General features: G+C 58.4%; 48 protein-coding genes (2 of these 48 only partly in view). 1 reads left to right on the top strand and 47 read right to left on the bottom strand.

Translation table 11 applies throughout. From position 1 onward, the window contains the following. From map to rpsJ, 25 genes are all read right to left on the bottom strand, one after another. A protein-coding gene (map, locus tag HMPREF2674_RS01125; protein ID WP_080974911.1) for a type I methionyl aminopeptidase crosses the window boundary here: on the bottom strand, positions 1 to 172 show its beginning. It extends 665 nt beyond the left edge of the window; 172 of the gene's 837 nt are visible here — the first part of the coding sequence; the start codon lies at positions 170 to 172; the stop codon falls past the left edge of the window. A 123-nt stretch (positions 173 to 295) separates the two neighbouring features. After that, on the bottom strand, positions 296 to 859 hold the full coding sequence (locus tag HMPREF2674_RS01120) for an adenylate kinase (RefSeq protein WP_049331931.1): 564 nt from the start codon (positions 857 to 859) through the stop codon (positions 296 to 298). Further along, positions 856 to 2,163, bottom strand: a complete 1,308-nt coding sequence (gene secY, locus HMPREF2674_RS01115) for a preprotein translocase subunit SecY (RefSeq protein WP_049331929.1) — start codon at positions 2,161 to 2,163, stop codon at positions 856 to 858. Before secY ends, HMPREF2674_RS01120 begins: the two co-directional genes overlap by 4 nt. Before the next feature lie 285 nt (positions 2,164 to 2,448). Further along, entirely contained in the window at positions 2,449 to 2,895 is a 447-nt protein-coding gene (gene rplO, locus HMPREF2674_RS01110; protein WP_005505008.1) for a 50S ribosomal protein L15, read from the bottom strand. Between the two features lie 2 nt (positions 2,896 to 2,897). Continuing rightward, positions 2,898 to 3,104, bottom strand: coding sequence for a 50S ribosomal protein L30 (rpmD, locus tag HMPREF2674_RS01105; RefSeq protein ID WP_049331928.1), 207 nt, complete (start codon positions 3,102 to 3,104; stop codon positions 2,898 to 2,900). A gap of 2 nt (positions 3,105 to 3,106) precedes the next feature. Beyond that, positions 3,107 to 3,751 (bottom strand): 30S ribosomal protein S5, encoded by a 645-nt coding sequence (rpsE, locus tag HMPREF2674_RS01100; RefSeq protein ID WP_192830492.1) that lies wholly within the window; start codon positions 3,749 to 3,751, stop codon positions 3,107 to 3,109. A gap of 29 nt (positions 3,752 to 3,780) precedes the next feature. Continuing rightward, on the bottom strand, positions 3,781 to 4,140 hold the full coding sequence (rplR, locus tag HMPREF2674_RS01095; RefSeq protein ID WP_005505006.1) for a 50S ribosomal protein L18: 360 nt from the start codon (positions 4,138 to 4,140) through the stop codon (positions 3,781 to 3,783). Between the two features lie 2 nt (positions 4,141 to 4,142). Further along, positions 4,143 to 4,679 (bottom strand): 50S ribosomal protein L6, encoded by a 537-nt coding sequence (gene rplF / locus HMPREF2674_RS01090; RefSeq protein WP_049331926.1) that lies wholly within the window; start codon positions 4,677 to 4,679, stop codon positions 4,143 to 4,145. A gap of 27 nt (positions 4,680 to 4,706) precedes the next feature. Then, positions 4,707 to 5,105, bottom strand: coding sequence for a 30S ribosomal protein S8 (gene rpsH, locus HMPREF2674_RS01085; protein WP_049331925.1), 399 nt, complete (start codon positions 5,103 to 5,105; stop codon positions 4,707 to 4,709). A gap of 73 nt (positions 5,106 to 5,178) precedes the next feature. Then, positions 5,179 to 5,739, bottom strand: coding sequence for a 50S ribosomal protein L5 (rplE, locus tag HMPREF2674_RS01080; RefSeq protein WP_049331923.1), 561 nt, complete (start codon positions 5,737 to 5,739; stop codon positions 5,179 to 5,181). Beyond that, complete coding sequence (rplX, locus tag HMPREF2674_RS01075) at positions 5,739 to 6,074, bottom strand: 50S ribosomal protein L24 (protein ID WP_005504988.1); 336 nt, start codon at positions 6,072 to 6,074, stop codon at positions 5,739 to 5,741. The genes rplE and rplX overlap by 1 nt, the downstream gene beginning before the upstream one ends. Positions 6,075 to 6,077: 3 nt before the next feature. Further along, entirely contained in the window at positions 6,078 to 6,449 is a 372-nt protein-coding gene (gene rplN, locus HMPREF2674_RS01070) for a 50S ribosomal protein L14 (protein WP_005504986.1), read from the bottom strand. 693 nt (positions 6,450 to 7,142) lie between these two features. Next, positions 7,143 to 8,333 carry a YncE family protein gene (locus tag HMPREF2674_RS01065; RefSeq protein ID WP_049331920.1) on the bottom strand — a complete coding sequence of 397 codons (1,191 nt, stop codon included), beginning with the start codon at positions 8,331 to 8,333 and terminating at the stop codon, positions 7,143 to 7,145. Between the two features lie 742 nt (positions 8,334 to 9,075). Continuing rightward, positions 9,076 to 11,769, bottom strand: coding sequence for a YncE family protein (locus tag HMPREF2674_RS09615; protein WP_070824583.1), 2,694 nt, complete (start codon positions 11,767 to 11,769; stop codon positions 9,076 to 9,078). Between the two features lie 426 nt (positions 11,770 to 12,195). Continuing rightward, complete coding sequence (gene rpsQ / locus HMPREF2674_RS01055; protein ID WP_049331917.1) at positions 12,196 to 12,468, bottom strand: 30S ribosomal protein S17; 273 nt, start codon at positions 12,466 to 12,468, stop codon at positions 12,196 to 12,198. Next, positions 12,465 to 12,704: a 50S ribosomal protein L29 gene (rpmC, locus tag HMPREF2674_RS01050; RefSeq protein ID WP_049331915.1), complete on the bottom strand. Its 240-nt coding sequence runs from the start codon at positions 12,702 to 12,704 to the stop codon at positions 12,465 to 12,467. The genes rpsQ and rpmC overlap by 4 nt, the downstream gene beginning before the upstream one ends. 5 nt (positions 12,705 to 12,709) lie before the next feature. Then, positions 12,710 to 13,129 (bottom strand): 50S ribosomal protein L16, encoded by a 420-nt coding sequence (gene rplP, locus HMPREF2674_RS01045; protein WP_049331913.1) that lies wholly within the window; start codon positions 13,127 to 13,129, stop codon positions 12,710 to 12,712. Further along, positions 13,130 to 13,927, bottom strand: a complete 798-nt coding sequence (gene rpsC, locus HMPREF2674_RS01040) for a 30S ribosomal protein S3 (RefSeq protein WP_049331911.1) — start codon at positions 13,925 to 13,927, stop codon at positions 13,130 to 13,132. Then, entirely contained in the window at positions 13,928 to 14,293 is a 366-nt protein-coding gene (gene rplV / locus HMPREF2674_RS01035) for a 50S ribosomal protein L22 (protein ID WP_005504964.1), read from the bottom strand. Positions 14,294 to 14,353: 60 nt separating this feature from the next. Further along, positions 14,354 to 14,635: a 30S ribosomal protein S19 gene (gene rpsS / locus HMPREF2674_RS01030; RefSeq protein WP_004005282.1), complete on the bottom strand. Its 282-nt coding sequence runs from the start codon at positions 14,633 to 14,635 to the stop codon at positions 14,354 to 14,356. A gap of 12 nt (positions 14,636 to 14,647) precedes the next feature. Beyond that, positions 14,648 to 15,484: a 50S ribosomal protein L2 gene (rplB, locus tag HMPREF2674_RS01025; RefSeq protein WP_049331908.1), complete on the bottom strand. Its 837-nt coding sequence runs from the start codon at positions 15,482 to 15,484 to the stop codon at positions 14,648 to 14,650. 40 nt (positions 15,485 to 15,524) lie between these two features. Next, positions 15,525 to 15,827 carry a 50S ribosomal protein L23 gene (rplW, locus tag HMPREF2674_RS01020; protein WP_005504959.1) on the bottom strand — a complete coding sequence of 101 codons (303 nt, stop codon included), beginning with the start codon at positions 15,825 to 15,827 and terminating at the stop codon, positions 15,525 to 15,527. Then, entirely contained in the window at positions 15,827 to 16,444 is a 618-nt protein-coding gene (gene rplD, locus HMPREF2674_RS01015; protein ID WP_049331907.1) for a 50S ribosomal protein L4, read from the bottom strand. Before rplD ends, rplW begins: the two co-directional genes overlap by 1 nt. Positions 16,445 to 16,450: 6 nt before the next feature. Continuing rightward, positions 16,451 to 17,107: a 50S ribosomal protein L3 gene (rplC, locus tag HMPREF2674_RS01010; protein ID WP_005504955.1), complete on the bottom strand. Its 657-nt coding sequence runs from the start codon at positions 17,105 to 17,107 to the stop codon at positions 16,451 to 16,453. A gap of 13 nt (positions 17,108 to 17,120) precedes the next feature. Beyond that, positions 17,121 to 17,429: a 30S ribosomal protein S10 gene (gene rpsJ / locus HMPREF2674_RS01005; protein WP_004005287.1), complete on the bottom strand. Its 309-nt coding sequence runs from the start codon at positions 17,427 to 17,429 to the stop codon at positions 17,121 to 17,123. Positions 17,430 to 17,926: 497 nt separating this feature from the next. Between rpsJ and HMPREF2674_RS01000 the strand changes: the two genes are divergently transcribed. Beyond that, on the top strand, positions 17,927 to 21,424 hold the full coding sequence (locus tag HMPREF2674_RS01000) for a Fe2+/Zn2+ uptake regulation protein (protein ID WP_141761772.1): 3,498 nt from the start codon (positions 17,927 to 17,929) through the stop codon (positions 21,422 to 21,424). A gap of 483 nt (positions 21,425 to 21,907) precedes the next feature. Here the strand turns inward: HMPREF2674_RS01000 and tuf are convergent, their stop codons facing one another. From tuf to modA, 22 genes are all read right to left on the bottom strand, one after another. Next, a complete protein-coding gene (gene tuf, locus HMPREF2674_RS00995; protein WP_049331906.1) occupies positions 21,908 to 23,098 on the bottom strand; it encodes an elongation factor Tu in 1,191 nt (396 codons plus the stop codon). 200 nt (positions 23,099 to 23,298) lie between these two features. After that, positions 23,299 to 25,413 (bottom strand): elongation factor G, encoded by a 2,115-nt coding sequence (gene fusA, locus HMPREF2674_RS00990; RefSeq protein WP_049343392.1) that lies wholly within the window; start codon positions 25,411 to 25,413, stop codon positions 23,299 to 23,301. Between the two features lie 72 nt (positions 25,414 to 25,485). After that, complete coding sequence (gene rpsG / locus HMPREF2674_RS00985; protein ID WP_005504941.1) at positions 25,486 to 25,956, bottom strand: 30S ribosomal protein S7; 471 nt, start codon at positions 25,954 to 25,956, stop codon at positions 25,486 to 25,488. Further along, positions 25,956 to 26,330, bottom strand: a complete 375-nt coding sequence (rpsL, locus tag HMPREF2674_RS00980; protein WP_005504939.1) for a 30S ribosomal protein S12 — start codon at positions 26,328 to 26,330, stop codon at positions 25,956 to 25,958. Before rpsL ends, rpsG begins: the two co-directional genes overlap by 1 nt. Before the next feature lie 611 nt (positions 26,331 to 26,941). Beyond that, positions 26,942 to 28,978, bottom strand: coding sequence for a neutral/alkaline non-lysosomal ceramidase N-terminal domain-containing protein (locus tag HMPREF2674_RS00975; protein ID WP_070824581.1), 2,037 nt, complete (start codon positions 28,976 to 28,978; stop codon positions 26,942 to 26,944). A gap of 607 nt (positions 28,979 to 29,585) precedes the next feature. After that, on the bottom strand, positions 29,586 to 33,497 hold the full coding sequence (locus HMPREF2674_RS00970; RefSeq protein WP_070824580.1) for a DNA-directed RNA polymerase subunit beta': 3,912 nt from the start codon (positions 33,495 to 33,497) through the stop codon (positions 29,586 to 29,588). A gap of 110 nt (positions 33,498 to 33,607) precedes the next feature. Beyond that, on the bottom strand, positions 33,608 to 37,114 hold the full coding sequence (gene rpoB, locus HMPREF2674_RS00965) for a DNA-directed RNA polymerase subunit beta (RefSeq protein ID WP_049331898.1): 3,507 nt from the start codon (positions 37,112 to 37,114) through the stop codon (positions 33,608 to 33,610). Between the two features lie 349 nt (positions 37,115 to 37,463). Then, positions 37,464 to 38,960, bottom strand: coding sequence for an L-serine ammonia-lyase (locus HMPREF2674_RS00960; RefSeq protein ID WP_053088799.1), 1,497 nt, complete (start codon positions 38,958 to 38,960; stop codon positions 37,464 to 37,466). 312 nt (positions 38,961 to 39,272) lie between these two features. Further along, positions 39,273 to 40,391 (bottom strand): glycine cleavage system aminomethyltransferase GcvT, encoded by a 1,119-nt coding sequence (gene gcvT, locus HMPREF2674_RS00955; protein WP_070824579.1) that lies wholly within the window; start codon positions 40,389 to 40,391, stop codon positions 39,273 to 39,275. A gap of 162 nt (positions 40,392 to 40,553) precedes the next feature. Next, positions 40,554 to 43,394 (bottom strand): aminomethyl-transferring glycine dehydrogenase, encoded by a 2,841-nt coding sequence (gcvP, locus tag HMPREF2674_RS00950; RefSeq protein WP_070824578.1) that lies wholly within the window; start codon positions 43,392 to 43,394, stop codon positions 40,554 to 40,556. A 306-nt stretch (positions 43,395 to 43,700) separates the two neighbouring features. Beyond that, positions 43,701 to 44,924, bottom strand: a complete 1,224-nt coding sequence (locus HMPREF2674_RS00945; protein ID WP_070824577.1) for an MFS transporter — start codon at positions 44,922 to 44,924, stop codon at positions 43,701 to 43,703. 30 nt (positions 44,925 to 44,954) lie between these two features. Next, on the bottom strand, positions 44,955 to 45,788 hold the full coding sequence (gene narI / locus HMPREF2674_RS00940; RefSeq protein WP_070680182.1) for a respiratory nitrate reductase subunit gamma: 834 nt from the start codon (positions 45,786 to 45,788) through the stop codon (positions 44,955 to 44,957). A 23-nt stretch (positions 45,789 to 45,811) separates the two neighbouring features. Continuing rightward, entirely contained in the window at positions 45,812 to 46,552 is a 741-nt protein-coding gene (gene narJ, locus HMPREF2674_RS00935) for a nitrate reductase molybdenum cofactor assembly chaperone (RefSeq protein ID WP_070824576.1), read from the bottom strand. Between the two features lie 3 nt (positions 46,553 to 46,555). Further along, complete coding sequence (gene narH, locus HMPREF2674_RS00930; RefSeq protein ID WP_070680179.1) at positions 46,556 to 48,169, bottom strand: nitrate reductase subunit beta; 1,614 nt, start codon at positions 48,167 to 48,169, stop codon at positions 46,556 to 46,558. Continuing rightward, the gene (locus tag HMPREF2674_RS00925; protein ID WP_049345812.1) at positions 48,169 to 51,888 is read right to left on the bottom strand and encodes a nitrate reductase subunit alpha; all 3,720 of its coding nucleotides are present in this window, start codon (positions 51,886 to 51,888) and stop codon (positions 48,169 to 48,171) included. The genes narH and HMPREF2674_RS00925 overlap by 1 nt, the downstream gene beginning before the upstream one ends. Positions 51,889 to 51,964: 76 nt before the next feature. Further along, a complete protein-coding gene (locus HMPREF2674_RS00920; RefSeq protein WP_070824575.1) occupies positions 51,965 to 53,158 on the bottom strand; it encodes a ThiF family adenylyltransferase in 1,194 nt (397 codons plus the stop codon). Between the two features lie 120 nt (positions 53,159 to 53,278). Then, a complete protein-coding gene (locus tag HMPREF2674_RS00915) occupies positions 53,279 to 53,785 on the bottom strand; it encodes a molybdenum cofactor biosynthesis protein MoaE (RefSeq protein ID WP_049331883.1) in 507 nt (168 codons plus the stop codon). Further along, positions 53,775 to 54,293 carry a MogA/MoaB family molybdenum cofactor biosynthesis protein gene (locus HMPREF2674_RS00910; RefSeq protein WP_049345777.1) on the bottom strand — a complete coding sequence of 173 codons (519 nt, stop codon included), beginning with the start codon at positions 54,291 to 54,293 and terminating at the stop codon, positions 53,775 to 53,777. The genes HMPREF2674_RS00915 and HMPREF2674_RS00910 overlap by 11 nt, the downstream gene beginning before the upstream one ends. A gap of 56 nt (positions 54,294 to 54,349) precedes the next feature. After that, entirely contained in the window at positions 54,350 to 54,844 is a 495-nt protein-coding gene (gene moaC / locus HMPREF2674_RS00905) for a cyclic pyranopterin monophosphate synthase MoaC (protein WP_049345775.1), read from the bottom strand. 88 nt (positions 54,845 to 54,932) lie between these two features. Next, the gene (locus HMPREF2674_RS00900) at positions 54,933 to 56,312 is read right to left on the bottom strand and encodes a molybdopterin molybdotransferase MoeA (protein WP_049345772.1); all 1,380 of its coding nucleotides are present in this window, start codon (positions 56,310 to 56,312) and stop codon (positions 54,933 to 54,935) included. A gap of 99 nt (positions 56,313 to 56,411) precedes the next feature. Continuing rightward, positions 56,412 to 57,272: an ABC transporter permease gene (locus tag HMPREF2674_RS00895; protein WP_070824574.1), complete on the bottom strand. Its 861-nt coding sequence runs from the start codon at positions 57,270 to 57,272 to the stop codon at positions 56,412 to 56,414. 163 nt (positions 57,273 to 57,435) lie between these two features. Continuing rightward, positions 57,436 to 57,671, bottom strand: the 3' end of a protein-coding gene (gene modA, locus HMPREF2674_RS00890; RefSeq protein ID WP_049345765.1) for a molybdate ABC transporter substrate-binding protein. Its footprint extends 556 nt past the window's final position; the window shows 236 of its 792 coding nt (coding positions 557-792); its start codon lies beyond the right edge, outside the window; it ends in the stop codon at positions 57,436 to 57,438.

Raw genomic sequence — 57,671 nt, 5'->3', positions numbered from 1 at the left:
TGGAGGTTCCTCCCAGTTCCAGCATGGTGCGCTCGAAGGCCGCGTTCACCTCGGCCGTAGTCACGCCGGGGCGCGCGGCAGCGACAGCCGCATCGAGGGCGCGGCTGGTGATGACTCCGGCACGGGCCATCTGCTGAAGCTGTGCGTTGGTTTTGATTTCGACTCGTGCCACGATACGGCTCCTTCTGGGTTGGGGGGGCTACACGCCCAAGCTTAGAACTCTACAGACAGCACTGTACCCCCGCAAGTCTTTGTGATGCATCAGGCACCACAATCGCGGGGGTACAGCAGAGGGTTACTTCAGTGCGTCGAGGATGCGCTCGGTCACCTCGGCGATTTCGCCCAGGCCGTTCACTTCCTTGACGATACCGCGCTCACGGTAAATCGCGATCAGCGGTGCGGTCTCTTCCTCATAGACCTTCAGGCGGTGACGGATGACCTCTTCGTTGTCATCGGTGCGACCCTGCTCAGCGGCGCGGTTGAGCAGACGCTCGACCAGCTCGTCGTTGTCGGCCACCAGCAGCAGAACGCGGTCGATCTTCTCGCCCTTGGCTTCCAGGATGGAGTCGAGCTCGTGCACCTGTGCGGTGTTGCGGGGGTAGCCATCCAGCAGGAATCCGTTGGAGACGTCGCCCTCATCGAGGCGGGCACGCACCATGTTGTTGGTGACAGAGTCGGGAACCAGGTTGCCGGAGTCGATGTACGACTTCGCTTCCTTACCGAGCTCGGTCTCTTCCTTAATGTTCTTGCGGAAGATATCGCCAGTGGAGATGGCGGGAATCTTCAGCGCTTCAGCAATCTTGACGGCCTGGGTGCCCTTACCGGCACCGGGAGGGCCAACGATGAGCAGACGGTTCATCGGAGCAATCCTTCGTAGTTTCGTTGTTGGAGCTGGGCGTTAATCTGCTTGAGAGTATCAAGACCAACACCCACCACGATCAGCAGCGACGCGCCGCCGAACGGGAAGTTCTGGTTTGCGTTGAACAGAATCAGCGCAACGAGGGGAATCATGGAGATGACGCCCAGGTACAGCGCACCGGGCAGGGTGATGCGGTTAAGCACGTAGCTGAGGTAACGCTCGGTCGGCTTGCCCGCACGAATACCGGGGATGAAACCGCCGTACTTCTTCATGTTGTCCGCGACCTCAACCGGATCAAAGGTAACCGCCACGTAGAAGTAGGCGAAGCCGATAATCATGAAGAAGTAGAGAACGATGTACAGCGGGTGATCGCCACGCACCAGGTATGCGTTAATCCAGTTCACCCAGTCCGGCGGGGTTGAGCCGTCGGTAGGGGTGTTGAACTGAGCCAGCAGACCGGGCAGGGTCAACAGGGAGGAGGCAAAAATCAGCGGAATCACACCGGCCATATTGACCTTCAGCGGAATGTAGGTGCTGGTTCCGCCAATGGTGCGACGACCAATCATACGCTTGGCGTACTGCACGGGGATACGGCGAACCGATTGCTCCACGTACACCACGGCAAGCATCACGACGAGGCCGATACCGCAGACCGCTGCGAAAATACCCCAACCGTGGGTCCTCTGGATGGAGCCCAAAGCATTCGGGAAGGAGGAGGCGATAGAGGTGAAAATCAGCAAGGACATACCGTTGCCCACGCCGCGCTCGGTAATCTGCTCGCCCATCCACATGATGACGGTGGTACCGGCGCACAGGGTGACGATGATGAGCAGAATGTGCATCACGTCGTCCTGGGGGATGATGCCGGGGCAGTTACCCAGCAGAACGCCGGAGCGCGCCATCGAGACGATGGTGGTAGCGTTCAGCAGTGCGAGAGCGATGGTGAGGTAACGGGTGTACTGCGTTAGCTTTGCCTGACCCTGGGCACCCTCTTCATGCAGCTCCTGGAATCGCGGGATGACCACGCGCAGCAGCTGAATGATAATGGATGCAGTAATGTACGGCATCACGCCGAGGGCAAAGATTGACAGCTGCAGCAGGGCGCCACCGCTGAAGAGGTTCACAATATCGTAGACTCCGCCACTGGTAGTGTTGGATTCAAGACACTGTTGCACGTTTCCATAGGAAACACCCGGTGCGGGGATAAAGGTACCCAAACGGTACAGCACAATCATTGCCAGGGTAAACAGCAGCTTACGCCGCAAATCGGCAGTCTTAAAGACTCTCCCCACTGCGCTCAGCACATGTCCTCCTGTAAATCTATGGGGCGCCCCTCCCCTCAAAGAGTTTTAGGGCGCAGTAAACACATCTTCCAGTCTATCGTGTTTGGGCGGATGAAAGATAACTTCTCACGAGAATATGTATGTTTTATATTCTTCTAGCGTGATTTTTACCTCTCACGCACTGTCAAAGGGCCTTCAAACAACCTATCGATATATACCAAAACAGATATATAGAACCGTCAGAATAACTTTTTACGCAAAAGCCCCCGCTCGAATCATCCGAGCGGGGGCTTTCAGTAGCTAAGACTACTTAACGGTTACGGAACCGCCAGCGGCCTCGATCTTCTCGATAGCGGAAGCCGATGCCTTGTCGACAACAACGTTCACCTTGACGGAGATTTCGCCGTTGCCCAGAACCTTCACGAGCTCGTTCTTGCGAACGGCGCCCTTGGCAACCAGTGCCTCAACGGTGACATCGCCACCGTTGGGGAACAGCTCCTGGATGCGGTCCAGGTTAACAACCTGGTACTCGGTGCGGAAGGGGTTCTTGAAACCGCGCAGCTTCGGCAGGCGCATGTGCAGCGGCAGCTGGCCGCCTTCGAAGCCTGCACGAACCTGGTAGCGTGCCTTGGTACCCTTGGTACCGCGACCTGCGGTCTTACCCTTGGAGCCTTCACCGCGGCCAACGCGGGTCTTTGCCTTGTGGGCACCCGGTGCCGGGCGCAGATCGTGAATCTTGATAGCTTCTGCCATCTTTACTTGACCTCCTCAACCTTCACCAGGTGAGCAACGGTGTTAACCATGCCAACGGTGACGGGGTCAGCAGTGCGAACAACCTTGTTACCGGGGCGCTTGAGGCCCAGGGAACGGAGGGTTTCACGCATGTTCTGCTTCTGACCAACATAGGACTTGACCTGGGTGATTTCCAGCTTTGCGTCGCTGGGCTGAATACGCTTGGCCATTACTACGCACCTGCCTTCTCAGACTTGGTGTTGCGCAGGTAGCTGGGGATAACCTCGTCGGTGGGCAGGCCACGGCGGGCTGCCACTGCCAGGGGCTCCTCAAGCTGCTTGAGTGCTGCAACGGTTGCGTGAACGATGTTGATCTGGTTCGAGGAACCGAGCGACTTGGACAGCACATCGTGAATGCCTGCGCACTCGAGTACTGCACGCACGGGGCCACCTGCGATAACACCGGTACCAGCGGTTGCCGGACGGAGCATCACAACGCCTGCAGCTGCCTCACCCTGCACGCGGTGCGGGATGGTGCGGTTCTCGATGCGGGGAACGCGGAAGAAGTTCTTCTTTGCTTCCTCGACACCCTTGGAGATTGCTGCGGGGACTTCCTTAGCCTTACCGTAGCCAACGCCGACCAGGCCGTTACCGTCACCAACGACGACCAGTGCGGTGAAGCTGAAGCGACGACCACCCTTGACGACCTTGGAAACGCGGTTGATGGTCACAACGCGCTCGATGTACTTGTCCTTCTCCTCCTCGCGAGCGCGGTTGTTGCGGCGCTCGCCACGGCCACGACGCTCGCCGCGGTTGTTGCGGCGCTCCTCGCGCTGGTTGGAGGTCTCAGCGGTTTCAGCTACTACTGCTTCGCTCACCTGAGTTTCCTTTACGTTCTGCTCGCTCATTAGAGTGCAAGACCCCCTTCGCGTGCACCGTCAGCAACGGCTGCAACACGGCCGTGGTACTTGTTACCACCGCGGTCGAACACGACTGCCTCAACACCTGCTGCCTTGGCGCGCTCTGCAACGAGCTCACCAACGCGCTTTGCCTTAGCGGTCTTGTCCAGGTCAGCTGCACGCAGCTCTGCTTCCATGGTGGAAGCGGATGCCAGGGTCACGCCCTTGACATCGTCGATAACCTGAACGAACATGTGACGGGTCGAACGGGTGACGCACAGGCGCGGACGCGCAGCGGTACCCGAAACGTACTTGCGGATGCGAGCGTGACGACGTGCACGCTGCGCTGCCTTCGACTTGATAGCCATGTTTACTTACCAGCCTTTCCGACCTTGCGGCGGATGTGCTCACCTGCGTAGCGAACACCCTTGCCCTTGTAGGGATCGGGCTTACGCAGACCACGAATGTTTGCTGCAACCTGACCAACGAGCTGCTTGTCGATACCCGACACGGTCAGCTTGTTAGCACCCTCCACTGCGAAGGTAATACCCTCGGGAGCGGTGATGTTGATCGGGTGGGAGTAGCCCAGAGCGAACTCCAGGTCGTTACCCTTCGGGGTCACACGGTAACCGGTACCGACGATTTCCAGCTTCTTCTCGAAGCCGGAGGTCACGCCGATGATCAGGTTCTGAATCAGGGTACGAGTCAGACCGTGCAGCGAGCGAGACAGGCGCTCGTCGTTGGGACGAGACACGACGATCTCGTTGTCGTTCAGAGCGACAGTGATGGGGGAAGCAACCTTGTGGGAGAGCTCGCCCTTTGCGCCCTTAACGGTGACCAGGTTGCCATCGACCTTAACCTCAACGCCGGCGGGAACCGAGATGGGGAGACGTCCAATACGTGACATTATTCTCTTCCTTTCTCTTCTAACCGACTACCAGATGTAAGCGATGACTTCGCCGCCCACACCCTTCTTCGCAGCCTGCTTGTCAGTCAGCAGACCCGAAGAGGTGGACAGGATTGCGATGCCGAGGCCACCCAGAACCTGGGGCAGGTTGGTGGACTTTGCGTAGGTACGCAGGCCCGGCTTGGAAATACGACGCACGCCAGCGATGGAACGCTCGCGGGACGGACCGTACTTGAGGACGAGGGTCAGGGTCTTGCCGACCTTTGCATCCTCAACCTTAACGTCGGCGATGTAACCCTCAGCCTTCAGGATCTCGGCGATGCGAGACTTCAGCTTGGAGTAGGGCATGGATACGGTGTCGTGGTATGCGGAGTTTGCGTTGCGCAAACGGGTCAGCATATCTGCGACCGGATCAGTCATAGTCATTGTGGGCTTGTGCCCTTCCTCGTTGTGGTTTCCCTACCCCGCGGTAACGGGGTCTGGACCTACAACGTAGTCGTTACTTGGTCTTGAACGGGAAGCCCAGTGCCTTCAGAATGGCACGGCCCTCGTCGTCGGTCTTCGCGGAGGTCACCACGGTGATGTCCATACCACGCACGCGGTCGATCGAGTCCTGATCGATTTCGTGGAACATGGACTGCTCGGTCAGACCGAAGGTGTAGTTACCGTTACCGTCGAACTGGCGATCCGAGAGGCCGCGGAAGTCGCGGATTCGGGGCAGTGCCAGGGTGACGAGGCGGTCCAGGAATTCCCACATGCGGTCGCCACGCAGGGTGACGTGTGCACCGATGGGCATACCTTCGCGCAGCTTGAACTGTGCGATGGACTTCTTAGCGCGGGTAACAATCGGCTTCTGACCGGTGATTGCGGTGAGATCGCGAATAGCGCCATCCATGAGCTTTGCGTCGCGAGCTGCCTCGCCAACACCCATGTTTACGACGACCTTAACGATCTTCGGGGTCTGCATGACGTTCTCGTACTTGAACTCTTCCTGCAGAGCGGGAACGACGACCTCAGCGTACTTGGTCTTGAAGCGGGGGGTGATCTTGGTTTCGGTCATTAGATGTCCTTACCCGAACGCTTAGCAACGCGCACGCGAACGGTGCGCTCCTTGCCGTCACGCTCTACAGTCTCGAGGCGGAAACCAACACGGGTCGGCTTCTTGGTCTCGGGGTCAACAATCGCAACGTTGGAAACGTGGATCGGTGCCTCAACCTTCTGAATGCCGCCTGCTGCGCCGGTCAGGGGGTTAGCCTTGGTGTGCTTGGTGACGACCTTAACGCCCTCAACAATCACGCGGTTTTCCTTGGGGAGAACCTTCAGAACCTTGCCCTGCTTGCCCTTATCTGCACCGGAAATAACCTGAACCAGGTCGCCGGACTTGATCTTAGCCATGAATTAGAGCACCTCCGGAGCCAGCGAAACGATCTTCATGAACTTCTTGTCGCGAAGCTCACGACCCACGGGGCCGAAGATACGGGTACCACGGGGATCACCATCAGTGTTCTTCAGGATCACTGCGGAGTTCTCGTCGAACTTGATGTAGGAGCCGTCGGGACGACGGGTTTCCTTCTTGGTGCGGACGACGACTGCCTTGACAACGTCACCCTTCTTTACGGTACCGCCGGGGATTGCATCCTTGACGGTTGCGACAATGATGTCGCCGATGCCTGCGTAGCGACGCGAGGAACCACCGAGAACACGGATGGTCAGGATTTCCTTCGCACCAGTGTTGTCGGCGACCTTCAGTCGCGACTCCTGCTGAATCATATTTCTCCTGTCGTCTCGCCGGTTCCGACTCACTTGAGGTGTGAGCCAGCCTTGCGGAACATTTTTACGGGATTGGTTGACGCCCCGGGCCCCAGCTCTAGGGAAGGGGTTAGCGGAAACGCCTGGGGCAAACCCATGCCAGAAGCATTTGGACCCGCGTGAAGCGGGCGTATCCACCCGTAATTAGCGGCATTATGCACTGGCACGAGAAGCCCGTGGTTGCGCGGCTATTTGGATACAGCCGCACAGTCTTAATACTCTACAGGAACCACTCGGGCATTGCAAGGGTTTCACAAACATGATTACCGTCTCTTCTGCGCCTGTCTTACCCCAGTCTTACCGCATCATTGCAGACATCTTCCGCCCATGCATCGGGCCTAGAGGGGGTGAACTCCTTATTAGACAGTTAAAGCAGGAGGCCCCTTCGTGTAGTTCCTGACGCATAAGAAACTGAAGGGGCCTCGAGAAATCTACCGCGCAATGTGTCAAACAAAGGTGGTAGATATTTATATTTTACTACTTTTTGATATATCCCGTGACAGGCTTGCCGAGGATACTTTAAATACACCGCGCATCCGGCCTATTTTCTACGCATCGCGAGCGCTATTCGCGCTAACATCTCGGCCTCTCCCCCACTGGAAAACACGGGCTGTCCCCAAGGTTCAACGAGCCAGAGCCCTCTGAGTCCTCCGACTATTCCACCGTAACACGCACACGAGCCAACCCATCGCGAACGATAGAGTTCAGTTCTTCTCCGGGGCGTGATTCGTTCTTCGACTCGTAATACTGACCGCTACAAGCATCCAGCACGTAGGGTACGATAGCCGCGGGATAGTCTCCGGCCTTGTCGATAGCGATTACCGAGCCGTCGGAGAGCAGCACCTGATGATTGATGCGGGTAGGAGCTACTTGAATCGTCTCAACAACTTCTCGGGTCAAAGAGTTGATCACCGTGATGGTGCCACCACCGGCGATGGAGGGCTCTCCCTTACCGCCAAAGTCCGCGACGTAGAGCAGATGACGCTTCGAATCGAAGAGAATATCGGTGGGCATCCGGCCAAAGGGAATATAAGCCAGCTGTTCGCCCTCCAGGCTCAGAATGTACAGGCCGGAGTTCTTGCTTTCAGCTCCCTGTGCCGAAATATAAAGCTCCCCGCGGGCGGGGTCAATCTCCGCGCCGTGTACCATAACGGAGGTTTCAGCATCCTGACCACCCCGCACGGGAAAAACATTAACCCGCTCCCAGGTCTTCAGATCGATAACCCAGATTTCGTCCTTGATAATATTCGGGACATACAGCAGGCCGCTTTCCTCATCGGCGATGGGACCGAGTAGCATTGCGGGACCAAAATCCCGCAGGGGGCTGACGGTGCGCTCCCCCTTATCGTTAGCAGTAGAAATAACCTGGTAACCGCCGGCACCGGTCACGAGTACAGATCCGTCAGGAGCCACATAGAGCTCGCGCGGGGTGAGCATCTCAATATCCTCGGAGCGTGAATCCCACACGAGCGAAAGGTCATCCTGAGAGTACGCGGTGACCGTTTGGGTTCGGGTTCCTCCGGTCCATACCAGACCGCGTTGATTGTCGAGGGCCACCCCATAGGCGGCCTGAATTTGGTAGAGGCCTTCCTGGCCAGGGTTATGGTCCTCGACCACGGGCAGATACGCGGTGAGTTCAGTCTCCAAGGTGTGGGCATTCAGGCGTGCAAGAGTGGCGCACAGGGTGCCATGGGTCTTGGTGTGGTTGAAGCTACCGGTCACGAAGAGAACATCCCGTTCGGGGTTGTAAGCAACCTGATATTGCCCGGCTAGTCCGGGCTGTCGCTCCACGATCTGGCGAGCACCTGAGACTCCCTGCTGTGTTTCGTTATTCGACTGGGACATTCTTCCTCCGAAGGTCTGTGTGTAGGGGGAACAGATATGTGCAGCTCAAGTACCACAGCCGCAAGATGAGAGGCAGCATGGGTCTTATACCTCGCAATGTTGCTCTACATCATACGCTGTGGAGGACGTGACCGCGGGGATAAACGACCTCGGGTCGTCTGCGGCCCGGTGAGCCCACGCATTTCCAAAGGTTTCCGAAAACCATGGCCTTGCGGGGAACCCAAGCTTGAGAGCCACCTCTTCTACATCGGCTGTAGCCACAGAAGAACGGTGGGGAATCCGGCAGTGATTTCGTAACATTTCTTCAGATAACGGCCCGGGATATCGAGTTTCTGCAAAAATCGGCCAAAAAGTTTAGAAATTTAGGGTGATTTTTTCAAAAACCAAGTTTTTTGCCAAAAACTCCCGCTGAAGGTGCGAAATTTAGCGAGATGTACCATAATAGAAGAGACGCATGCGTCAAACAAGAGGTTCGGTCCTTATCGGACAGATTTCTTGGGTCCCTTTTTCCTCGCTAATCCGTTTGTCTAGGGACCGAACCTCGCTTTGACCATTAAGCCCGCACTTCGGTGCGGGTTTTCTTTTTGCCCGAGACATTCCTCCAGGCATAGCCCAGGGGCGGCTCCCTTCATAAGGAAGGGAACCGCCCCTGGGCTATTTTACGGTTTACGCAAACCGATTATGGAAGCATGCTCCTGCTCCCCAGAACAGCGCTGGGAAGACCGCATGGCTTCATCGACGTTTATGCCTTGCGGCGACGAGCCACCAGAATACCGGCACCCGCGACCAGAGCCAGGGCACCCAGGCCAGATGCAATCAAGACGCCGGAGGCACCGGTGTTAGCCAGCGAAGACTTCGAGGACTTCGAAGAGTTCGAGCCGTTAGAAGAAGAGGTGTTCTGCGACGAAGAAGCGGAGGTCTTCGAAGCGCTGTTGCCCTTCTCCTGGGCCGAGGGCTTCAGGGAATCTGCAGGAGCCTTGGACTGGTCCTTGGCCTGATCCTTCGACTCGGCCGGTGCGGAGGACTCAGGAGCCGAGGGGTTCACGGGGGCGTCCTTAGCTTCATCCTTCTTCGGCTGGTTTTCGGTCGTGAAGGTGTACTCGACGGCCATGCCGCCACGTGCGTTATCGTTCTCGGTCAGGGAGCCGGAGAGCAGATAAATAGCTACCTTATCACCGGTCTTGAGCTCTTCCTTCAGGTTGGAGTTGGCAACGGTCGGACGATCGATAGTCGCGGTGAAGTTACCGTTCTCGTCGGCCTTGATGTAGGCCCACACGCCCGAGCTGTTAGCTTCTGCACCCTCCAGCTTCGGCTCTTCCTTGGCTGAGATGGTGCCCTTGTTCAGCTTGACTGCGATAACCGATCCCTTGCCGTCCTTGGTCTTGAAGCCTTCACCGCGGAAGGTCAGCTTCTCGCCTTCCCAAGTCTTGGGGAAGTAAACCTTAGCGCCATCCTTGTACTCGTGTACAACCTCGTTCGAAGTGGCCGAATCGCTCGGTGCGGGGGTGGAGGGCTCAGGCTTAGCCGAATCACTCGGGGCCGGAGTAGTCGGCTCAGGCTTAGCCGAATCACTCGGGGCGGGGGTAGGCTCATCGTTCTTGGCGGTGGTCAGCGGAGTACCCGCAGGGTACTGAGTGGTCACACCGGAAGGAGCAGCAGCAACCTTGGAGGTTTCGACGGTTGCGCAGGTGGTGTCTGCGGCCTTCTGCTCGGTGACGGTTGCCTTCAGGGCCTCACCACCACGCGGGGTGTCATTCTCAACCATCGAACCGGAGAGCAGAGCCACGGAAATCTGGTCACCGGTATTCAGATCGTCCTTCAGGCTGGAGTTAGCGGTGGTGGGGTAGGGCAGCTCGGCGGTGAAGTTACCGTTCTCATCGGCCTGAATGTAGGCCCACACGCCCGCGCTGTTGCCTTCCTTGCCGTTGAGCTTCGGCTCTTCCTTAGCGCTGATCTTACCCTTGTTCAGTTTGACGGCAACAACGGAGCCCTTGCCGTCCTGGGTCTTGAAGCCCTCACCGCGCAGCTTCAGGGTCTCGCCCTTGGTCCAATCCTTGGTGGTGTACAGCTTGGCGCCGTCGGTGTAGGTCTTCACCAGTTCCTCAGAAGAGGCCTGCGAGGCAGACTTTGCGGTGGTCTCGATGGTGGTATTGAGCTTCACCATGACGCCGGGAGTAATCGGGCTGTCGGCGTTGTCCTTGCCCTTGGGTTCGGTGCTGGAGGTTCGGTATTCACCGGTAGCCGGGTCGATGGTGTAGTTGGTCTCGATCGGGGAGGCGTCCTCGGTGCTTCGAGCCAAGGCGTAGGCCGAGCCATCGGGAGTAACCAGCACGTCATTTGCGCCGCTAGTAGCGCCGGTGGAGACTTCGGAGACAACGGTGCCGGTACGCGCATCAATCACGCCCACGTTGCCGGTACCGTAATCGGTAACGTAGAGCAGGTCACGAGCTTCGTCAGAGGTGATGGCAAGAGCCTGCTTACCGAAGGGAATGGACTTCTTATATGCGCCGGTCTCCAGATCGTAGACGGTTACACCGGAGTTGGCCCCGGTCTTTCGGTCGCCCTGAGAGCTTACGTAGATTTCCTTCAGGGACTTGTCGATAGTGACGTCCGAGGCGTTCAGAGCGATATCTGCGCTGTCCTTGTGTAGCTCAATGGTCTTCTCAACCTCGAGAGTCTTGCCATTAATTACCTTCAGGGTGCCTGCGCTCAGGGTAGGGACGTAGACCTTGCCATCAGCGGAGTCTACGTGCATGTTCATTGCGGTGTCAGGTTCGCCCTTGGCATTGGTGAATTCGATCTTCTTGACCAGGGTGTGCTGGGTGGTGTCGAAGACGCTAATGCCGCCGGAGCCGGAAACAAAAGCTTTACCGGTTGCGGAGTCGATGCGCACCTCACGAGGATGATCAACTTCGCCTTCTGCGCTGGTCCAGATCACCTTCTTGGTCGAGGGATCCACCACGGATACGGTGCTGTTACGAGTCTGAGCCACCCACACGTAACCGGTAGCCTCGTCATAGCCGACACCGTAGGGGGATGCAATCTGCTTACCCGAGGGTTCGGTGGCTCCGCGAGGGGTGAAGTCCACGGTCGGGAACTGGTAGACCGATGCAAGGCTCGGTGCGGAGGAGACATTCCAGGAGCCCAAACCGCCGGTCAGGATCGGAGGACGGCCGGAGGAGAAGGAAGTGAACAGGGTAGAGGTAGCCGGTGCGTAAGCCAGCTGGTACTGGCCGGGCAGACCCTGATACTGGGTAGCGCTTACGCTAAAATGACGGCACTCGTCATTAGAGTTCTGTGCGCTGGATGCTGCGGGCAGGGAGGAATTGCCGTTAGCCGCAAAAGATGCGGGAATCATGGTCATCGATCCTGCGACGACGGAGAGGGCGCTGGCGACGGCGAGCAGCTTGCGTGAGGGCTTGGGCGAAGAAGTCATGGTAATCCTCGATGATGTGTTGATGATACTTCTCCAAAGGTCGTGCAACCTCCGGATTAGGTGCTCGACCACCCCTATTATATAGGCAAGGCATAGCTAAGCACTTATAGAGTTGATGATAAACACCTTCTCAGGAGGTTTTCAACCTATTTTCAGCTCTGTCTAAGTCTTCCCCCAGTACCTGTTGCCCATCTACTGCCCGTCAAATCTGCCTTTTTCCCATATTTATCCAGGTCAGATCATTATTTATGCTCTACAGAAAGCCGGCCCCGGCAAAAGTACTGTTTCTATATATGACGACCAATCTCCAAATATGACGTTCTTTAGCTCGCGATGTTTCTCATCCCGGGGTATAGCAATGGCCCCTCCCCCACAGTTGTGGGGAAGGGGCCATTATTGCTCTAGCAGATGATTCTGCGGAAAGGCTTACTTAGCCTTCTCCAGAATCTCCACGACGCGCCAACGCTTGGAAGCGGACAGCGGACGGGTCTCTGCAATCAGAACGAGGTCACCGATGCCTGCAGTGTTCTGCTCATCGTGTGCCTTGATCTTGGAGCTACGGCGAACAACCTTGCCGTACAGAGCGTGCTTCACGTGGTCCTCGACCTCGACGACAACGGTCTTGTCCATCTTGTCGGAGACAACGTAGCCGCGGCGGGTCTTACGGTAGCCGCGCTCTTCGTTCTTTACTTCACTCACTTGGACTCACCTTCAGTTGCGGGACGAATACCGAGCTCGCGCTCACGCAGCACGGTGTAGATACGTGCGATGTCGCGCTTAATAGTGCGGCGACGACCTGCATTAGCCTGACCGGTGACTTCCTGGAAGCGGATGTTGAAGAGTTCCTTCTTCGCTTCGCTCAGCTTTGCAGCCAGATCCTCGTTAGAGAGTGCTGCGAGCTTCTCGATGCTCAGGTCCTTGGAGCCTACTGCCATCTCGCTTATTCACCACCTTCACGGCGACGCACAATACGTGCCTTCATCGGGAGCTTGTGGATTGCCAGGCGCATTGCCTCGCGAGCCACCTCTTCGGACACACCGGCGAGTTCAAACATGACTCGACCCGGCTTGACATTTGCGACCCACCACTCGGGCGAACCCTTACCGGAACCCATACGGGTTTCGGCGGGCTTCTTGGTCAGGGGGCGGTCCGGGTAAATGTTGATCCAGACCTTACCGCCACGCTTGATGTGACGGGTCATTGCGATACGTGCAGCCTCAATCTGACGGTTGGTCACGTATGCGGGGGTCAGGGCCTGGATGCCCCACTCACCGAAGCTAACCTCGGTGCCGCCCTTTGCGAGACCACTACGCTTGGGGTGGTGCTGCTTACGGTACTTTACTCGACGGGGAATAAGCATTTATGCCTCACCGTTCTCTGCAGTCTTGGCCTCGACCTTTGCCGAAGCGTTCTCGTTGCGGCGCTCGCGACGAGGACCACGGTTGCCCTGGCGGCGGCGGTCACCATCGCGGCGGTTGCCACGGCGGTTGTTTGCTGCCTGCTGAGCTGCCAGCTCCTTGTCGGTCAGGTCGCCCTTGTAGATCCAGACCTTCACACCGATGCGGCCGAAGGTGGTCTTGGCCTCGAAGAAGCCGTAGTCGATGTTCGCGCGCAGGGTGTGCAGGGGCACACGGCCTTCGCGGTAGAACTCGGAACGGGACATTTCAGCGCCACCCAGACGGCCGGAGCACTGGATACGGATACCCTTTGCGCCTGCACGCTGTGCGGACTGGATTGCCTTCTTCATTGCACGGCGGAATGCAACACGCGATGCGAGCTGCTCTGCGATGCTCTGTGCAACCAGCTGAGCGGAGAGGTCGGGGTTAGCAACCTCGAGGATGTTCAGCTGAATCTGCTTGCCGGTGAGCTTCTCGAGCTCGCCGCGGATGCGGTCTGCTTCTGCGCCACGACGGCCAATCACGATACCGGGACGAGCGGTGTGGATGTCCACACGCACGCGGTCACGGGTACGCTCGATCTCGACCTTTGCAACGCCTGCGCGATCCAGGTTCTTTGCCAGCAGCTCGCGGATCTTCACGTCCTCACGGACGAAGTCTGCGTAACGCTCGCCGGGCTTGTTGGAATCAGCGAACCACTTGGAGACGTGGTCAGTGGTGATGCCCAGTCGGAAACCGTTCGGGTGAATTTTCTGACCCATTTAGCGGTCCTCCTCCTTCTCCGGGGTAGCAACTACCACGGTGATGTGGCTGGTGCGCTTGTTGATTCGGTATGCACGACCCTGAGCGCGGGGCTGAATGCGCTTCATGGTCGGGCCCTCGTTCACGAATGCTTCGCTGATGAACAGCTCTTCCTCGCGGAAGGGCAGACCCTGCTGGGTTGCCTTCTGACGAGCGTTAGCTACTGCCGAAGCAACGATCTTGTATACCGGTTCCGAAGCTGCCTGGGGGGCAAACTTCAGAATCGCCAGAGCCTCTTCCGCCTGCTTACCACGGATCAGGTTGACGACACGGCGGGCCTTCATAGGCGTAACGCGAACGAAACGCGCTGATGCCTTGGCTTCCATTGCCTATCTCTCTTTCGTCTATTGCCGAAAGGGAAACGTTAGCTTATCGGTATGAACCGATTAGCGACGCTTGCCCTTACGGTCGTCCTTCACATGGCTGCGGAAAGTGCGGGTCGGAGCAAACTCACCGAGCTTGTGACCAACCATCGACTCGGTGATGAACACCGGCACGTGCTTGCGACCGTCGTACACTGCGATGGTGTGACCGAGCATGTCGGGGATAATCATCGAGCGACGCGACCAAGTCTTAATTACGTTCTTGGTGCCCTTCTCGTTCTGAGCTGCAACCTTCAGGTAGAGGTGCTGATCAACGAAAGGGCCCTTCTTCAAACTACGAGGCATGTTTCAGGCTCCTTAGCGCTTCTTGCCAGTACGACGGCGACGAACGATGAGCTTGTCGCTTTCCTTGTTGGGACGGCGGGTACGACCCTCGGGCTTACCGTTGGGGTTAACCGGGTGACGACCACCGGAGGTCTTACCTTCACCACCACCGTGCGGGTGGTCAACCGGGTTCATAACCACACCACGGACGGTCGGGCGGATGCCCTTCCAGCGGTTGCGGCCAGCCTTACCCCAGTTGATGTTGGACTGCTCGGCGTTGCCGACCTCGCCCACGGTTGCGCGGCAGCGAACATCCACGTTGCGGATTTCGCCGGAGGGCAGACGGAGCTGGCCGTACTTGCCTTCCTTAGCAACCAGCTGGACAGAAGCACCAGCGGAACGTGCCAGCTTTGCGCCGCCACCGGGGCGGAGCTCGACGCAGTGAATCACGGTACCAACCGGGATGTTGCGCAGGGGCAGGTTGTTGCCGGGCTTGATGTCAGCTGCGGGACCGGACTCGACGATGTCGCCCTGAGCGAGCTTGTTCGGAGCGATGATGTAACGCTTGGAACCATCGACGTAGTGCAGCAGTGCGATGCGTGCGGTACGGTTGGGATCGTACTCGATGTGTGCAACGCGTGCGTTCACGCCGTCCTTGTCGTGACGACGGAAGTCGATCAGACGGTACTGGCGCTTGTGGCCGCCACCCTTGTGACGGGTGGTGATGCGGCCGGTGTTGTTACGGCCGCCGGTCTTGTGAAGCGGACGAAGCAGGGACTTCTCCGGGGTGGAGCGGGTGATCTCTGCGAAATCAGCAACGCTCGAACCGCGGCGACCCGGGGTCGTCGGCTTGTACTTACGAATACCCATTTAGATATTTCTTCCTTCGTTAAAGTGGTCTCCGCGGGGCTTATGCCTGCGGACCGCCGAAGATGTCGATGGTGCCTTCCTTGAGGGTCACAATCGCACGCTTGGTGTTCTTGCGAGCGCCCCAACCGAAACGGGTGCGCTTGCGCTTGCCCTGACGGTTGATGGTGTTGACGGAAGCAACCTTGACGTCAAAGATCTTCTCGATGGCCTGCTTGATTTCCAGCTTGTTGGAATCGGTAGCGACCTCGAAGGTGTACTTACCTTCGTCGAGCTGACCGTAGCTCTTCTCGGAAACGACGGGAGCAATGATCACGTCGTATACAGACTTGGTGGAAACGCTCATTACTTAGCGCCCTCCTTCTTCTGAGCTGCAGCAACGAATGCGTCGAATGCTGCCTTGGTGAAGACCACGTCGTCCGAAACCAGCACATCGTAGGTGTTGAGCTGGTCGACGTACAGAACGTGGACATTCTCCAGGTTACGTGCGGACAGAGCCACAACGTCCTCTGCACGAGCAATCACAAGAAGGATGTTCTTGCGCTCGGTGATAGCTGCGAATGCAGCCTTTGCAGCCTTGGTCGAGGGGGTCTCACCGGAGATGAAGTTCTCGACAACGTGGACGCGGTCGTGACGAGCGCGGTCAGAGAGAGCACCGCGCAATGCAGCGGCGATCATCTTCTTGGGGGTGCGCTGTGCGTAGTTACGCGGAGTCGGACCGTGAACAACGCCACCGCCAGTCATGTGCGGTGCACGGATGGAGCCCTGACGTGCGTTACCGGTACCCTTCTGCTTGAAGGGCTTACGGCCTGCACCGGAAACCTCGCCGCGGTTCTTAGCCTTGTGGGTGCCCTGACGTGCTGCTGCGAGCTGTGCAACGACAACCTGGTGCAGCAGGGGCACGGATGCCTGCGCGTCGAAAATCTCTGCGGGCAGGTCTACCTTAAGGGTCTTAACAGCCATGATGTATTAGGCTCCCTTCACAGCGGTACGAACCAGAACAACGCCGCCCTTGGGACCGGGGATTGCGCCCTTGATCAGCAGGACATTGTTCTCTGCGTCCACACCCTGGATAGTCAGGTTCAAGGTAGTGTGACGTGCTGCGCCCATACGGCCAGCCATGCGCATACCCTTGAACACGCGTGCGGGGTAGGATGCGCCACCGATGGAACCGGGCTTGCGGTGGTTCTTGTGCTGACCGTGAGACGCGCCAACACCCTTGAAGCCGTGACGCTTCATAACACCTGCGAAGCCCTTACCCTTGGTCTTGCCAACGACGTCGACCTTCTGGCCTGCTTCGAAGAGCTCAACGGTCAGTTCCTGACCGAGGGAATACTCAGAAGCATCTGCGGTACGCAGCTCGACAATGTGACGACGGGGGGTAACACCGGCCTTCTCGAAGTGACCAGCCAGGGGCTTGGTAACCTTGCGAGAGTCGATTGCACCGAAACCAATCTGAACAGCTTCGTAGCCGTCAGTCTCCTGGTTACGGATCTGGGTAACAACGTTAGAATCAGCCTTGACGACGGTGACGGGCACAAACTTGCCGTCCTCGTCCCAGACCTGGGTCATGCCGAGCTTGGTGCCCAGCAGGCCCTTCACCTGGCGCTCGAATTTGTTAGTCATTAGATGCGATCCTCTACAGCTTGATCTCGATGTTTACGTCTGCCGGCAGGTCGAGACGCATGAGGGCATCAACAGCCTTGGGGGTCGGATCAACAACGTCGATCAGACGCTTGTGCGTACGCATCTCGAAGTGCTCGCGGCTGTCCTTGTACTTGTGGGGAGAACGGATAACACAGTAAACGTTCTTCTCGGTCGGCAGCGGCACGGGGCCAACTACAGTTGCGCCTGCGCCCTTTACCGTTTCGACGATTTTCCGTGCCGAAGAATCGATGACCTCGTGGTCATAGGACTTCAGACGGATGCGGATTTTCTGTCCCGCCATCTGTCGGACTCTCTTTCTTGATGTATTCCCTGTATCGGAGCTTTTGCTCCTTTGTTATAGCGCTTAAGGAACGCGATATATTCATCACGTGCGCCACCCAGAACGGACTGAATCCGGCCTTGCCGGGTTCCTCACCCCGCCTGAGTACCGACCCCCGAACTCGGGCGTGTCGTCTATATTCTAGACAAACTCGTCCCGTCATCCTTCGGACCGGGTCATACGTGGGCCTATCTGATACAGATAGACACTTTGACAACGTCGTCAATTCTCTCAAATATTCGGGGGTTTTCGCAATGTCAACGTTCATTAAGTGGTTAAGAACACTTAAAAGACCTTCCTGTCCCTCTCCGTAACCAGACATCATCGCCCGGTGTGTCCTTCACAGAGACTTCTAAACCTACTTTCAGTATTTTCCATGCAGTTTATACCCCGAAATATAGCTTTCAAGCCTAATAGTACTCGTATGGTAGAAGTACCACTTAGCCTAAGGAGAAATCATGTCTCAGCCGACACAACCTCACCGGGCACCCAGTCACACGCACTCCCCCATCAACCAACCCTATAACGAGCAAGCACCGTTCCCTCCCTCCCCTGCACCATCGCAGGTCACCCGCGGAGAAATGTACTCTCATCAAACACCGCATCCTCAGCGGATGAACGAGGACCTCTTCCTCAATATTGTTCTGTACATCGGTTCGCTTCTGCTCATTGGAGCTGCTGCCCTTTTCATTACTTCGGTTACTTCCTCGACCGACGAGACGGCGCTGATTCGCGTCCTCGCGTTAGCGTTGGGGGCCGTTGTCTTTTACGGTGCGGGCCTGTTGACCTACCGTTTCGTGAAGCGTCTGCGCATCGCTTCCTATTCCTTTACGGCGACCGGCTTGGCTTTCATCCCCCTCACGGGTATTGCCACGTATATCCTCGGTATCTGGGATCAGGGCCGTTTCATCTGGCTTATCACTTCTCTGATTGGTACCGCCGCAATTATTGGAGCATGTACTCTGATGCGTAACCGTGTCATGGGTTATCTCCTAATTTCTTTCTTTATTTCAGATTCGTTGGCCGCCACGAGGGTGGTTGAGCTCCCCTTCGTTTGGTACTTCATTGTCCTCACGGTCGTAGCGATTGTCTTGGGACTCGTACTTCACTTTGTTCCCGAAGCCGCTCCACGGGGTATCCGCGAAGGTCTCGTTGATTCATCACGAATTTTTGTTCCGGTCACCGCGGCGTCCATTTTCTTCTTTACCTATGAGATGTCCTCTCTGGACATGGGTATCGCCTTCACGGTGATGTCTGTCCACGCTATCCTCTTCCTGTGCATGGAGGGGAAGATCGACTACTTTGTTCAGGCACGAATCTACCCGCTTATTGCTGTCCTGGCATTTGCTGATGGGTTGAACCAAATTGTCTGGACTCCCTCGATTTTTGCGATTACCGTACTCGTCACCAACATTGTTTCTGTGTACGTCTTCGTCCCCCGCGTGCGCACTATGGCTAATGCGCAACTCCCCACCCAGCATCAAGAGGCTACGGTATCCAAGATTCCTTGGAGCTCTTCTGCTGCTCAGTTGCCTCGCGAGAAGTTCGAGTGGCTTCCTACCTACGACGCAGGCTTCGGTCTCATCCTCCTTTCTTGTGCGTTTGTAGCCGCCCTCGCCATAGCTTCCCCCTATGTAGAAAGCGGCTGGGCCGAGCTTCTACCGTACGTGCAGACCCCCCACACGATCTTCCCCGCTTCCTGGGGTATCGGTATCTTCTATCTGATCAGCTGCCTGACCTACCGTAAGGCTCTTCGGCCGATGGCGTTGCTGTCCCTCTCGGCACTTCTCCCCTGCATCGCCCTCTTGATCAATATCGCGAATGGGAACACCCAGGGCGATTTCTACCTCTTCTTTGGCGCATCTACCATCATCTACATTTTGAGCCGCAGCGACATCAAACTACGCTTCGCGGGATCCATGATGAGTACCCTCGGGTATGCGCTAGGTTTCTTCCTGCTTGCGACGACCCTCTTCCCTGACATGCAGCCCATCGAGATGCGTCTGGTCTTCGCGCTTGTATTTGCACTTGCGGGCCTGCTCATCTTCGCTCTTCCCTCCGCTGAGATTCAGGGGATCCCGGGTCTACGGAGAACCCCCGAGGGGCTGGCTTACCTGTTCCTTGGTTCTCTGTCGTTGCTCGCCTCGATGTTCGTGGACATTACCGTCAAGACGATTGCCCAGCATTTCTGGGCCTACTTCGGTATGTTCTCTGCAGCGCTTCTTCTACTCAGCCTTTTGGCTATTCTGCTGTTGGGGCGTATCTTCGGCATTTCAAACCGCGACGATATGCGCTACACCCTGCTGGTTCTGACGCGTATTGGTCTCTATGGGCTTCTTCTGATCGGCTTGGTCGGGACCCTGTACTACCGTAGCGCCCTCGCCACGGTGATAACAGGTACCTTGGATATCGCCGGGTACACGCTGTGGGTCGCTGTTCTCCCGACTTTGATCACCGTGCTATACGCGGCGCTCGGTCTTATGTTGCCCCCTCGTTCAGCAATCCGCACCGAGATTCTGACTGTCTCTCGTCTGCCTATCTGCTGGTCGCTATTGCTTCTGTCCATGAATAACGATGTGAAGACGATGGTCGTCCATTTCTTCTTCGTTGCTCTAATGGCTGCGCAAACCCTGTACAGTGTTCTCCTCTATGCCCGCACTCGCCGCATTGCCGAGCTATACATCGCGACGGGAGTCTTTACGGTGGCGGCCTGCTACAGCGCTTTCACCGGCGGCCTGCTATATCTTGAGGATCCCCTTCTCTCCGTCGGTGCTCCGGCTCTGCTGATTGCTGTCTGGGGTGTTGGCGTTGCTCTGAAGGTTCCGTACCTACAGCCCGGTGCTTCTCTGAGCGTGAGCACGTTCTGTATCACTGCTCTCTGGAATGTCTCCGGGGTTCCGGCTCCTTCGGACCACGCCGAGTTCTTCGGCTACTCCGCACTTCTGGCTGTCGTTATTCTGTGGGTATTGAAGGTCCTCATCCCCCGAGAGAATCCCGTTCTGCATCCTAACGTACGTCCTTCCATAGTCGTCCAGGCGGGCTCTAGGAACATTGTTCTTCCGATGCACGGTCCCCTGCCTGCACCCACCTCGCAGTTTGCGCCCCGTCTCCCCCTGGCTCAGGGTATTTTTGGTCCGATCAACTATCTGCTGATGGTTCCCGCACTGGGCGTACTCTATTTCGCCACGCTAATGGGCCTGCTAAGCTCCACTCACGTAGAGCTCAACGCCCTCCTATGGGGTCTAAGCACGCTGTGTCTGATGTCCGTATGCCGAGTGGAGCAGGTACCTACCATCGCAACGACGGCTTTCTGCCTCTCTATCTCCCGGCTGATGCTGCATTATTCTGATGCACCTCGCATCGTCCTGGTGCTGGAGATTGCCCTCTTGATTGTTCTCGCCATCGCTGCGGTTGGTGTTTTCAAGAATTTGGCAGCGCATCGTCCCGTCAATGAACAGGTGTCGTCTACTCTCCTGTACTGCGCTCTGGGTCTTCAGGCGCTCCTGACGCTGGTTCTTTGGAGAATTCCGACCGGGGGCCCTGACGTTATCCTCCTCGTACTGGGCATTGGCCTGACCCTCTTGGCCGGTCTTGTACTCCCCAAGGCGTGGGCATACGTATCGGCCGTACTGGTGACGGTGGATCTTGCCATTTCGCTCAATGGTCTCAACCCGCTCTTCCTGCTCATCATCTCGGTGATTCTTATTGCCGGCGTCATTTGGAGGCTCCTTGCCCGTCAAAGTGGCCACCAGGATGACAGCGGCGTCCCGTCGACTCCGGTGGAGCAGACTCCGGTTTCTCAAGCTACCGCTCTTCCCCCGGCCGAGGGATATGTTGGGCAGTCTCCCAGCGGGCAGGCACCACAATCGGTGAATAGCCAGTCTATTCCGCCGGCGCAGACCCCGCCTCTCGGTGGCGGCTACTCCGTTCCTGAAGGGGACGGGCGTTCGGCGTAGTGACGTTGCCTCGCTAACGCCCTGAGAAGTCACGGTAAGCCGTGTTTTCCAAGGCGCCCCACCTTCAAGCGGCCCTCAGCTTCATACGGCTGAGGGCCGCTTCTTTGTCGCTTCCGCCATCCCCCATTGCGACGAGGAACAACTAGCAAGGTCTGCGGTCACAGGGCAGAACGTTTCCGAAGCCCCGCGCACTTTCGTGGCCTGTCCTCAGCCCCGTTGCTCTTCTTCTAGATTTTCTTCCCCCGTATTTTTCTGTGTGGTCCCTTCTAAATGCTCGGGTACCGTGAGGGGGTTATCCGGCCCGGTCCTGCGCTGGTCGGCCTACGATTTTGTCTAGGTGCTATGGCAAGACCACTACGAGACCGGTTCTGGGCATAACAAAAGGACCCCCGCAAAACTGCGGGGGTCCTTAAGTATCGCTACCTGGTGGAGGGGAAAACCCTCCGGCAGGTCACCAGCGAATTGTCGTAAAGTTTACGGCAATTACTTGATGATTTTGGTAACGCGACCCGAACCAACGGTGCGGCCACCCTCACGGATAGCGAAGCCGAGGCCCTCTTCCATTGCGATGGGCTGAATCAGGTCAACGGTCATCTCGGTGTTGTCACCGGGCATAACCATCTCGGTGCCCTCGGGGAGGGTGATAACGCCGGTCACGTCAGTGGTACGGAAGTAGAACTGAGGACGGTAGTTGGAGTAGAAGGGGTTGTGACGGCCACCCTCATCCTTGGAGAGGATGTAGACGTTTGCCTCGAACTCGGTGTGGGGGGTGATGGAGCCCGGCTCCACGACAACCTGACCACGCTCAACATCGTCGCGCTTCAGACCACGCAGCAGCAGACCACAGTTCTCGCCTGCCCATGCCTCGTCGAGCTGCTTGTGGAACATCTCGATACCGGTAACGGTGGTCTTCTGGATCGGGCGGATACCAACGATCTCGACCTCGGAGTTCAGCTTCAGGGTACCGCGCTCTGCACGGCCGGTCACCACGGTGCCACGACCGGTGATGGTGAAGACGTCCTCGATGGGCATGAGGAAGGGCTTGTCCTTCTCACGCACGGGGTCCGGGATGTAGGTGTCGACTGCGTCCATGAGCTCCTCGATCTTAGCAACCCACTCGGGATCGCCTTCGAGAGCCTTCAGTGCGGAAACGCGAATGACAGGGGCGTTGTCGCCGTCGAACTCCTGCGAGGAGAGGAGGTCACGGACCTCCATCTCGACGAGGTCGAGGAGCTCTTCGTCGTCAACCATGTCTGCCTTGTTCAGTGCAACCAGCAGGGTGGGGACGCCAACCTGGCGAGCGAGCAGAACGTGCTCGCGGGTCTGTGCCATGGGGCCGTCGGTAGCAGCAACCACGAGGATTGCGCCGTCCATCTGAGCCGCACCGGTAATCATGTTCTTGACGTAGTCAGCGTGGCCGGGAGCGTCAACGTGTGCGTAGTGGCGCTTCTCGGTCTGGTACTCGATGTGAGCAATGTTAATGGTAATACCGCGCTGGCGCTCCTCGGGAGCGGAGTCGATCATACCGAAGTCGCGCTTCTCGTTCAGGTCCGGGTACTTGTCAGCCAGAACCTTGGAGATTGCTGCGGTCAGGGTGGTCTTACCGTGGTCAACGTGACCAATGGTACCGACGTTAACGTGAGGCTTGGAGCGCTCGAACTTAGCCTTAGCCAAGAGTGTTCCTCCTAGAACGATTGAAAACATGCACGCGGATCTTCACTCCGGCGCATCCCGTTATAAAACGGTCTAGCGTCTACAATAGCGGATTACACCGCAGAGATGAAACTGTCCATGCTCTCAATGATGGATTTAATGGAAAAATTTCGCTGTGGGCCACGGGTTTTACCCCGTGGCCCACGGGTGAGTCGCGAGAATTACTCGCCGCGGCTCTTCTGGATGATCTCGTCAGCGACGTTCTTGGGAACCTCGCCGTAGCTATCGAATGCCATCGAGAACACTGCACGACCCTGGGTCTTACCACGCAGGTCGCCAATGTAACCGAACATCTCGGTCAGGGGCACGATAGCCTTGATGATCTTAACGCCGGATGCGTCCTCCATGGAACGAACCTGGCCACGGCGGGAGTTCAGGTCGCCAATCACGTCGCCCATGTACTCCTCGGGGGTACGAACCTCAACGTCCATCAGCGGCTCGAGCAGGACCGGGTTAGCGCGCTTAGCGCCTTCCTTGAAGACCATCGAACCAGCGATCTTGAACGCCATTTCGGAGGAGTCGACGTCGTGGTAAGCACCGTCGAGCAGGGTTGCCTTCACGCCCACCATCGGGTAGCCAGCGAGGACACCGAACTTCATGGCGTCCTGGATACCAGCGTCGACCGAGGGGATGTACTCGCGAGGAACGCGGCCACCGGTGACCTTGTCCTCGAACTCGTACAGCACTTCGCCGTCCAGGGGCAGGGGCTCGAAGGAGACCTGCACCTTTGCGAACTGACCGGAACCACCGGTCTGCTTCTTGTGGGTGTAGTCGACCTTCTCGACTGCCTTCTTGATGGTCTCGCGGTATGCAACCTGAGGCTTACCAACGTTAGCCTCGACCTTGAACTCGCGCTTCATACGGTCGACGATGATGTCCAGGTGCAGCTCACCCATACCACCGATTTCGGTCTGACCGGTTTCTTCGTTCAGCGAAACGGTGAAGGTGGGGTCCTCAGCGGAGAGCTTCTGGATAGCGGTGGACATCTTCTCCTGGTCGCCCTTGGTCTTGGGCTCAATAGCCACGAAGATCACGGGGTCGGGGAAGGTCATCGACTCGAGAACAATCGGGTGTGCGGGGTCGCACAGGGTGTCACCGGTGGTGGTGTCCTTCAGACCGATTGCTGCGTAAATGTGACCTGCGGTGATCTCCTCAACAGGGTTCTCCTTGTTGGAGTGCATCTGGAAGAGCTTACCGATACGCTCCTTCTTACCCTTGGTGGAGTTCAGAACCTGCTGGCCCTGAGCTGCCACACCGGAGTACACGCGGGTGTAGGTCAGCTGACCGTAGAACGGGTGAGCTGCGACCTTGAATGCCAGTGCTGCGAAGGGCTCGTCAGCGGATGCCTTACGGGTCAGCTTCTCTTCCTCGTTGGAGGGGTTGGAGCCGACGACGTCCGGAACGTCCAGCGGGGAGGGCAGGTAATCAATCACGGCGTCCAGCATGGGCTGAACACCGCGGTTCTTGAATGCAGAACCGCAGAGAACGGGGAATGCCTCGCCTGCGATCACGAGCTGGCGGATACCAGCCTTGATCTCGGGGATGGTCAGCTCGCCCTCTTCGAGGTACTTCTCCATGAGCTCTTCGCTGGACTCGGCAACAGCCTCCACCAGCTCGGAGCGGTACTGCTCAGCCTTCTCAACCAGGTCAGCAGGAATGTCCTGAACCTCGTAGGAGGCACCCATGGTCACGTCGCCCTTGGCGTCGCCGGGCCACACATATGCCTTCATCTCGAGCAGGTCGACAACGCCGATGAAGTCGCTCTCAGCACCGATGGGGAGCTGGAGGACCAGCGGGCGAGCGCCCAGGCGGTCGATGATGGTCTGAACGGTGAAGTAGAAGTCCGCGCCCATCTTGTCCATCTTGTTGACGAAGCAGATACGGGGGACGTCGTACTTGTCAGCCTGACGCCAAACGGTCTCAGACTGGGGCTCAACACCTTCCTTGCCGTCGAACACAGCAACTGCGCCGTCGAGGACGCGCAGGGAGCGCTCAACCTCAACGGTGAAGTCGACGTGGCCGGGGGTGTCGATAATGTTGATCTGGTTGCCCTTCCAGAAGCAGGTGGTTGCTGCGGAGGTAATGGTGATACCTCGCTCCTGCTCCTGAGCCATCCAGTCCATGGTGGAAGCGCCGTCGTGGGTCTCACCGATCTTGTGGTTAATACCGGTGTAGAACAGAATGCGCTCAGTGGTGGTGGTCTTACCGGCGTCGATGTGCGCCATAATACCGATGTTGCGGACCTTGTTAAGGTCGGTGAACACGTCAAGTGCCACGTTATTCTCCCTAAATGAGATACTCCGAAAGCCTGCCGACTCGAATCGACTCGGCAGGCTCTAAACGGAGAATTACCAGCGGTAGTGTGCGAAGGCCTTGTTGGACTCGGCCATCTTGTGAGTGTCCTCGCGACGCTTCACAGCGGCACCGAGACCGTTGGACGCATCCAGGATCTCGTTCATCAGACGCTCAGTCATGGTCTTCTCGCGGCGCTGCTTGGAGAAGCCAACGAGCCAGCGAAGAGCCAGAGCGGTGGAACGGCCGGGGCGAACCTCAACCGGAACCTGGTAGGTTGCACCGCCAACGCGGCGGGAGCGAACCTCGAGAGAAGGCTTGATGTTGTCCATAGCCTTCTTCAGGGTTGCGACCGGATCGGAACCGGTCTTCTTCTCGACGCCCTCGAGGGCACCGTAGACGATGCGCTCTGCGACGGACTTCTTACCGTCCAGCAGAACCTTGTTGATCAGCTGAGTGACCAGCGCAGAACCGTAAACAGGATCGTTTACGAGGGGACGCTTGGGAGCGGGACCCTTACGAGGCATTACTTCTTCTCCTTCTTAGCGCCGTAGCGGGAGCGAGCCTGGCCGCGACCCTTAACACCCTGGGTATCCAGAGCGCCACGAACAATCTTGTAGCGAACACCGGGGAGGTCCTTCACACGACCACCGCGAACGAGCACAATCGAGTGCTCCTGCAGGTTGTGGCCCTCACCGGGGATGTATGCGGTAACCTCGACGCCGCCGTTGAGCTTGACACGAGCGACCTTACGCAGTGCCGAGTTCGGCTTCTTCGGGGTGGTGGTGTACACACGGGTGCACACGCCACGCTTCATGGGGTTGCCCTTCAGTGCGGGCGCCTTGGTCTTAACGACCTTGGGAGTCCGGCCCTTACGGACCAGCTGCTGAATAGTAGGCACGTTTTCTCCGTTGCTTGATCGGGTTTCTCGTTGGAGAAGCCCGTATAAACTTACTGGCCCCCATCGCGGTGGATGGGTGCTCTCGGTTATCAGAAACGCTCGGGTGCACTGGGCACTCCGGTTGGTTTCTATAGGTTCCTCAACTCTCGGCGAGTTCTGTTTCCTTTTCATCTTTCATCCGAAGACGAAAAGTTTTTGGGCACACGTAAAAATGGCATTTAGGCGTCAGCAAAAAGCAACGCCAAAGGACGGTATCCATACTGCCATTGATTCGTTTGCCCGTATCCTCGGAAAGTCCCGAGGGAACCCACCAAGGGTGGATCCAGTACACCGAGCTCAAGTACTTCGCATAAGACTATACAGGTTAAACTCGGCTTAATCTAGCGGGACTGCGCGGATTTTCCACTTTTAAGCAGATATTGAAGGCAGTTTCCGGTGATTTGCACCACTTAAATTACATGCTTGCAATTCTGTCCTTATCAACTCCCACGGCATCACCCCGACACCCCGTTATACGAATATACGAAAAGTCGCCAAGAACCCGAGTTCTTGGCGACTTCTCATGTACCGGCAAAGGCGCAAGCGTCGCCCAATCCCGTTGCTGCCAGTATTTAGACAACCTGGAACTGGCGAGTCTGACCTTCAAAGTTGGTCTTCGCACCCGTAATCTTCTTTGCGGTGCCGAAATAACGAATGCGGTACTGGCCCTTTGGGGTATTCGAGGGAACCTTCCAACGAACCGTCACCTGCGAGGCGGCAATACCCATGCGCTTCCACTCGTAGAAGGTATCCGGGTTGTTATCGCCCGTGTAGTACTTCCACGTATTGCCCTCTCGACGCTCAATCACGAAGTAGCTACCGTCGTGATGAATATTGTTATTCGGGTGAGCGCCGACAAAGCGCGCGGAAACCTCCTGCCGACCGGCAATAGCGTCCTGCGGCTGCTGAGTGACCTGCCCGTATCGCGTGCCAAACATCGGGCTGTCATAGACGACCTTGCCCTGAGCGCTGGAGACCGGTCGACGATCCTGCGGACGATCGCCGATACTCAGAGAAGTACCGTTCTTCAGGGAGGTACCCACTTCGTTAATCGTCTGGCGGAAAGCGCTGGAGGTATAACGACCAAAGAGGGTTGCGCCGCCCTCGTACTGCTGCGAATCGTACTCCTCGGGGGTCGTCACGTAGTGGTCATAGGCGTTGGTGTACCCCTGCAGGATAATATGCGACTCGGGCACACCGAAGAGCTTCGCGGCATCCTGACGATACTGCACGCCCACCGCGCCGGTAAATTCGCCCGGCATACCGAGCAGGTAGTAGTCACCGAAACGCATAATCTGAACGGGGAACTTCTCCTGAATGATCGTTCCATTTTTAGCAGAGAAGAGGACACCCTTCGGTTTCTGACAGCTAATCTGAGCGGAGCTCGGAGTAAAAGCAAGGAATCCCAAAATCGAGGGACGTCCGGAACCTTCCTTATACACATCCCAGCCGCCACCGCCATCTTCGGTCGAGCCGGCACCAAAAGCGGTGCCCAAGAATCCCTGACAGGTGCGTTCGTTACGGCCGGTTCCGGTGTACTTTGCGTCAACGTTCATACCTGAGAAGTTGAAGTAGGAGATTCGCGAATCCAGGCCGGTGCCTACCGAGTTACCTGCGCTCTTGAGCTGGGCACGCACGGCATCTGCCTGCTTCTGCCCCTGAATCTTCAGGTTCTGATGGTCATCCTTGGTGGGCCCCTGACCCGGCTTGAGCCACGTATTCGGAGAAACGTCACCGGCGTTTGCATTGGCAAAAGCGGCCACAAAACCATCTCCGCTACCCGGGACATTACGGTCAATGCCGTGATCCTGGTTCTCCAGCAGATACTCGGCGTAGCCCTTGTTATCGCTTGAAATCAGGGTATTCTTCGAGGTCAGAGAGGTCGGGTGCAACGCGTACCAATTCAGCACCGCGCGAGTCTTACCGTTACGCTCCAGACGCAGGGTCATGTTAGTCGGGTCGGTACCGTTCGGAAGCTTGGAACGCAGCTCCTGCGAATCTCGATTATAAGCCTCGCGCGAACGGTTCACACCCACGCCCGTGAGTTTAGAGGTCGAGACCGTCAGGTTGCCCGGGGCCAGATCCTTCGTTGCCTGACGCACGGCCTTCATGGTTCCCTCAACCTGGGCATTAAAGGTGTCCTGGTGGAATCCCAGGGTCGTGATGTTGTACAGGCTCTGATGGGTAATGCCGCCCGGGGTGGCATGCGTATGAGTTGCGGTAATCATGATGTTCGATTCCGAGTATTCAGATCCATACTCGGCGCGGATACGCTTGACCAGCTCATCTCGGAGAGACTGCCAGCCGGTGAGAGCATCCAACACCACGATGAGGTTACGCTGACCGCTGGCACGGTCAACAGCAATAAAGGCGCGAGCATACTGACGGGTATGCACGCCACTGCCCTTCTGGGAGGTCTCACCGTAGCCCATGAAACCGACCTCGCCGGGTTCACCGGTAATATCGGCTGCGCCGGCACCCACGAGGTAGGGCGTGGCTTGGGAGGCTTGAGCTGCGGGGGCCGCCCCGGCTATCTGACCGGAAGGCAAAATTGCGGAGGCGGCAATCAGGCAGGCGGCGCCCACACGTGCCAGAGATCGCTTGGGCATGACGAGTCGTGAAAACAGAGAGTTCTTGGCCTTCGTTGCCGACGAGGACGCAAATACCTGTTGGAACGAGGGACACGGAGTGATACCGGAAGTATGCAGGGTGAAGATATTTCTCCCCGATCCGGAAGTGACTGGAGTGATATGCATGCCTTCAAGAGTAAATCCAAGTCAGAGCGTTTTCCAATCACCCAAGCATCCTAATATACAAGAATATATATTCTTTATATTGCTCAACAAAAACGAATGAATGGTTTATAAAGGGGTGTTTACTCTAGTAAACCCAGTAAACCTAACCGCTCTCCCCCACTGCAAAAATTTGCAATCGAGAGAATTTTTCTCTCTGTGTAAATTCTGTTTCTACTGAGATTCTCCCAAAATATTTTGGAGAAACAACGAACGCAACGCGCACCCATATCAAATCTTAAAGACAGGATTCACAAAAGCCTCAACCACTGCCACAACCATCGTGATTAGAAAAGCCTGGGTTCCTTCTCTCTCATACCCCACCCACACGCGAATATGCAAAAGCGCGGATACCCGAGAGAAATCTCGAGTATCCGCGCTTTTATGAATGCTTAGGCTTCAGACCTAGCGAGCAGCAGGAAGCTTAGAGCTCCAGGCCACGGCCGTACTCGTCCAGCGAAACGGCGCGGAAACCGCCGTTGTTACCGTAGGAGTACACCTCGCTGTCGATCTGGAAAGCGCTCGGGTAACCGCCGCCGAAGGTGTCCAGAGACTGCAGACGCTCAGCGGTAGCCTGAGCGCTCGGCTCAACCTCAATATCGTTGTAACGTGCCAGACCGGTACCGGCAGGAACCAGCTTACCGATGATCACGTTCTCCTTCAGGCCGAGCAGCGGGTCGGTCTTAGCCTCCATAGCTGCCTGAGTCAGGACGCGGGTGGTCTCCTGGAAGGAGGCCGCCGACAGCCAGGACTCGGTAGCCAGCGAAGCCTTGGTAATACCCATCATTTCCGGACGGCCAGCTGCGGGCTTCTTACCCTCAACCAGTGCCTTGCGGTTAGCAGTCTGGAAAGCAATGTTATCAACCAGCTCACCAGGCAGCAGATCGGTATCACCGGACTCAATCACGGTCACGCGACGGAGCATCTGGCGAACAATAACCTCAACGTGCTTGTCGTGGATTTCCACACCCTGCGACTTGTACACGCCCTGAACCTCGCTCACCAGGTGCTTCTGAGCCTCACGAGGACCACGAATACGCAGAACCTCCTTCGGATCAACAGAACCGGTAGCCAGCTGATCGCCAACCTGAACGTGGTCGCCATTCTGCAGCTTAGAAGCCGCACGACGCAGAACGGTGTAGGCCTGAGGCTCAGAACCATCGTCCGGGGTCACCACAATCTTGTAGGACTTCTCAGTGTCCTCAATGGTCACGCGACCGGACACCTCAGAAATCGGGGCGACACCCTTGGGGGTACGGGCCTCGAACAGCTCCTGAATACGGGGCAGACCCTGGGTAATATCGTCTGCCGATGCCACACCACCGGTGTGGAAGGTACGCATGGTCAGCTGGGTACCGGGCTCACCAATCGACTGAGCCGCAATAATACCAACAGCCTCACCAATGTCGACCAGAACGTTCGAAGCCATCGAACGGCCGTAGCACAGTGCGCACACGCCGATAGCCGACTCACAGGTCAGAACCGAGCGGACACGCAGCTCCTTCACACCAGCCTTGAACAGCTTCTCGATGAGCTCATCGGAAACGTCAGCGCCAGCCTCAGCCAAAACGTTGCCAGCCTCGTCCTTCACGTCCACCGCGAGGGTACGACCGTGAATCGAAGTCTCAACGTCCGGGTGCAGGTTGCCGTCGGCGTCAACCAGCGGGAGCATCAGACCGCGGCGAGTGCCACAGTCGTGCTCGCGAACGATAACGTCCTGCGAAACGTCCACCAGACGACGAGTCAGGTAACCCGAGTTAGCGGTACGCAGCGCGGTATCAGCCAGACCCTTACGTGCACCGTGGGTCGCGATGAAGTACTCCAGAACCGACAGGCCCTCACGGTACGAGGACTTAATCGGGCGAGGCATAATCTCACCCTTCGGGTTCGACACCAGACCACGGATACCCGCAATCTGACGGACCTGCATCCAGTTACCACGTGCACCGGAGGTCACCATACGGTAAATGGTGTTCAGACCACCGTGAGAGCTCAAGTTCTCACGCATAGCCTCTGCAACCACGTCGGTAGCCTCGGTCCAAACCTTAATCAGCTCCTGACGACGCTCTTCGTCATCGATGGTACCAATCTCGAAGTCGTCCTCAATTGCAGCAGCCTGCTTCTCGTAGCGCTCCATAATTGCCGGCTTCTCAGAGGGAGTAGCAATATCGGAAACAGCCACGGTCACGCCCGAACGGGATGCCCAGTAGAAACCCGCGTTCTTCAGGTTATCCAGGGCACGAGCCACAACATCCATCGGGTAACGCTCAGCCAGATCGTTAATCAGGCTACCCAGACCCTTCTTGTCTGCCACACCGGTGAACCAGGGGTAGTCCTTCGGCAGAGCCTGGTTGAACAGGACCTGGCCAACGGTGCAGTCCAGCAACACGGGGTCGCCGGGCTTGTAGCCCTCGGGAGCTTCCCAACCTTCGGGAGCAACGAACTGGTCGCCGTCCAGCAGGATCTTCACCTTGGTGTACAGCTCAATCTCGTGACGATCCATCGCCATCAGAGCCTCAGAAACCGATGAGAAAGCGTGGCCCTCGTTCTTCTGACCATCGCGAGGAGTGGTCAGGTGGTACAGACCGATGATCATATCCTGCGAAGGAACGGCCACGGGACGGCCATCCGACGGCTTCAGGATGTTGTTCGAGGACAGCATGAGGATACGAGCCTCAGCCTGGGCCTCGGGAGACAACGGCAGGTGAACTGCCATCTGATCACCATCGAAGTCAGCGTTGAACGCGGAGCAAACCAGCGGGTGCAGCTGGATAGCCTTACCCTCAACCAGCTTCGGCTCAAATGCCTGAATACCGAGGCGGTGCAGGGTAGGTGCACGGTTCAGCAGCACGGGGTGCTCGGCGATAACCTCTTCCAGAACGTCCCAAACCTGCGGGCGGAAACGCTCAACCATGCGCTTAGCGCTCTTAATGTTCTGAGCGTGGCTCAGCTCCACCAGACGCTTCATGACGAAGGGCTTGAAGAGCTCCAGCGCCATCTGCTTGGGCAGACCACACTGGTGCATCTGCAGCTGCGGACCAACCACAATCACGGAACGACCGGAGTAGTCCACGCGCTTACCCAGCAGGTTCTGACGGAAACGACCCTGCTTACCCTTGAGCATGTCCGACAGAGACTTCAGGGGACGGTTGCCGGGGCCGGTCACCGGACGGCCACGACGGCCGTTGTCGAAGAGCGAGTCCACAGCTTCCTGCAGCATACGCTTCTCGTTGTTCACGATGATCTCGGGAGCGCCCAGCTCCAGCAGACGCTTCAGACGGTTGTTACGGTTGATCACACGACGGTACAGGTCGTTCAGGTCGGAGGTCGCAAAGCGGCCACCGTCCAGCTGAACCATCGGGCGCAGCTCCGGCGGGATGACCGGAACAACGTCCAGAACCATACCCAGCGGGGAGTTGTTGGTGGTTAGGAAGGCGTTAACAACCTTCAGACGCTTCAGGGCACGGGTCTTCTTCTGGCCCTTACCGGTCTGAATGATCTCCTTGAGAGCCTCGGCCTCAGCTTCCAGGTCGAAAGACTCCAGACGCTTCTTGATAGCCTCGGCGCCCATGGCACCCTCAAAGTACATGCCGTACTTGTCCACCATGGAACGGTACAGAGCTTCGTTACCCTCGAGGTCAGCGACCTTCAGGGACTTGAAACGCTCCCACACGTTCTCCAGGTGAGCAACCTCGCGCTCGTAGCGCTTACGCACGGAGGCAAGCTGACGCTCAGCGTTATCGCGCAGCTTGCGCTTCTCAGCAGCCTTACCGCCCTCTGCCTCGATACGAGCCAGTTCGGACTCAACCTCACGGCTAATAGCGTTCACGTCAGCGTTCAGAGCAGCCTCAAGCTCCTGCTTCTCACGGTCGTGAGCAGCCTGCAGCATCGGCAGATCCTCGTGACGAGCATCCTCGTCAACGCTGGTAATCATGTACGCAGCGAAGTAAATGACCTTCTCCAGGTCCTTCGGAGCCAGATCCAGCAGGTAGCCCAGACGGGAAGGAACACCCTTGAAGTACCAAATGTGGGTCACGGGAGCGGCCAGCTCAATGTGGCCCATGCGCTCGCGACGCACCTTGGAACGGGTCACCTCAACGCCACAGCGCTCACACACAATGCCCTTGAAGCGCACGCGCTTGTACTTACCGCAGTAGCACTCCCAGTCCTTGGTGGGGCCGAAGATACGCTCGTCGAAGAGACCGTCCTTCTCGGGCTTCAGGGTACGGTAGTTGATGGTCTCGGGCTTCTTAACCTCACCAAAGGACCAACGACGGATGTCGTCGGCGGTGGCGAGGCCAATTCGCATCAAACCAAGCGAAGATTCGTTGGACATATCGGTCCTAATCTCTTTCTGTAAGTTTCTGAAGACTTGGGTTTGCGGGTGGGAACCCCACAACGCATGCGAGCGCATGCGGGGTTCTCCACCCTAGAAGGAGGCGGTGCTTATGCCTCGTCGACCGAGCTGGGCTCGTCGTGGGTCAGGCTCACGCCCATATCTTCTGCTGCCCGGAAGCCTTCTTCCTCCGAGTCGCTCATCTCGATAATCTTGCCGTCGGTGGAGAGCACCTCGACGTTCAGGCACAGAGACTGCATTTCCTTGATAAGAACCTTGAAGGATTCGGGGATACCCGGCTCAGGGATGTTCTCGCCCTTCACGATAGCCTCGTAAACCTTCACACGGCCCGCCACGTCATCGGACTTGACGGTCAGGATTTCCTGCAGGGTGTATGCGGCGCCGTATGCTTCCAGCGCCCACACTTCCATCTCACCGAAGCGCTGACCGCCGAACTGCGCCTTACCACCCAGGGGCTGCTGGGTAATCATCGAGTACGGACCGGTGGAACGAGCGTGAATCTTGTCATCCACCAGGTGGTGCAGCTTCAGGATGTACTGGTAACCAACCGAAATCGGATCCGGGAACGGCTCACCAGAACGGCCGTCAATCAGACGTGCCTTACCGGAACGGTTGATCAGACGGTCACCATCGCGGTTCGGGTTCGAGTGGTCCATAAGGTCGAACAGTTCGTCCTCGTGGGCACCGTCGAACACCGGGGTTGCCAGGCGGGTCGGGCCGGATTCCTTCGGGAAGTTCGGCATGTGCTTAAGCCACTCGGGCTCGCCCTCAATCTTCCAACCCTGCTTAGCCAGCCAACCGGTGTGAACTTCCAGAACCTGACCAATGTTCATACGACCGGGCACGCCCAGCGGGTTCAGGATGACGTCCACGGGGGTACCGTCTTCCAGGAAGGGCATATCCTCGATCGGCAGGATCTTGGAAATAACACCCTTGTTACCGTGGCGGCCTGCGAGCTTGTCGCCGTCGGTAATCTTACGCTTCTGAGCCACGTACACGCGGACCAGCTGGTTCACGCCCGGGGGCAGATCGTCCTCATCGTTGTTCTCGCGGTCGAAGATACGGATACCGATGACGGTACCGGACTCACCGTGAGGAACCTTCAGGGAGGTGTCGCGAACTTCGCGAGACTTCTCACCGAAGATTGCGCGCAGCAGGCGCTCCTCGGGGGTCAGCTCGGTCTCACCCTTGGGGGTAACCTTACCAACGAGGATGTCGCCAGCCTCAACCTCAGCACCGATGTGGATGATGCCGCGCTCGTCCAGAGCCGAGAGAACATCCTCGGACACGTTCGGAATATCGCGGGTAATCTCCTCGGGGCCCAGCTTGGTGTCGCGGGCGTCAATCTCGTGCTCCTCGATGTGAATCGAGGTCAGCACGTCCTCAGAAACCATGCGCTGGGAGAGGATGATCGCATCTTCGTAGTTCAGGCCTTCCCACGGCATGTATGCCACGAGCAGGTTCTTACCCAGTGCCAGCTCGCCACCGTCGGTGGAGGGGCCGTCAGCGATAACGTCGCGGTATTCGACGCGCTGGCCTTCCTTCACCACAACGCGCTGGTTGTAGCAGTTACCCGGGTTCGAGCGGGAGAACTTCATGATCGGGTAGGTGGAGACAGAGCCGTCGTCGTTACGGACGATAACGGTCTTAGCGTCCACGGAGGAAACCACACCGGGCTTCTTCGCGAGCACGGAGTCACCGGAGTCCAGTGCTGCGTACTTCTCCATACCGGTACCAACCACGGGAGCCTCAGACTCCAGCAGGGGCACAGCCTGACGCTGCATGTTAGCACCCATCAGTGCTCGGTTAGCGTCGTCGTGCTCCAGGTAAGGAATCAGGGCGGTAGCAACAGACACCATCTGGCGCGGGGAGACGTCCATGTACTGAACGGCGCCGGGAGCAACCAGAACAGCTTCGCCAGAACCATCGCCTGCACGGCAGAGAACCTCGTTCTCAGCGAAGGTGCGGTCCGGGTTCAGAGGCGCGTTTGCCTGCGCGATAACAACAGACTTCTCGTCGTCAGCGGTCAGGTAGCGGACCTCATCGGTCACGCGACCATCGGTCACCACGCGGTAGGGGGTCTCGATGAAACCGAAGGAGTTGATGCGACCGTAGGTTGCCAGCGAACCAATCAGACCAATGTTCGGGCCTTCAGGGGTTTCGATGGGGCACATGCGGCCGTAGTGCGAGGGGTGCACGTCTCGCACTTCCATGCCTGCGCGGTCTCGGGACAGACCACCAGGGCCCAGAGCGGACAGACGACGCTTGTGGGTCAGACCTGCCAGCGGGTTGTTCTGGTCCATGAACTGGGACAGCTGAGAGGTACCGAAGAACTCCTTGATAGCTGCCACGACGGGGCGGATGTTCACCAGGGACTGCGGGGTGATAGCCTCAACGTCCTGGGTGGTCATGCGCTCGCGGACCACACGCTCCATACGGGACAGACCGGTACGGATCTGGTTCTCAATCAGCTCGCCCACGGTGCGGATACGGCGGTTACCGAAGTGGTCGATATCGTCGATGTCGACCTTCAGGGAGATTTCCTTGCCGTCGCGTACGCCCGGGATGCTGGTCTCGCCAGCGTGCAGAGCGCAGAGGTAACGGATCATCTGGGCGATGTCGTCCTGGCTGAGCACGGAGGCCTCGGGGGAATCCAGGGGAACGTCCACGCCAAGCTTACGGTTCAGCTTGTAACGGCCGACCTTGGCCAGGTCGTAGCGGCGCGGGGTGAAGTACATGTTGTCCAGCAGAGCCTGGGCAGCCTCAACCGTCGGGGGCTCACCCGGGCGCAGCTTACGGTAGATGTCCAGCAGAGCCTCATCGCGGTCCTTGACGGAGTCCTTCTCGAGGGTTGCGCGGATGGAGTCGTACTGACCGAACTCAGCCAGAATCTTGGACTCGGTCCAGCCCAGGGCCTTGAGCAGAACGGTCACGGACTGCTTACGCTTGCGGTCCAGACGAACGCCCACCTGGTCGCGCTTGTCAATCTCAAGCTCGAACCATGCACCGCGGGAGGGAATCACGCGGGCCGAGTAGATGTCCTTATCGGAGGTGCGGTCCGGAGCCTTCTCGAAGTAGGCGCCGGGGGAACGCACCAGCTGGGAGACAACCACACGCTCGGTACCGTTAATCACGAAGGTACCGGCCTCGGTCATCAGGGGGAAGTCGCCCATGAACAGGGTCTGCTGCTTAACCTCGCCGGTAGCGAGGTTCATGAATTCAGCCTTGATATACAGCGGTGCCGAGTAGGTTGCGTCGCGGTCCTTGCACTCCTCGACGGAGTACTTGGGGTCGGCGAACTCGGGCTCGGAGAAGGAGAGCTGCATGGTCTCCTGGAAGTCGCGAATCGGGGAAATCTCTTCAAAGATCTCAGCCAGACCGGACTTTGCGGGAACAGAGGTGTCACCAGCAGCCTGCGCGGACTCCAGACGCTCCAGCCAACGCTCGTTACCTACGAGGCGGTCGAAGCTATCGGTCTGGATAGCAAGCAGGTTGGGAACCTTCAGCGGTTCGTTAATCTTCGCGAATGAAATTCGGCGCGAGACGTTCTCTGCGCCGTTAGCGGCGTCATGGTTAGAGGTGCTCGAAGCGACCAAAATGGGGATCCTTCCACAGACATGTCTGTTAGCAATCAGCCTCCCGGCGACTTTACCGGCGACATGACGACCTCGGCCCCCGCATAAACGGTGCTCGAAGCTACAGATGTCGGACGGAAAACGTCACCTTCAGCCCGTGCCCACCGCTATATGAAGGCACAAAGGTTAGGGAAAGCGTAAATACTAACGATACAGGAAGAAATCTATTTTGTCTACCACACCCAAAGAGCGAGTGCAAACCTGACACAGAAATGTATTTTCCACCCTGAAGAAGAACCATACACGAGTGGTCGCCGGCCGGTTCTCAAGGACTCATCCTCCTGAGAACCCGCCCGCTACCGCAAGGAACCTAGCACTCCACCACGTTAACGGCCAGGCCGCCCATCGAAGTTTCCTTGTAACGGTGCGACATATCCAGACCGGTCTGGCGCATCGTCTCAATCACCTGATCCAGCGACACACGGTGCATACCATCTCCGCGCAGGGCCATGCGCGCTGCAGTCACGGCGTTCGACGCGGCCATCGCATTACGCTCGATACACGGAATCTGCACCAGCCCACCCACGGGATCGCAGGTCAGGCCAAGGTTATGTTCCATTGCAATCTCGGCCGCGTTCTCCACCTGTTCGGGGGTTCCGCCCAGCACCTGAGCCAAGCCGGCAGCAGCCATCGAGCTGGCGCTGCCCACCTCGCCCTGACAACCAACCTCGGCGCCAGAAATCGAGGCGCGCTTCTTGTACAGCACACCCACGGCGGCCGAAGCCAGGAAGAAGTCCACGATTGCCTGCTCACGGGCGGCCTGGCCGCAATGGCGGATACCCGGGGTGTAGTTCATCGCGTAGTGCAGTACCGCCGGAATAATGCCGGATGCACCGTTCGTCGGGGCCGTCACCACACGGCCGCCAAAGGCGTTCTCCTCGTTTACAGCCAGAGCAATCAGGTTCACCCAGTCAATCGCAAACTCCGGAGACTTGCCGGGATCCTCCACCATCAGGTCACGGTGCCACGCACCCGCACGGCAACGCACCTTCAGCGGACCGGGCAGATACCCCACACGAGCCAGAGAGGAGCCGATGCACTCCTTCATGATGCGATAGATATGCAGGATGCCCGCGCGCACCTCCTGCTCCGTGCGTAGCGAACACTCATTCGCCATCTTCAGCTGTGCAATCGACAGGCCAGCCTCGTTCGCCATCTCGACGAGCTCGGCACCCGACCCAAAGGGGTAGGGCGGGTTCGTGAGCGAGGCACCGCCGGTAGCTTCCTCGTCTCCCTCAACGATAAAGCCACCACCAATCGAGTAGTAGGTACGCTCCAGCAGTAGCTCCTCCCCCGCAAACGCGGCAATCTTCATGCCGTTCGTATGGCGCGGAAGAACAGTCAGAGGGCGCAGAGTCATGTCAATCTCACGGTAGTGCACCACCGGGCCGTATACCTTGTTCTCCTCGCCGCCGGGAGCATTCACTCCGTATGAGGAGGAAGGATATCCGGCCAGAGGCAGGGTACCGTCAACACTATTGCGCTCAATCATCGCTTCCGCAGCGGCGATATCAATCGTCTCGGGAACGAAGCCGCACAGCCCCTTCAACGCGGCGCTCATCGTACCGTGACCGGCACCGGTTGCCGCCAACGAACCGTACAAATCGATATGTACGCCGGTCACGCGGTCCAGCAGACCTTCATCAATCAGCTCAGCCACGAAACGATTCGACGCACGCATGGGACCCACGGTGTGGGAACTGGAGGGACCAACACCAATACTGAACAGCTCAAAAACGCTGATGTCGTAGGGAAGGGCCTCCGCCTTTTTCTGGGCGCTGCTGGGGGTGCTCTGATTAATCGCCACGTTCTGTCTTTCGAAGTCATTGCGCCCTGCGGGGCGCAGTCGCGCGGAATACCGGTTACCGAAAACTATCCGGCTCGGTATTCCACCTAATTCATATGAGGTAGTGATAACGGACAGTCCTCCTTGACTAACCGCTCTAATCCTAACGCACTTCCGAGGATGCAGAAACTAAGGTGAGGGTACGCCTCGGTTCCTCCTCTCTCCCCCGGCTGCTTCGTCTCAGTTGCCGCCCCGACACGCGAAAGGCGCCGTGTCCTCTCGGAAACACGGCGCCATTCACCTCGCGGAGGTTACCTCACGCAGTATATTTCGTTACTTTTCGCGCTTGTAGAAGGGCAGAGCCACAACGTCGAAGGGTGCACGCTTACCGCGAATGTCCACGTCGACGGTGGAGCCAAGCTCCGAGAACTCGCGGTTCACCAGAGCCATAGCAATCGGGAAGCCCAGAGTCGGGGAAGGAATACCGGAGGTAACCTCACCAATCTCATTGCCCTCGGAGTCCACCAGCTTGGAGCCGGCACGAGCAGGACGCTTCGCCTGAGCCTTCAGACCCACCAGGATACGCTTAGACTCGGACTTTGCCAGCTCGGACAGTGCCTCGCGACCCACGAAGTCGGCGGCCTTCTTCTCCAGCGCAATCTCAACCAGGCGGCCCAGGCCGGACTCGAAGGGGGTGATGTCCAGACCCAGCTCGTGGCCGTACAGGGGCATACCGGCCTCAAGACGCAGGGAGTCGCGGGAAGCCAGACCCGCGGGGGTCAGGCCAAAGGGCTCACCGGCGGCAGCCAGCTTGTCCCACAGCTCAACTGCGTGCTCGTTCGGTACGAACAGCTCGAAGCCGTCCTCACCGGTGTAGCCGGTGCGGGCCAGCAGAACGTCAACGCCGGCGATGGTCAGCGGCACGGATGCGTAGTACTTCAGCTCGCGCACGGCATTCTCGTCAGAGGCACCGGCTGCCAGCAGAATCTCCTCCGCGCGAGGGCCCTGAACAGCAATCAGGGAGGTCTGATCCGACTCGTTGACGAACTCAACGTTGAAGTCGCCCAGGCGCTCGCTCATAGCAGCGTAATCGGTGTCAATGTTGGCCGCGTTGGGAACAACCATGAACTCTTCGTCGCCCAGGCGGTAGGTAATCAGATCGTCGATAACGCCACCCTTGTCATTGACCAGGATGGAGTACTTTGCCTTGCCAACCTTCAGGATGGACATGTTCGACACCAGAGCGTAGTCAAGGAATGCTGCGGCGTCCGGACCGGTCACACGGAACTCACCCATGTGAGAGAGGTCGAAGATACCCGCGCGGGTACGAACGGCTTCGTGCTCGGCAACGTCGTTCGAGTACTTCAGGGGCATATCCCAGCCACCGAAATCGGTGAAGGATGCGCCCAGCTTCTCGTGAACCGGGTACAGGGAGGTCTTCTTGGGGGACATTAGATTCTCCTCACGCACAGCTTTGTGCTGTTATTGCAATCATTGTGGTTATATCTCCCTCTCCGGCAGAGGACCAGGTAGGGAGCCTACCCCGCCCGTCTCGCGAGGAGACGGGCGGGGCGGGGTGAGCCCAGTGGCTACCCCTAGAGCGTCAAACGCTCCTTATGCTTCCAGGTCGAAAGCCTCCATCGGGGGGCATTCGCACACGAAGTTACGGTCACCGCCGGCACCGTCAATACGGCCCACCGGAGTGAAGTACTTGTTGACGCGCAGGCTCGGAACCGGGAAGGCAGCCTGGGTGCGGGTGTACGCACGATCCCACTCGTCTGCGCTGACCACATCAACGGTGTGCGGTGCGTTGCGCAGGACGGAGTCCTCAACGGCGACCTTACCCTCGGCGACCTCGATGATCTCGTCGTAGATGGTCTCCATCGCTTCGATGAAGCGGTCGAGCTCTTCCTTGGACTCGGACTCGGTCGGCTCAACCATCAGGGTGCCGGGAACCGGGAACGCCAGGGTCGGTGCGTGGAAGCCGTAGTCCATCAGACGCTTGCAGACGTCCTCTGCGGTCACGTGAGACTTATCGGTCAGGTGACGCAGGTCCAGAATGCATTCGTGAGCGACCAGACCGCCGGGGCCGGTGTACAGCACCGGGTACTTGTCGTTAAGCTTCTTCGCAATGTAGTTAGCGTTCAGAACCGCGTACTGCGAAGAGTCCTTCAGACCCTGAGCACCAGTCATCGCAATGTACATCCAGCTAATCGGCAGAACACCGGCAGAACCGAAGAACGCCTGCGAAATCGGCAGAGCAGCATCGTTGGGGAGCTTACCCTCAGAGTCAGCGCGGTATGCGTCACCGGGCAGGAACTTCGCCAGGTGCTCGCGAACAGCCAGCGGGCCAACACCGGGGCCGCCACCACCGTGAGGAATGGAGAAGGTCTTGTGCAGGTTCAGGTGCGAAACGTCGCCGCCGAACTTGCCGGGCTGAGCGAAGCCCATCTGAGCGTTCAAGTTCGCGCCATCCAGGTACACCTGGCCGCCAGCCTCGTGAACCAGCTGGCAAACCTCAGCAACCTGCTCCTCAAACACACCGTGAGTGGAAGGGTAGGTAATCATGATGCCGGCAACCTTGGGGCCGTACTTCTCAATCTTTGCCTTCAGGTCGTCAACATCAATCGAACCGTCAGCCGCAGTTGCCACACCGGCAACCTTCAGACCAGCCAGAGCTGCAGATGCAGCGTTGGTGCCGTGAGCAGACAGCGGAATCAGAACGGTATCGCGCTCGTGGTCACCGTTAGCCTCGTGGAAGGAACGGATAGCGCGCAGGCCAGCGTACTCACCGGTAGCGCCCGAGTTCGGCTGCAGGGACACTGCATCGTAACCGGTAATAGCAACCAGCCAATCGCTCAGGTCCTTAATCAGCTCGTGCCAGCCCTCTGCCTGGTCATCAGGAACCAGCGGGTGGATGTTGGCGAAACCGGGCCAGGAGATGGGTTCCATCTCAGCTGCGGCGTTCAGCTTCATGGTGCACGAGCCCAGCGGAATCATAGTGCGATCCAGGGCCAGGTCCTTGTCTGCCAGGTGACGCAGGTAGCGCATCATCTCGGTCTCGGAGCGGTACTTGTGGAAGACCGGGTGCTGCATATAGTCGTCGGTACGCAGCAGGTCGGAGGCCAGGTCGTACTTCGAATCTGCCTCACCGAGGGTGCCGCCCAGAGCGGAAACTAGGGCCTTCAGCACCTCGTCGTCGTGGGACTCGCCCACCGAAATACCTACGCGGTCCTCGTCGAAGCGACGGATGTTGATACCGGCGTCCAGGGCCTTTGCGACGAGCTCATCAGCGCGGCCGGGGGCTTCTACCACGATGGTGTCGAAGAAGGTTTCGTGAGCGATGCCGTAGCCTGCAGCCTCCAGAGCGGTTGCCATACGTGCAGCGTTCGTGTGCAGGCGGTTCGCGATAGCGCGCAGCCCCTCGGGACCGTGGTACATCGCGTAAGCACCCGCGACGATGGCCAGCAGAGCCTGAGCGGTACAGATGTTAGAGGTAGCCTTCTCGCGGCGGATGTGCTGCTCACGAGTCTGCAGGGCCAGGCGGTAGGCCGGCTTGCCGGTCGGGTCCTTCGAGACACCCACCAGACGGCCCGGCATGGTGCGCTCCATGCCCTTGTGAACGGCCATGTAGCCGGCGTGCGGGCCGCCGAAGAAGAAGGGCAGGCCAAAGCGCTGGGTGTTACCAACTGCGATATCTGCGCCCAGTTCACCGGGAGACTTCAGCAGGGTCAGAGCCAACAGGTCGGCGTCCACCGTCACCAGGGCGTTACGTTCCTTAGCAGCCTTGATGAGCGGTTCGATATCACGGATTTCGCCGTCCTGGGCGGGGTAAGCCAGGATAATGCCGTACAGGTCGCCCTCGGGCAGGCCCTCGGAGAAATCGGTGATGACAAAGGGAATACCGAGCATCTCCGCACGGCCGCGGGTCACCGAAATAACCTGGGGCAGGCATCGAGAGTCAATAGCGAAGAAGCCGTTCTTCACCTTGCGGTTCGCACGGTGCATCATAACTGCGGCCTCAGCGACAGCGGAAGCCTCATCCAGCAGCGAGGAGTTAGCAATCTCCAGGCCGGTCAGCTCCATCACGGTGTTCTGGAAGTTCAGCAGAGCTTCCAGGCGACCCTGAGAAATCTCAGCCTGGTAGGGAGTGTAGGAAGTGTAGAAACCGGGGTTCTCCAGAATATTGCGGCGCAGAACAGCGGGGGTCACAGCGTCGTAGTAACCGGCGCCAATCATCTGTGCCAGGACCTTATTCTTAGCGGCGTAGCCGGCAATCTTCGAAAGAGCTTCATGCTCCGACAGAGGGGCGGGAAGCTGCAGCTCGCCGTCGAGGCGAATCTGCGAGGGGACGACAGCGTCCATCAGCGCATCCAGGGAAGAATATCCCAGGGTTTCGAGCATCTGCTCTGCGTCTGCGGAACGGGGGCCGAGATGACGATCAATAAAGGACATAGGGATTCTCCTATTGGTCGGCGCAAACCGTAGAGGGGTCACGTCGCGCTATTGCGACGAGTCGAACGCTTTAAGTGTCCCACATCTCCGCACATTTTTCTCACCATTATCACGATTCGACATGCTCGGAGACGATAACTCTTCTCCTAACCCTCATATTGACGACTCGAAGGATTCTCTCGCCCCTGATACCGAACAGAGCAAGGCCCCGGTTCATTCTCCGTTACCGGAAGAACGAACCGGGGCCCCTATGAAAACAAGCTCAGATATACCTCTTACGAGGAATATCTAAATATCTTCAATGGATTACTTCTTAGCGTGATCCGGCTTGCCACCGTGCGGCACGAGGAATGCCGACAGGAAGGCGAGGAACGCGGTCACGGCCAGCAGCATCAGACCGATGAAGTAGTTGTTGTGCTCCTGGTTGTAGGTTGCACCCATCACCAGCGGCGGGAAGAAACCACCCAGAGCGCCAGCAGCAGCAATCACACCGGACACCGCACCAACGTTCTTCGGGTCAGCAGCGCGACCCACCCAGCCAAAGACCGAGCCGTGGCCCAGACCCAGCAGAGCAGCCATCAGGATGAAGACAGCACCGTACACGTGCTCAGCATTAGGCTGGAATGCGGTAATAACTGCCAGAATCACCACACCGCCCAGGGAGATGAGGGAGATAATCTTCGGACCGAACTTATCAGCCAGAACACCACCGAAGGGACGAGCCACCACAGCGGCAGCGGCAAAGCCAGCCGCACGCAGACCAGCGTCAGTAGCGTCGAAGTGGTAGATGTTGCTCAGGTAAGTGGGCAGGTAGTTCGAGAATGCCACGAACGCACCGAACACAACTGCGTAGAGGAAGCAGAGCTGCCAAGTGGTCTTCACCTTGAATGCGCGAATAATCTTCGGCATCAGCGGGGTGACCTCACGGCCGATGGTTGCCGGGGAGTCCTTCAGGAACACGAAAGCAATCACGGCGGTTACTGCACAAATCACAGCAATCAGGATGTGAGTCGGGAAGTAACCGATACCCTGCACCAGGCGGGGGGTAGCAAATGCGGAAACCGCGGTACCCACCATACCCGCACCGAACACACCGGTTGCGAAGCCCTTCTTCGAAGCGTCATACCATGCCGAGCTGAAGGGAATACCCACAGCGAACACGGTACCCGCAATACCCAGGAAGAAGGAGACAATCAGCAGCATGGGTAGCGAGTTCATCTGACCAGCCACGCCCACCAGCAGAACCAGCGGTGCGCTGACAGCCAGAACAATGGTGAACATAATACGACCACCGTAACGGTCGGTCAGACCGCCGACGGGAATACGGCCGATAGCGCCGATGAAGATCGGCATAGCCACCAGAACACTGGTCATACCAGCGTCCAGGTGCATCTGCTTGGCGTACAGCTTGGCCAGCGGACCAACAATAGTCCAGGCCCAGAAGCCGATGGTCGAGATGAACGTTGCCAGCAGAACGTTAAAAAGCTGACCCTTCTTTAGGTCGTAGCTCGGTGCAGCAGGGGTGCTCATATTTCCTCTTTTGCAATATGGATATGTGTATTAGCGGTCGGCACGCTCACGCGGGAGAGTACCAATCGGGTCCCAGCCTCGACGTGCACCCACACGCTGACCGCCACGGGTGCGGTACACGGTGTAGGGGCGGAAGACGTAGTGCAGCGGCACGGTCAGTGCGTGCACCAGGCGGGTGAAGGGCCAAATAATGAACAGGACCATAGCCACAATGATGTGAATCTTGAAAGCTACAGGGATGTTCACCATCAGAGCCACCTCGGGGTGGAAGTAGAACAGCGAACGGAACCACACGGCAATGGTTTCACGGTAGTTGAAGTGAACTTCGTGGCCATTGACCGGGGGCAGACCGCCCGACGGGTTCACTGCCGAAATCAGGGTAGCCGCGGTACCGGCAAGAATCACCAGAACCAGGACGATGTACATGAAAACGTCATTGCGGGTGGTAGCCGCACGAACCTCAGAGTTCGTTGCACGGCGACCCAGCAAGATAAACATACCAACGATGGTGGCAACAGCCGCTACAGAACCTGCAACCAGCGCCACAATGTGGTAAGTCTCATCCGAAACGACGAGGTCAGTCAGGAACTTGGGGACCACCAGGCCACCAACGTGGCCCATAAAGACGGCGGCCAGGCCGTAGTGGAACAGCGGCGAACCGATGCGAAGCCACTTGCCTTCGTAAATCTGCGACGAACGGGTCGTCCAGCCATACTGGTCGGTACGGTAACGCCAAATGGTGCCGCCAATCAGAACGACCAGTGCAACATAGGGCAGAACGCCCCACAGCAGGATGTCTACGACGCCCGGGTCGGCTACAGCGTGTGCAGCGTGTTCTGCGCTCTCAGAAGCAAGTACGTACACGTGTTGTCTCCTCAGGGATAAAACTAGTTAGAACGAGCCTGCGCCTGCTGGAGCAGCTGATAATCAGCGTAACCATTCAGGCCAACAGTCTCGACGGGCGGGCCGTAGCCGGCCATCCGCTGGACCTCTTCCTGGGTCTCGGGAGAGACGCCGGGAAGGGTCGCGCAGATGCTCTGCAACAACCCGTAGTGGGGCAAGCTTCCGTCCTTCATTGCAAGACGGAGAAGCTCAAGGGAAGGACGGTACGCCTGCAGAGCCGAGCGACCCTTACGGCGATCAACCAGCGCACAGAATTCGAGCACCAGCGGCAGGTAATCCGGAAGCTCACCGTTCAAAACGGTCAGCATGCCGGAGTCGCGGTACATCTGCTTGAAACGCAGAAGGGTCTCACCGCGACGGCGAGTATCACCATCAGTCCAGTACGACAGGTGCAGGGAGTGACGACGCGAAAGATCGTATTCCTGCACGTACTCAGACTGCACGTCCTCCAGATCCTTGGAGGTAAGCCACTTCTGCATCGCATCAACAGCTGCGATGAAGGACTCGTCCTCAGTAGCCGCGGTGATGGCGACCAGTTCGGGGAGAACCTCCAGCATCTGCTCATCGGGATAGCCCAGGAGCATAGCGCTGACCTGGTAAATCACCGAGTCCTTGTCTTCGCCGGGTCCGTAGTCGATATCGAACGGATTCTCCGGCTGAGCCGGTTCCGAGGCCTGAGCCTCGGAACCGGCCTTGCCCATGAGCTTGGAAAAGAATCCAGCCACTTATTACTTCTTTCCGGTGGTATTCGGGAAGAGGCCGTCGGGGCGGGAAGAACCGTCCCAGCTGAACAAGCTGACCTTGTTGTTAGCCTCGTAGACACCGGTGGACACGGGGGTCGGGCGACCCTCCATGTCGTTGAACGCATCGCCGTACATGCCGGGTCCGCCATCCACGCTCAGGGAGCAGCCCATTTCCTCGAGGTTGTGGGCGTCCTCCATGTGAGCCTTCGGAATGACGTAACGCTCGTTGTACTTTGCGATAGCCATCAGACGGTACATTTCGTAGATCTGCTGACCGGTCATGCCAACCGCCTGGGCAATCTCCTCATTGCCTTCGCCACCGAGGTTGATGTCACGCATGTACGAACGCATAGCAGCCAGGCGACGCAGAACGTTCGTCACGACCTCGGTATCACCTGCGGTGAACAGCTCAGCCAGGTATTCCACCGGAATACGCAGAGCCTCAATAGCACCGAAGAGGTTGTTGCTGTTCTCAGCGTCGTGGCCCTGCTCCTTGAGCAGGTCGACAATCGGGGACAGCGGCGGCACGTACCAAACCATCGGCATGGTGCGGTACTCGGGGTGCAGGGGCAGAGCCACCTTCCACTCCTTGGCCAGCTTGTACACGGGAGACTTCTGAGCCGCAGTAATCCACGCATCGGGGATGTCGTTCTTACGCGCCTGCTCAATCACGGCCGGGTCGTTAGGATCAAGCATCAGCGACAGCTGAGCCTCGTAGAGATCCTTCTCGTCCGGAACCGAAGCAGCCTCGGTCACACGGTCTGCGTCGTACAGGAAGACACCGATGTAGCGCATACGACCCACGCAGGTCTCAGCACACACGGTCGGGATACCAGCCTCAATACGGGGGTAGCAGAAGGTACACTTCTCAGCCTTACCCGTCTTGTGGTTGAAGTACACCTTCTTGTAGGGGCAACCGGTGATGCACTGACGCCAACCACGGCAACGGTCCTGGTCCACCAGCACGATACCGTCCTCGGCGCGCTTGTAGATAGCGCCGGAGGGGCAGGAAGCCATGCAGGAGGGGTTTAGGCAGTGCTCACAAATACGAGGCAGATAGAACATGAAGGTCTGCTCGAACTCGAACTTAATCTTGTCCTCAGCCTTCTTGCGGACCTTCTCAACCAGCGGGTCCAGGTGACCATACTCGGTTGCACCAGCCAGGTTGTCGTCCCAGTTCATACCCCACTCGACCTTGGTGTCCTCACCGGTGATGAGGGAGACCGGCTTTGCTGCCGGGAAGTCATCACCGAGGGGCGCGGTGGTCAGGTTCTGGTAATCGTAAGTCCAGGGCTCGTAGTAGTCGCTGAGCTCGGGCTGAATCGGGGAAGCGAAGATCGAGAAGAGCTTCTGGAAGCGGTTACCGCTCTTGAGCTCCAGACGACCGCGCTTGTTCAGCACCCAGCCGCCCTTCCACTTTTCCTGGTCCTCGTAACGGCGGGGGTAACCCTGACCGGGACGAGTCTCAACGTTGTTGAACCAGACGTACTCGGTACCGGCTCGGTTCGTCCATGCCTGCTTACAGGTCACGGAGCAGGTGTGGCAGCCGATGCACTTATCGAGTGCCATCACCATAGCAACTTGTGCCATAACGCGCATTAGAAAGTTACCTCCTGGGACTTACGGCGACGGATGTACGAGACGATGTCTCGCTGGTTACCGGTCGGTCCAAGATAGTTGAAGGCGAACGCCAAGTGAGCGTAGCCACCAATCATGTGGGTGGGCTTCAGCAGAATACGGGTCACCGAGTTGTGAATACCACCGCGCTTGCCGGTGATTTCAGACTTCGGGCTGACCATACGCTCCTGAGCGTGGTAAACGAAGGAGATACCCTCGGGGATACGGTGCGAGACAACCGCACGACCCACGAAGACACCGTTGGTGTTCACGCACTCAACCCATTCGCCGTCCTTGACGCCAATCTTCTCGGCGTCCTGGGGGCTCATCCAAGCGACCGGACCACCACGGAACATGGTCAGCATGTACTGGTTGTCGAAGTACTGCGAGTGGATAGCCCACTTGTTGTGCGGGGTCAGGTAGCGAACAGCAACCGAAACACCATCGGTCGTGCCGAGCTCGGGCTCGTTGTACAGACCGGTCATGTCCAGCGGCGGACGGTAAATCGGCAGGGCCTCGCCCATCTCGTGCATCCAGTCATGGTCGAGGAAGAAGTGCATACGGCCGGTCAGGGTGTGGAACGGCTTCTTCTTCTCGATGTTGACAGTGAACGGAGCGTAGCGGCGACCGCCGGTCTCCGAACCGGACCACTCGGGAGAGGTCATCACGGGCTGCGGTGCGGCCTGGGTCATGGGGAAGGTGATACGACGTTCCTCGTTACCCTCTGCCAGGTCCATCAGGTGCAGACCGGTCTGCTTCTCGAGCTCCTTGAAGCCCTTGACAGCAACCTCACCGTTCGAAGTACCCGAAATCATCAGGATGGCTTCGGCAATCTTCACGTCGGTGTCCAGTGCGGGACGGCCTGCGCCCTTACCGGAGTCCATCACGCCAAATTCCTTAGCCATCTTGGCAACTTCGTGCTTCAGATCGTAGGTGACGTACTTGGTGGTCGCACCGAGCTTGTCGAACAGCGGACCAACGGTGGTGTACATGTCGTACAGTGCACCGTAGTCACGCTCAACGGTGACGAAGTTCGGCATGTTCTTACCGGGAACGCCCACCATACCGGGGGTGTTCTTCCAGTCGGGTGCGTGACCGCCGGGCTGAGCAATCTGGCCCGGGGTATCGTGCTGCAGCGGGACCGAGACGATGTCCTTGCGGACGCCCAGGTGCTTCTTCGCCATACGAGAGAACTCGAATGCGAGAGCCTTAAAGGTCTCGTGGTCGGTCTTTGCCTCCCACGGCGGGTCAATTGCCGGGGAGAACGCGTGCAGGAACGGGTGCATATCGGTCGAGGAGATATCGTGCTTCTCGTACCAGGTAGCGGTCGGCAGAACGATATCGGACAGCAGGGTCGTGGAGGTCATACGGAAGTCCGAAGTGACCAGCAGGTCCAGCTTGCCCTGGGGAGCCTCGTCAACCCACTTAACTTCCTTCGGGTGGGTCTCTGCGTCTTCACCCTGGACGTTGTCCATGCTACCGACGAGGTGCTTCAGGAAGTAGCTCTCACCCTTTGCAGAGGAACCGAAGAGGTTCGAACGCCACAGGGTCAGGGTACGGGGCCAGTTGACGGGGTTGTCAACGTCCTCGACGGAGAACTCCAGGTCACCGGAGTTCAGGCGCTGAGCAATGTAGTCTGCGTTCGAGGATGCCTCGCCACGTGCCACTGCCTGCTCTGCCTTGTCAGCCAGGTCCATCGAGTTCTCGGGGAACTGCGGGTAGAACGGCATCCAGCCCATGCGGGTGGAGCGTGCCACGACGTCAGCGGTGTGAACGTTGCGCAGCTCGCCCTTAGCCAGCGGGGACTGCAGGTAGTCGGTGGAGTATGCGTCCTGACGGAACTGGTCAGTGTGCATGTACCAGAAGCCGGTACCAATCATGTGACGCGGCGGACGGCTCCAGTCCAGTGCGTTTGCAATGTTGGTCAGACCGGTCAGCGGACGTGCCTTCTCCTGGCCCACGTAGTGAGCCCAACCGCCGCCGTTACGACCCTGGCAACCGGTCAGGTTCAGCAGGGCGAGGATAGCGCGGTATGTGGTGTCAGCGTGGTACCACTGGCAGATACCCGCACCGAAAATCACCATGGAACGGCCGCCGGAATCCAGGGCGCTCTTAGCGAACTCACGGGCAATGCGGATAACGGCCTCGGCGGGCACGGAGGTAATCGGCTCCTGCCATGCCGGGGTGTTCTGAACGCTCCAGTCGTCGTAGTCCTTAGCCCAGGTACCGGGCAGGCCCTCACGGCCAACACCGTACTGTGCCAGCATGATGTCGAAGACGGTGGTGACCTCGTGGCCCTCAACGTAGGCAACAGGCACACCACGGGTGATGACGTCGCCGTGACCCTTCGGGTCGTCGAAGGTCGGCATCTTAATCTCGACGGCAGCGGACTCGCCCTGGGGCAGGTCGCGGATCGACAGAATCGGCTTGCGGCCCTGCAGGTCCAGGTTCCACTTGCCCTGGTCCTCGGCTGCGTAGCGGTGACCCATGGTGCCGTTAGGAACGAAGACCTCACCGGTCTCGCGGTCCATCAGGACAGGCTTGAAGTCGGAGTTAGCCTGCTCAGCCTCGCCAGCGAGCTTAGCTGCGGTCAGGAACTTAGAGGGAACCTTCACACCGTCTTCACGGGTCTCCAGAGTGACCAGGAAGGGAAGGTCGGTGTAGGTCAGGGAGAAGTCCTCGAAGAACTCGACACGCTGGTCGACGTAGTTTTCCTTGAGGATAACGTGGCCCATAGCCATTGCCAGCGCTGCGTCGGTACCTGCCTGTGCGGGCAGCCACTCGTCAGCGAACTTGGTGTTGTCGGCGTAGTCGGGGCTCACGGTGACAACCTTGGTACCGCGGTAGCGGACCTCGGAGACCCAGTGGGCATCCGGGGTACGGGTCAGCGGAACGTTTGCACCCCACATGATGAGGTACGCAGCGTCCCACCAGTCACCGGACTCGGGAACGTCGGTCTGGTCACCGAAGACCTGCGGGGAAGCCACGGGGAGGTCGGCGTACCAGTCGTAGAAGCTGGTCATCACGCCACCCATCAGCTGGATGTAGCGAACACCCGCGCTGAAGGAGACCATGGACATTGCCGGAATCGGGGTGAAGCCGGTGTTGCGGTCGGGACCGTAGTACTTAATGGTGTGCACGTGGGCAGCGGCCATCAGTTCGAGAGCCTCAGCCCAGGTCGAGCGCACCAAACCGCCCTTACCGCGGGCGTTCACGTAGCGGGAACGCTTAGCGGGGTCGGACACGATGGAGTGGAAGGCGTCCACGGGATCGCTGTGGATAGCCTTTGCCTCGCGGTACATTTCCAGCAGGGGACCGCGAATGTAGGGGTACTTAACTCGGGTGGGCGAGTAGGTGTACCACGAGAAGGCTGCACCGCGGGGGCAACCGCGGGGCTCGTACTCGGGGCGATCGGGGCCAACCGAGGGGTAGTCAGTTTCCTGCGCCTCCCAGGTGATAATGCCGTCCTTGACGTACACCTTCCAGGAGCAGGAGCCGGTGCAGTTCACGCCGTGGGTCGAGCGAACTTCCTTATCGTGGCTCCAACGGTCGCGGTAGAAGGCGTCACCTTCGCGGCCGCCTTCACGGAAGACGGCGCGGCCGTCGTCAGTCTCGTCCCAGCGGGAGAAGAACTTACCGAACTTAATCAGCTGATCGGTAAGGGGGCCGTCCGGGCCCTTAATCTGTGATGCTTGTTCCATACTGCCAATATATCGGAAATTCAGCATAGAAAATACAGAATAAAAACCTATCCTAATTAAGATTTTAAAAGGTCATCTAAACCGTAAGCCAGGCCGAAATTCCGCCTTCGAGCATACGCACCGGACGGTCTTCCAAGGGCGCTATCTCACGTGCCGCTTCAACCGTTCGCGTATACCCGGTGCAGTAAATAACGATTTCTCGAGCGTTTGTAGGGATTTTACGCCCAATTAGCGCCTTTAAATCACCTTTTCGAGACGATTCCAGAATCTCCGTCAGGGGTAGGTTAATCGCCCCCTCTATAGCAAAAGCAGCAAATTCGACTCGTTCTCGAACATCCAAAAGGGCAATCTTTTCGCCCTCTGGCATCGTTTTAAGCTCCCGAGCACTCACCACAGAGGGGGTAGAAGGTATGGAAGAGCCAGTTAAATCATTTGGAATATTACGAATTATTACGCGATTTTGGGCCTTCTTGTTCGTTTTTTGGGGCAATTCAGGCGTTTTCTTAGGCTCAGCTTGCGCACTAGCTACAAGGGGTATATATTCCCACCTTCCACCTAATGCCGAATATAGGCCTACCTCACCTATAAGGGGGTTACCCACCCCCGTCAAAAGCTTTACAGCTTCCATCGCCATCGCGGCACCCACAACACCCGCCATAGCCCCCACGACCCCCGCGGTACTGCACGAGGGCACGCTCCCCTCAGCGGGAGCATGAGGATAAAGGTCTTCGTACACCGGGCCGTGGCCTGCCCAGAAAACACTGAGCTGCGCATCGAATCCAAGAATGGCGGCCCACACGTGAGGAATACCGGCTCGAGCTGCAGCCTCCGATACCAGGTAACGCGACTCAAAGTTATCGCTGCCATCGAGCACGAGATCTGCGCCGGCCAGCAGTTCATCAACGTTCTCAGCCGCCAGGCGTGCGCACACCGCATCAACCTGAATGTGAGGATTCAGAGCGCGAAGAGACTCCGCCGCCGATTCAGCCTTGGAGTTGCCCACGCGAGCATACGTGTGAATCACTTGGCGGTGCAGGTTGGAAGTATCCACCCGATCGTCGTCGATCACAACGATGTGCCCCACACCTGCACCCGCCAGATATAGCAGAGAAGGAGCCCCCAGGCCGCCGGCTCCCAGCACCACCACACGCGCGCCCTTGAGTGCCAGCTGGGCCTCGTACCCCATCTCGGGCAGAATCAGCTGACGAGAGTAAAACGCACGCTCGGCGGCAGAGAGCTCGCTCGCGCTACGAGAGGTGTGAGAAGACATAGGGGTTCCTCGCATCAAATAGTAGAGATGGTTTGAATTTTAGGGGTCCAAGCTTCAAGGAGAATAAGCCTGCCCGAGAGAAATCCCCCTGACAGGCTTATATTCAGAATATTCAGAAGGCTAGACGGACGAAGTATCCACGCCAACCCACTCGATGCTTCCATCGAGCAGTTCCTGTTCCTTCCAAATCGGCACGCGAGCCTTCACCCGGTCAGCCACCAGCTCGCAGGCATCAAACGCGCGACCACGGTGAGCAGCCGCCGCCATCACGGTCAGAGCCGACTCGCCGATGGCGATGGGTCCAACGCGGTGTACCGCCCACAAGCGCACACCGTCCAGCTCGGCAGCCACCTCGGCAGCCACCTCGGCAATATACTCACGAGCCTGCGGATGCGCGCTGTAAGACAGCCCGCGCACCGCGCTACCGTGATCATGGTTGCGCACAATGCCGTCAAAAATTACCAGGGCACCCATGGCGTCAGTCATAACCTCAGCCTTAGCCGCTGCGTACAGCGGTTCCAGGGGCGCCTCCGTAATATCGGTGAACACCACGGTCGAGCCGCTCGGCTCAGCACCGTGCGCGCCCGAATGATCCAAGGGTTCTTCCTTCTGCGGCTTAGTGGTCATGGTAGTCCTCCATCTGGCGGCAAATGTGCTCGACCAGCGGATCAAGAGTGGTCACGCCATCCTTTACACCGCCGCGCGATCCCGGCAGGGTCATCACGAAGGTACGGTCAATCACGCCGGCTACACCGCGAGAGAGAACAGCTGAAGAAACATTCTTCAGACCGTTCATCCAGAAGGCGTGCATAATACCGGGGATTTCCTTATCGAGGTGCGGGCGCACGGCCTCCACGGTCTGATCATCAGAATTCAAGCCAGTACCACCGCTGGTCAGAATAAAAGTCGGCAGGTTACCGTTCTTCTTACCCTCGGCCACCAGGTTGTTGAAGTAATCGATAATCTCGCGGTCCTCAATCACCACGGGATCCGGGGTCTCGAAACCGCGCGAGCGTAGCCACTCCACCGCGATGGGGCCGGACTTATCCTCGTAGATACCGCGAGCCGCACGCGTCGAGGCGACAATCACCAGACCGGTCAGGTTCTCAGGCATCGTGAAATCGTCAGTGCTCATTGAATACTTTCCTCCTTTGGGACGGCGCACCACTACGCCAACCCCGTTTCTTCATTCTACGAATCTGCGCGCACGGACCAATCGCCGGACTTACCGCCGCTCTTCTCCAGGACCCGAATATCGGTAATCACGGCGTGCTTGTCAACGGCTTTAATCATGTCGAAGACGGTCAGCGCGGCCGAGGAAACCGCGGTCAGCGCCTCCATCTCAACACCGGTCACACCGCGAGTCTTGACGGACGCCTCGATACGCACAAAGTCGGGTCCGCGCTCGAAATCCACCGTAATCTTGCCCAGGGGCAGCGGGTGGCAGAGCGGAATGATCTCGGGAGTGCGCTTGGCGCCCATAATGCCCGCAACGCGCGCCACAGGCAGAGCATCGCCCTTGGGCAGGTCGGCGTCAAAAATCTTCTCGATGACGTCCGGGCGGGTGTGGACGGTTGCCTCAGCCACCGCGGTGCGGGTGGTTACGGATTTTTCCGTCACATCGACCATGTGTGCCGAGCCGTCGGCGCGCACATGGGTGAGGTCCTGTTCGGGGGTAGAGGTCATCGTGTCTCCTGGAATCTATAAATTGACGTATCGTGTTCGTCGATAGAGCACCGTAGGGGCTACCTCGGCGCGTCTCAAGGGGTGTCTATTAATCGTCGGTAAGGCGGATACGGTGGTAGGGCACGGCCTCTCCCCCGGTGTACGTCATGCCCGGGGAAAGTTCGATGAGCACGTCGGCCTGGGCTGCGCGATGCAGCAGGTGCGAACCGGAGAGGACGTCCGGATACAGCTCCACGCGGTAGGTGCCCGGCTCGGTTTCCACCATGGCGAGGGTGCCGCGCAGGAACTGGCGCTTAGTCGGCGGTGCGGTGAGCGAAGTATCGGTCACCAGCACGCCGCGGGGTGCGTTATCAAGGGTGGCCTGCTCGGAGGCTACCGCGTGGGGTACGCCGTAGGGGCCGCCAGCGCGCAGGTAGGGGCGCAGAATCAGCGCGTAGGAGATGAGGGTACTCACGGGGTTGCCGGGGAAGGAAATCATGGGGACGCGGTGCCCCTTGAAGTCCAGGACGTTCACGCCCTGGGGACCGCCGGGCTGCTGGCTCACGTGGCCGAACCATGAGACGGGCACCAGGATGTCCGCCTCGTGCGCCTTAGCAATGGCGTTACGCACAACCTCGTACTTGCCGTGGCTGATACCGCCGGACGTAATAATGATGTCCGGTTTGAAGGATTCGTACTCGGCAGCCAGGCGGTGTAGCAGTTCAACGGGGTCGTCACCGATTGCGATACGGCGAACCGTCGCGCCGTCCTCACGTAGCATGGCGCTGAGCATCGGACCGTTGGCGTCAAAAATCTGGCCCTGCGCGAGGTCGTCCGGGGAGGCGTTGTCCTCACCGGCGGTACCGGAGCGAATCTCGTCGCCGCCGGTGCACACCAGCACGCGAGGACCCGCCGCAACGGTCAAACGTGCGTACCCCTGGGAGGCGAGCGCGCCCAGCAGAGCGGGGGTCACACGCTGTCCGGCGCGGGCAAGCACCTGGCCGGTCACAACATCCTCGCCGCGGCGGCGCACGAACTGCCCCACGCGGCCGGTGGCCAGCTTAATCTTCTCGCTGGGACGGCCGAAAGACTCGGGAAGGTCGGGGTACTCGATACGTTCCGACTGCTCCACGGGAATCACCGCATCGTATCCCTTGGGGATGGGAGCGCCGGTCATAATCGGGTAGGTCAGGTCATCGGATGCGCGGGAGCGCTGCAGGGGCCGACCCGCGGGAATCTCGCGGCCGATCGTAAAGATGCGGTCCTCACGATCGACGGCAGCCGCGGTGAGCGCGTAGCCGTCCATCTGCGAGTTGTCGAAGCTGGGCACATCCATGCGGGCGGTGACATCCTGGGCGAGGATTCGGCCTGCCGCATGATCGAGAGGAACGGTCTCCGCCGTGCCGATGAAGACCTCCCTCAGGAGAAGGGCCAGGTAGGCGCGGTATTCCTCGGTGTTGGGAGTTCCGTTGAACTCAGGAGCGATCATTGCGGTTCCTATCGTGCGACATACGGATATAAACAGTGTACGGTGCACCCGGGGGCGGGTAAATACAGTGCCACCTAACGGCCTGCCCCCGTAACTTGGCTACCCGAGGCGCTCGCGTAGCTTCTTGAGCGTGCGAGCCAGGCCCAGCACGCCAAAGATTCCCAGGTAGAGGCTGATGAGGATGAGAGCACTACCCAGGGCGCTCGGGAGGTCACTACTGTTGATGGCCAGGTCAATCGCGAGGGGAATAGTCTGGGTTTTACCCTGCACGTTACCGGCAAAGGTAACGGTTGCACCGTACTCACCCAGCGCACGAGCAAAGGAGAGCAGAAAAGCGGTGGCAAGACCGGGAGCCGCCAGGGGCAGGAGCACCTTAAAAGTCACCTCGGCGGGACCGGCACCCTCGACCAGCGCGATTTCCTCGTACTCGCGGGGAATGGCCTGCAACGTGGTAACCGCGGTGGCCACGAAGAAGGGAAGAGCCACAAAGGTCTGCGCAATAATCACGGCGTTCGAGGTGAAGGGAATCGAAATACCAGCCTGATAGAGGTACGAGCCGATTAGACCCTTACGGCCCCAGAAGAAGAGCAGCCCCAGACCCGAAACCACCGGGGAGAGAATCACCGGGGTGTAGATGATGGCGTAGAGAACCGCACCGAATCGGTGCAGGCGCGAACGATTCAGCACCTTGGACAGGAGCAGGGAGATGGGGGCACCCAGAAGACCGCAAATCAGGGTTGAGACGGCAGCCGTTGAGAGCGAAAGATTGGCCGCGCCCATCACCTGCGGAGTGAAGACGGTCCCGAGCTGGCTCCACGGGACGTTAAGGAACAGGCCCAGGAGCGGACCGGCAATCACCAGAAGACCAATGAAAGCTGGGATGGTGAAGGAGCGAGGAACCGACGCAAAAAGACGAGCCGGAGATCGCGGCGCGCGGCGGGCAGGAGAAGATACAGACATGGATTCGTGAGGGGTTGGGGGCGAAGGCGGTGGATGGGAGTGGGTATCCCACAAGTAGTGGGTAAAAGTTGGGACGGGATGCGGTGGCACACTTCTATAAGGTGCCACCGCATCCCCGCTTTTCGCGCTAACCCCGCTGAGCGGGCGGGTTAGCGTTTACAGACTACTTGGTGGTGTTGAAGCCGTAGCCGGCGAGAATCTTCTTGGCCTCGTCGGAGGTCTTCAGCCACTCGTTGAACTTCTTAGCGGCATCTGAGGATGCGCCGGTCTTGCTCAGCGCTGCAGGGTATTCGTTGGGCTCAACGTCCGGCAGGTCGACAGAACCGAGGTTTACGCCCTTCTTCTTGGCAGCTGCGAGGTCGGTGGTGTAGATGAAGCCCGCATCGGCGTTACCGGTGG

Source organism: Rothia sp. HMSC062F03 (genome assembly GCF_001836905.1).
GTDB lineage: Bacteria > Actinomycetota > Actinomycetes > Actinomycetales > Micrococcaceae > Rothia > Rothia mucilaginosa_A.
This window is presented reverse-complemented; position numbering and strand designations above follow the sequence as displayed.

What these genes read in the sequence shown, in the direction of transcription:
- HMPREF2674_RS01120 (WP_049331931.1), bottom strand. Translation starts at nt 859, where the DNA reads ATGAACCGTCTGCTCATCGTTGGCCCTCCCGGTGCCGGTAAGGGCACC.
- rplO (WP_005505008.1), bottom strand. Translation starts at nt 2,895, where the DNA reads ATGGCAGAAGCTATCAAGATTCACGATCTGCGCCCGGCACCGGGTGCC.
- rpmD (WP_049331928.1), bottom strand. Translation starts at nt 3,104, where the DNA reads ATGGCCAAGCGTATTCAGCCCAGCGACGCAAAGCTGGAAATCACCCAG.
- rplR (WP_005505006.1), bottom strand. Translation starts at nt 4,140, where the DNA reads ATGGCTATCAAGTCGAAGGCAGCGCAGCGTGCACGTCGTCACGCTCGC.
- rplF (WP_049331926.1), bottom strand. Translation starts at nt 4,679, where the DNA reads ATGTCACGTATTGGACGTCTCCCCATCTCGGTTCCCGCCGGCGTTGAG.
- rpsH (WP_049331925.1), bottom strand. Translation starts at nt 5,105, where the DNA reads ATGACTATGACTGATCCGGTCGCAGATATGCTGACCCGTTTGCGCAAC.
- rplE (WP_049331923.1), bottom strand. Translation starts at nt 5,739, where the DNA reads ATGACCGAAACCAAGATCACCCCCCGCTTCAAGACCAAGTACGCTGAG.
- rplX (WP_005504988.1), bottom strand. Translation starts at nt 6,074, where the DNA reads ATGGCTAAGATCAAGTCCGGCGACCTGGTTCAGGTTATTTCCGGTGCA.
- rplN (WP_005504986.1), bottom strand. Translation starts at nt 6,449, where the DNA reads ATGATTCAGCAGGAGTCGCGACTGAAGGTCGCCGACAACACTGGTGCG.
- HMPREF2674_RS01065 (WP_049331920.1), bottom strand. Translation starts at nt 8,333, where the DNA reads ATGTCCCAGTCGAATAACGAAACACAGCAGGGAGTCTCAGGTGCTCGC.
- HMPREF2674_RS09615 (WP_070824583.1), bottom strand. Translation starts at nt 11,769, where the DNA reads ATGACTTCTTCGCCCAAGCCCTCACGCAAGCTGCTCGCCGTCGCCAGC.
- rpmC (WP_049331915.1), bottom strand. Translation starts at nt 12,704, where the DNA reads ATGGCAGTAGGCTCCAAGGACCTGAGCATCGAGAAGCTCGCAGCACTC.
- rplP (WP_049331913.1), bottom strand. Translation starts at nt 13,129, where the DNA reads ATGCTTATTCCCCGTCGAGTAAAGTACCGTAAGCAGCACCACCCCAAG.
- rpsC (WP_049331911.1), bottom strand. Translation starts at nt 13,927, where the DNA reads ATGGGTCAGAAAATTCACCCGAACGGTTTCCGACTGGGCATCACCACT.
- rplV (WP_005504964.1), bottom strand. Translation starts at nt 14,293, where the DNA reads ATGGAAGCCAAGGCATCAGCGCGTTTCGTTCGCGTTACGCCTATGAAG.
- rpsS (WP_004005282.1), bottom strand. Translation starts at nt 14,635, where the DNA reads ATGCCTCGTAGTTTGAAGAAGGGCCCTTTCGTTGATCAGCACCTCTAC.
- rplB (WP_049331908.1), bottom strand. Translation starts at nt 15,484, where the DNA reads ATGGGTATTCGTAAGTACAAGCCGACGACCCCGGGTCGCCGCGGTTCG.
- rplW (WP_005504959.1), bottom strand. Translation starts at nt 15,827, where the DNA reads ATGAGCGTTTCCACCAAGTCTGTATACGACGTGATCATTGCTCCCGTC.
- rplD (WP_049331907.1), bottom strand. Translation starts at nt 16,444, where the DNA reads ATGGCTGTTAAGACCCTTAAGGTAGACCTGCCCGCAGAGATTTTCGAC.
- rplC (WP_005504955.1), bottom strand. Translation starts at nt 17,107, where the DNA reads ATGACTAACAAATTCGAGCGCCAGGTGAAGGGCCTGCTGGGCACCAAG.
- rpsJ (WP_004005287.1), bottom strand. Translation starts at nt 17,429, where the DNA reads ATGGCGGGACAGAAAATCCGCATCCGTCTGAAGTCCTATGACCACGAG.
- HMPREF2674_RS01000 (WP_141761772.1), top strand. Translation starts at nt 17,927, where the DNA reads ATGTCTCAGCCGACACAACCTCACCGGGCACCCAGTCACACGCACTCC.
- rpsG (WP_005504941.1), bottom strand. Translation starts at nt 25,956, where the DNA reads ATGCCTCGTAAGGGTCCCGCTCCCAAGCGTCCCCTCGTAAACGATCCT.
- HMPREF2674_RS00975 (WP_070824581.1), bottom strand. Translation starts at nt 28,978, where the DNA reads ATGCCCAAGCGATCTCTGGCACGTGTGGGCGCCGCCTGCCTGATTGCC.
- HMPREF2674_RS00970 (WP_070824580.1), bottom strand. Translation starts at nt 33,497, where the DNA reads ATGTCCAACGAATCTTCGCTTGGTTTGATGCGAATTGGCCTCGCCACC.
- gcvT (WP_070824579.1), bottom strand. Translation starts at nt 40,391, where the DNA reads ATGTCCCCCAAGAAGACCTCCCTGTACCCGGTTCACGAGAAGCTGGGC.
- gcvP (WP_070824578.1), bottom strand. Translation starts at nt 43,394, where the DNA reads ATGTCCTTTATTGATCGTCATCTCGGCCCCCGTTCCGCAGACGCAGAG.
- HMPREF2674_RS00945 (WP_070824577.1), bottom strand. Translation starts at nt 44,924, where the DNA reads ATGAGCACCCCTGCTGCACCGAGCTACGACCTAAAGAAGGGTCAGCTT.
- narH (WP_070680179.1), bottom strand. Translation starts at nt 48,169, where the DNA reads ATGCGCGTTATGGCACAAGTTGCTATGGTGATGGCACTCGATAAGTGC.
- HMPREF2674_RS00925 (WP_049345812.1), bottom strand. Translation starts at nt 51,888, where the DNA reads ATGGAACAAGCATCACAGATTAAGGGCCCGGACGGCCCCCTTACCGAT.
- HMPREF2674_RS00920 (WP_070824575.1), bottom strand. Translation starts at nt 53,158, where the DNA reads ATGTCTTCTCACACCTCTCGTAGCGCGAGCGAGCTCTCTGCCGCCGAG.
- HMPREF2674_RS00915 (WP_049331883.1), bottom strand. Translation starts at nt 53,785, where the DNA reads ATGACCACTAAGCCGCAGAAGGAAGAACCCTTGGATCATTCGGGCGCG.
- HMPREF2674_RS00910 (WP_049345777.1), bottom strand. Translation starts at nt 54,293, where the DNA reads ATGAGCACTGACGATTTCACGATGCCTGAGAACCTGACCGGTCTGGTG.
- moaC (WP_049345775.1), bottom strand. Translation starts at nt 54,844, where the DNA reads ATGACCTCTACCCCCGAACAGGACCTCACCCATGTGCGCGCCGACGGC.
- HMPREF2674_RS00900 (WP_049345772.1), bottom strand. Translation starts at nt 56,312, where the DNA reads ATGATCGCTCCTGAGTTCAACGGAACTCCCAACACCGAGGAATACCGC.
- HMPREF2674_RS00895 (WP_070824574.1), bottom strand. Translation starts at nt 57,272, where the DNA reads ATGTCTGTATCTTCTCCTGCCCGCCGCGCGCCGCGATCTCCGGCTCGT.